This is a genomic window from Paenibacillus sp. 11B, from assembly GCF_030487755.1.
Taxonomy (GTDB): Bacteria; Bacillota; Bacilli; order Paenibacillales; family Paenibacillaceae; genus Paenibacillus; species Paenibacillus vandeheii.
Genome location: NZ_JAUKNS010000004.1, coordinates 1,094,934 through 1,152,604 on the forward strand (window position 1 = coordinate 1,094,934; position 57,671 = coordinate 1,152,604).

Below are 57,671 nucleotides of genomic sequence, written 5' to 3' on the forward strand. Positions count from 1 at the left end.
CAACTTGGCCAGCCGCTCCGCTGTCGTAATCCCTTGCTCCGACAGGCCAGTGCTGACACCACCCGGAGTGATCATGATCACCTTGAGGCCAAACGAGGACATCTCCCTCCGAAGACTGTCATTGATTGCTTCCATGGCAAACTTTGCTGCCGAATATATCCCGAAACCAGGCATGGAGACCTTGCCGCCAAGCGAACCAATATTAACTACGCGTCCGCCGCTGTTCAGCAAGGCCGGTGTGAGCGCCTGAATAACCGCGACCTGTCCGATCACGCTGACCTCGATCTGGCGGCGAAATTCATCGAGCGGAACCATCTCAAGAGGTGCATTAACGGCGATGCCGGCATTGTTGACCACTGCCCGCAAAGGGCGACCAAGCTGATCTTGCTCCACCCGTTCGGCCAGCGCCTTTAGTGTGTCGATATTGGTAACATCGACGATCACCGGCTCGATATTTTTGCGTTTGATTTTGTCGGCATCTTCCTGACGACGAACCCCCGCCAAAACGTGAAATCCTTCAGCGGCCAGCTGCTCCGCGGTAGCTCTACCGATGCCGCTGGACGTACCTGTGACGATGACCAGTTCTTGAGTTTTGGATGACATAGTAACCCTCCTAGGTTTGATAAGATATGGATCACGGTATAGCACTGCTATACGAATATTATAGCGCCGCTATACAAAGTTGTCTATAGCGGTGCTATATATTTTTTTTCGAAGTGTTGTCCTGCGGCACGAACATCGTTTTGGCGGGCGTTGCGTGATGCACTCGGCGCTCACGAAGTACCCTGGCGGGAGGGGTTGAGATTTATCGTTGCGTTGAACTTATGGAAATGACGGTCAGCCTCTTCAGCGCCAAGTCTGCCACAGTTCTCCAAATACTTGGCACAAATCCAAAAGAACTAATGCTCGCATCCTCCAAACATAAAAAAGATCGCCATCCTCCTGGAGGTCCAGGTTGGATAGGCGATCTTTCTTTTACGTCTTCTAAATTAGGGCTTTGCCTGAAGTCTCCAGGCTCTGTCATCAAATCCCTCATTTTGAATCGGCTTCCGGCCTTTGGATCAAAATGATCTGCATTACGCTTTCCCGAATGAGATCAACGACGTCGGGTTGGGGTGGGGGTGCCTTACGAATCTGGGCCGTCACATACAGCCAAGAGGCCGTATTGGCGGAAGCCCAGACCAGATCTGCCGCAGTCTGGGCGGACACAGCCAGTTTGCCTTCGGCGGCGACTCCCTGAATATTTTGCACTAGTGCTTGGTACGAATGATCTGCCGCCTCGATATGGGCGCCCTCGAGCAACCGCCCCATCATCGCCGCATAAATCCGAGGACGGGCTGCCGCGAAGCGGACATAGTCATCCCATCCTTGACGAAGAGCCATCTCTGGAATGGTGGACTCCACTGCGGCAATCTTGCTTTCAAATAACTGTTTGAATGCTTCCACTATAGCTGCACTTAGAAGTCCATCGGCATTTCCAAAGTGGTGGTAGAGTGTAGGAGCCGTAACCTGCGCGATCGCAGTTACGGCTCGCGTCGAGAATTTGGCCCCACCCTCCTCTTCGAGTACCTTAAGAGCAGCTGCCAATATTTTGTCATATGTGTTCATACGTCCATTATAGCAGTGCTATATTCATATGTCCATGATGAAGGTTGTACGCCTGTGACATTATCCCTGTAGCCAAAAAAGGTACTGAGCTTTTTTCTTTCAGATTAACTTCCTCATTGTACAGAAGGATGAAGCTACTGTCGTGGATATTTTAAGTTGGGCAGAGCCAAACCTATTAGTGAAATCGCAATAAAATTGTTCGCCCTATTTATGATACGGTTCCCCGTGATGTATCTAAGCACAAAGTACAGTTTGACCACAAGATATACATATCAGTAGTATTTCTAACATATTTCATTCCAACTCTAAAACTGATTCGCCACTAATTATCGTACCGTTATTCTTACCTTCACAAATTTCTTTCATCGAGCCTGGTTTATCGAAGTTAAACACATGCATTGGCAGATTGTAGTCTCTTGCTAAAATGAAAGCTGATTGGTCCATTACCTTTAAGTTGTGTTTTAAAACGTCGTTGTAATGAAGCGAACGAAATTTCCTTGCATCTTTATCAAATTTAGGGTCTGCATTAAGAACACCATCAACACCTTGCTTTGCAACTAATAAAGCGTCACAATTAACCTCGATGGCTCTTTGTACTGAAGGATAGTCTGTTGTAACGTAAGGTTGACCGTTCCCCCCTGCAAAAATTACAATATAGCCTTTTTCTAGATGGTGGATTGCTCTTAGACGGATGTATGGTTCTGCAACTGAAGTAATAGGTATTGCCGTCATTACTCGTACTTCCTTTTTGGTCTTGGCTTTAAGAACTCCACGAAGCATTAAACTATTTACTACAGTCGCAAGCGTCCCAATGTTATCAGCTTCTGCCCTTTCTATCCCCCAGCTTTCCGCCATATTACCTCTGAAAATGTTACCCCCACCTATAACTAACGATACTTCAACGCCTAAGTTTACTACTGACATAATTTCATCCGCAATATGGTCTAACCTTTCTGGCTCAAAACCAAATTCAGAGTTTCCTGCTACTGCTCCACCACTTAGCTTAACGAGAACCCTTTTGTACCTTGACAATTATTACACCCCCATAAAATAAAAACACTAAAGCAATAAATGCTTTAGTGTCCTAATGGAATGGAAATATGAAATTACGCAAGTCGACTGAATGTAAGTCTTTCGTTTCCACCTCATACTCCCATTCCTTCATGTTTTTTCCATAAAGTAATTTTACATTACGTGAAGGTAAATTGCAATTACCGTAACCTACAGCTTATTATTGATGAAAAAGAAGCCACCCTTGTGATTAACATACAAAAACAAGCGGCCTAACATGAATTGGTCAATGTGATTTTTAAGCTAACCAATCGGCTTTAATGAAGTAGTTTAGCCAGGTTCGTGCTATAATGGTGTTTACCTGATTAACATTCATCATTCTGCCGAGATGGCGATGATTAAGGAGATTGAACTTTGACGAACAACCATGATATTGGAGCAGTTAACGAACTACCGGAAAACTTTGAAGAGCTCAAACGAGCGGCTAATCGGTCGGCAAGCTGGAGAGAAAGACTGCATGCGGTGAACGAATTGGGGAACTGGGATACAGCCCCTACCATTAAGTTGCTGCAGCATGTTTTGACAAGTGATCAAGTGTTCCAGGTGCGCGAAGCCGCATATCGCAAGCTCAAGCAGTTGGATGAAGATGTACAAATGCCTGCCAAAAACAAAGGTGAGCTGTTTAAAGGTCTTAACAAAATTTTGCTACGGATTAAAAAAAGCCTTCCTGAAGGTCACACATTTGAGCAATTTAAGGAAAAACTGCAAAAGACACGTCTGGATATTTATGATACTTACGAGGGCGACAAAGATGCTGAGTTCGACTCCTGGCTCCATGGAATTTGGGAGACACTAGGTAGAAGATAGCCGCCGTTCACCGTATAATAGCTGAGTAGAAAGCCACTCCAAAAAAATGGAGTGGCTTCTTTATTTCTTCAGGGTCACCTCCATCAGATATGAGTTATTTTTATCTGACAAAAAACGCCCTGTCTACTGATTCTTAAAGATCAGTAAACAAAGCGTAAAGTTAGAGCCTACATTCAATTTCACATGTACATTCCCTGTACGATGCGAAGTTGTGTGCTATAAGATTTATTCTGGTATATAAGGAAGATCCAGTGTCTTCGGAACGTTGATGACATGCTTTTCTGTATAAGTGCGGATACCTTCCGCGCCATATTCACGGCCAATACCAGATTGCTTGAAGCCACCGAAAGGGAACCGAACATCGAGACCCTGCAAAGCAGCTGTATTGATCATTGTCGTTCCAGCTTACTTATGATAAGGTTCATTCCTATTTATCTTCACTGCGCGATAAATCTGCTCCACCAGCACCAGCCGCATGAGCTGATGCGGCAGGGTCATGCGCCCGAAGCTCAAGCGCTGCTTCGCGCGGCGCAGCACCTCATCGGAGAGCCCATGGCTTCCTCCGATGACAAATACGACATGGCTCGTCCCATAGGTACCGAGCTTGTCGATTTCCACAGCCAGCTCCTCGGAACTCCAGAGCTGGCCATCCAACGCGAGCGCGACCACATGCGCCTCGCTCTTCACATGCGCGAAAATGCGTTCGCCCTCGCGCTCCTTCACCGCCCGCACCTCGGCTTCGCTCAGAGTGTCGGGCGCCTTTTCGTCTGCGACCTCGATCATCTGAAACTTGATGTACGGGGCGAGGCGCTTGGCATATTCCTGAATGCCCAGCGTCAAATACTTTTCCTTCAGTTTGCCTACGCCAATAATCTGAATCAACATGAAGATCCATTCCTCCTAATCGTCCTACGAGATCATCTATAAGTAAGATGCTTCAACGCATCGTTTGTTTCAATAATTAAAGCTAACGAACCTCACACACCTTATTCAGCCCTACTCCGGCTACTTTAAAATCTAAAGAATCTGAGACGCGCTATTGCAGGCATAACGAGGTCTCCTTACCTCTCTCGAGGTTATTTCAGTAAAATAGCGTGCCTATTGGACCTCTGTCAAGAAAGTAGACACTTACGCTACGGAATTTCCGGTGAATTGCTGTGCAAAACGGGCAGGGGAAAGGTACCCCAGTGCGCCATGCATTCGTTTGCGGTTGTAGTAAAACTCAATGTATTGGTAGATAGCCATGTAGGCCTCTTCCGGTGTTTTAAAGCGCGGATTACAGTAAATGAGTTCCTTCTTCAAAATACTGTGCCAAGACTCGATACAGGCGTTATCGTAACAGTTTCCCCGGCGGCTCATGCTGGATTCCATACCGTAGGCACTTAATTGCTCGACGTACTCTTTGGAGGTGTATTGGGAGCCGCGATCCGAGTGATGGAGCAAACCCTTACCAGGTCGTTTGGCAGTGTAAGCAGCCTTCAAAGCATCCAGCACCAAGCTAGTTTCCATATGGTTCGACAAACGCCAACCAACAATTTCACGCGTGCACAAATCCAGGACACTGGCGAGATACAAGCGTCCTCCTCGGCACGGGATGTATGTGATGTCTGTAACCCAGACGGTGTTCGGTTTGAGCGTTTTAAACTGTTGATTCAGCGTGTTGGGTGCGACCGGATGGTTATGCTTGGAGTCCGTGGTCTGGACACGATATATGCGGCTAACGACGGAACGGAGCTTCATTTGGCGCATGTACACACTCACTGTACGTTCGGTGATCTTAAACCCCTCCAGATGAAGTAACCGTGTAATTTTGGGGCTACCATATCGCTTGTTGTGGTCGGAAAAATGGTACTGAATTCGCTTCATGATCTGGGATTTCCGAAGCTCCTGCATGCTTGTTTCGTTCTTCCGCCATTTGTAGTACCCGCTCCGTGAGACCTGCAGGGTTTCGCACATCTTCTCCAAGTGGAACTCGGAGCGATGATTCTCCACGAACTGGAATCTCAGTTCTTTGGTTTGCTGAAGATGTGCACCGCTTTTTTTACAATAGCTAGTTCCTCTTCCGTATCGGCAAGTCGATGTTCTTTCTCTTGGAGCATGCGACGCATCTCTTTCAGCTCTGCTTCGAGTTCCTTAACTCGGTCCATACTGGCAGCCGGTTCGTTTTTGAGCTCACGATATTGGCTCATCCATTGATGTAACGTACTTTTCGGGATGTTAAGCTCTTCTGCCAGATCACTGAGTGTCTTCGTCTGTTCTTGAATAAACTTGACCGTTTGTTTTTTGAATTCTTCATTGTATCGTTGCCGTTGTTCTCCCATGTGGACACACCTCCGTTAGTCTTATTATCCTTCTGTCCGTTAATGGGTGTCCACTTTTTATTCTAGCTCCATATGATTCGTTAGATCTCAACTAGGCAGAATTCTCCCCAATTAAGAAGCCTCAGGTTCGTTAGAGTTACTCCTGCTATCTACGCCTACCGTTCGCAATTCGGTCCCAGCACCGACGCCACGCCCCGTCCACTTTCACTAATCACACAATCTCCTACAAACGCAAAAAGAGCGCTCATCACGCTCTCCTTTGCTTCTTGCTGTGATGTTCATACCGGATGGAAAGCCCGCCAGAAGCGCCGATCCAATCGCGCCTCCGGCCGTCCAATTCCTACAGTACGCTAAACGACGAGAAATTCCGCGTGCTGTTCGCACTCGGCGCACTTCGCAGGCGGGTCCCAATCGGCAAATTCCGTCTCCTTCAGATCAACGATATCTGGAGCGTCCTCATACTCATCAACAAACATGTCGATGGCGATGTCCACGTGTTCTTTGCATACAACGTACATCCGTTCAAGCATCCTTTCTGTATCCAGCTATGCTCCCGATTCACAACCGCTTATCCATACAGGATAGCCACTTCTCTGTTCTATCACACCTGCCGCGGAAAAGAAACCCCTAGCTCCCATTTATCGTGTCCAACTTCAACCAATCCTCTCATTTCAGCAAAATCCAACCCAAAAAAGCGTCACTTCTCGACACCCCGTGGGGATCCCAAAGTAACACTTCACTAATTTCCGAGCCTACCTATTCCGTTCATTTGCATCTATTCAGATTACTGCACATACGAAATCCACCTAATTCGAATTCATCCTCAACGGATATCAATCTTACTCTAGTCCCGACTGAGCCTTCGTTAACAGCTTGCCTCCCTGGATGGCGATGACTGCATTGGCTCCCGTGCTTCCGGTGCCCTTATAGTTATAGACCACCATATTTTCTGCTTCGCTCAATGCCTCACCTTCTCCGCCAAGGATCTCGATAACTTCCTCAACCGACATGCCAACCTCAAGCTTTTCATACTGGGCAAATGTAATCAGCACCCCATCGCCCTTCCCGGCCGATCCGTTGCTTCCTGGGGAAGCAGGCGCTTTGCCACCAGCCTCATTTACCGCAATCACGATAGTATTCAGTTCCTCCAACTTATTCTCAAGTTCGGCGATCTTCTTGTTCTGCTCACTATTCTTCTCACTCTGGTCCGCAAGCTTCTTCTCCAGACCTGTAATCTTCTCCTGTAAACCATTAACATCAACAGACCCTGATGGGGGCACTTCGGAAGTACATGCAGACAAAACAAAAAGTGCAGATACTAGACCTGTTCCCCCCAGCATGGTTTTCGTCAAACGTTTCATTAAAATAACCCCTTCCACTCCGGATTGAGAAAGCAGATCGACAAACAGATGTTACTCGCATAACCCCACATCACCAACACATTCCCAACAGTGTATCATAACCGGATTCCTCTATAACAGAGACTTTGGCTCTGGTCCTAGCCTGTCATTGCGAAACGACAAAACTTCCCATTTAACCCCATGAATTTAGCTTATAATCAACTCATGAATCGGTGCAATAAAAAAGAGCTGACCAACGGAGTTGATCGACTCTCTTTTATTATCCTATTTCTGTATGTGCCAAGCACATCAAAGCCATTCTCTTTATTCCGGTTTATCCGTCAGCTTCACCGACACCTTCTCGGCGTTGCCATCCCGGTAAAAGGTGATCTCTATTGTATCGCCGATCTTCTTCTTATCGTACAGATATTTCCGCAGATCAAGCGTAGAGGTAATTTTTTGCCCATCAAATTCCGTAATGACGTCATTCAGTTTCATGCCCGCATCAGATGCCGGACCGGACGCTTCCAAAACAACCACACCACTATCTACGTGGGATGGAAGCTTCAGATCCTTGCGCTGCTCATCATCCAGTGGGGCATACGGATTGCTGAGATCGACGGTATACACGCCCAGATATGGACGTGACACTTTGCCGTTCAACAGCAGGGAATCGACCGTTTTCATCACTTCGTTCATCGGAATCGCAAAGCCGAGGCCTTCAACGCCTGTATCCGAGATCTTCATCGTGTTGATGCCGACCAATTTACCGTTCAGATCGGCCAGCGCACCGCCGCTGTTGCCTTCGTTAATCGCCGCATCCGTCTGAATTACGTTTTGTTCCCAGTCGTACACACCATCCTGATTAATGGATACCGGAAGGATCCGATCTGTATAACTGACAATACCTGACGTCAACGTACCGCCCAGGCCGAGCGGATTTCCGATCGCAAGTACCGTTTGACCCCGTTGAAGTTTGCTGGAATCACCAAGCTCTGCGGCGGGACCGATGCCCTTTTCATCTTGTACGGACAATACGGCTATGTCACTCACCCGGTCTTTACCCACCAGCTTCGCCTTGTGCGTTTCCCCGTCCACCGTCACAATCTCCAGATCACTCGCTCCTTCCACGACGTGATGGTTGGTCATGATGTAGGCTTTGCCATCTTCCTTCTTGAAAATGACCCCTGATCCCAGTGCGGAGTCTTCCATCGACAGACTGCTGCCCGTTTTATGGTTCACGATGCTCACCACGGAAGGTCGAACCTTCGCCGCTGCCTGAATAATCCGATCGTACGGATCTGCAGCCTGCGCTGTCTGTGTACCCCCTCCGCCGTTCCCTGCAGCGTTCGCCAGAGGTAACGCTGAGGGCTGCATGATGAAGCTGAACAGCGTAACGGTCACGATGGAGCTAACTACCGAACTGATCACGGCTACCTTGACCGTGGAACTAAAGCCCGAGCGAGACTTGCGTGGATTCTGCCAGCGGTCACGTCCCCTGCCCCTGCCACCAGGGCGAATGATCTGAAGTTTGCCTTTCTGTTCAGGTTCGGCGCGTCTTGATACTTTGGTTGAATAAAAATCGTCTCCAAACAATCCCATCGTGATCCTCTCCCCTTCGTTGTCACGCATCAAGACCCTGACTGCCGCCTAATCGTTGTCGCATGGCCAACGACTGTGTCCTTACGTTACCCCACTCCGGCCACAGCCGAGCTTCCGATCGCTGTTATCCCCGGATTTCCTCGATCCCTTTCCATAGGATGAAATCCGGGGATAAAGGCGAACGCTTCGCTTCTCCAGCTTCGTTCTGTGTCCTCCGTTACGCGTGTATCGTAAATACCAACTCATTCTTCCATGCGTTCCTGCATAAAAAATCGTTTTGCATATCGCTGCCATCCCTGCTAACTCGAAATGAAGCGTCTATGTACAACAGAACGAACATCTCATCCTGTCTGTGACTCTATCAGAAATGCTCTCGCATTCTACGACATGCTTTTTTTGCGCGCAAATCAGCCTTTTTTTATAAAGCTCCCTATATACTAAACACGTCAAATCCCAAAAAGTTGCATAATTACGAAGATTAACGGAAATTTCCGCTATAACGCGCTTAACAATAAAGGTCCCTAGTATCTATCACCACAAAATCCGGTTCGCTAAGCGCAATTTTGCCTATTTCCGTGAACTTTTTCATCTTCTCCAGCAAAATGCGGCCCCTGGTTCAGCATACACGTCCCTTACGTGTAATTATAGCGGCAAAAAGAGGAATGTTTTCCACTCAGCCTGACTACAATAATAGTAAAAAACAATTCGAAGCTTCATAGAAGGAGGATTCACACTATGGATCGCACGCGTACACTCACAGCCATGGATGAAGTTCATATGGCGGCCAAGCTGGCCGATCTCAAGGAAGAACACTACCGCAACACCCTTGCACTAAGCACGATTATTGAACTGCTCATCGACAAAGGCATTCTGACTCGTGAGGAAGTGGAGCGCAAAGCCACCGAACTCGACAGCTTTATGGCTCACCCACCCTATCCCATGGCGTAGGCCGGTCGTAATACGTATCACAGAGCTTGAACTCATGATCCCGATAAAAGCATCCACGGCTCTCCATCGCATCACGCACGGTCATTTTCGCCAAATCCATCATATTATGATCCCGACTCAAATGTGCCAGATACGTGCGCTTGATGCGTCCGTTCATCAATTCACTCAGTGCAGCTCCCGCCGCTTCGTTCGACAAATGGCCGATGTCGCTCAGAATGCGGCGCTTGGTGTTCCATGGATACCGCCCCATACGCAGTAATTCGACATCATGATTCGCCTCCAGCACAAGAACATCCGAATCCGAGATTGCATCGCGAACCTTGTCACTCATATACCCGAGATCCGTCGCAACGGACAGCTTCTCACTGCCATCATCGAACGTGTACCCTACCGGTTCCGCCGCATCATGGGAGATGCCGAAGGATTCCACGCGCAGGGAGCCAAAATCATGCTTTTCACCCGTCTCAAACACCCTCCGGTTTTCTTCTGGAATCGCCCCAACGGACTTCTCCAGTGCCGCCCACGTACTCGTATTTGCATAGATTGGTAAATTATATTTCCGAGACATCGCGCCTAGTCCTTTAATGTGATCGGAATGTTCATGTGTAACCAGAATCCCGTCCAGCTCCGTTCCCGAAATCTCCCGTTCCAGGAACAAGGCCTCCAGCCGCTTCGCACTGAGACCCGCATCAATCATGAGGGACGTGCCCCCATGCTGTATAACCGTGGCATTCCCTGTCGAACCGCTGGATAACACGGTAAAATAAATCCCCATAACGCATTACTCCCCTGGTTTGTCTGTCTTGGGACTGAATACATCCCCGCTGATGCCCTGCACATACAACACTTCGCCACTTTCCAGCACGAACCGCCATGCCGGCATCGCTACCTGCATATCTGAATTGAACAACTGGCCGTAATAGCCCAGCTGAATATCTTTGACAATCGCATCATTCGGCAAAAAGTTCTCGATCAGCGTACCCAGCGCCTTCGACGCCGGAAGCACCTGCTGATCGCTCTCCTCCGCTGTCGTAATCCGCACCGGAGTCTGACGGTAACCCGTAATTTTCTGGTCGCTGTAGAATAGCTCCAGACTGACATTGAAGAGCGGCCATTTGCCATCCACCAACGGATGAAGCACAAATGCCCCATCCTCCGCCATCAGCTGATCCCATCGATACGTACCGATCTGGGGTATCTCGTCCTGCAGTGCATCCTCCAGCTCGCTTTGCGAGAAGATCAGCTTGCTGTCCACAGGTTTTTCCAGTCCAACCTCAATACCTGCCTTGTTATCTTCGATAAACTCATACGACAGCTTCGGCAGCTTCGGTGTTTCATTTGGAATAGGAGCCAATACCTGAATGCCCTTCTCTTCCATCGCCTGCTGTGTATTATCTGCCAGCGAGGTGAAGTCCAGATTGGCTCCGGCCGTCTCCCGCGCATCCATCCAGATCTGGTATCCCAGCACCAGATTGAGCAGCAGGAAGGCATAGATCAATACATTTTTCGCCCGTCCCCAATCCAAAACATTCACCTCCTCCATTTGATAAAAACGACTATTATCACACTTTTCACTCCGCAGTCAGAACAACCTTCCGATCGCTGTTATCCCCAGATTTCTTGATTCCCTTTTCCTAAGGGAGAAATCCGGTGATAAAGGCGAGCGCTTCGCTTCTTCAGGTTTTTTCTGCCCCCTCCGTTAACGTGTGATCTTAAACCTCGCCCGAATATCAAATGACTTCATATCCTATAACCCATCAAGAAACGGTGGTTTCCTCCCCGTTTCCGAAACGGATTACCCATACCGGGATCAGCTTCAGCCCGTCCTCAATGCTGGATGGACGATACGCTGGATACACGTCTACAACCTTACGGTTGGCACCCGCCACCTTCTGGATGAGAGCCTTCAGCTTGTCCCCACCGGGCAGCTTGACCGATTTCTTCGTCTCCGCACCTTCGTTCAGATATTCGAGCGAACGTTCATAGCTGGATACCGTCTCCTGCTGCATTTCCATGCTGATCGTGCCGAACCGGAACTGCATCGAGTCCATAATCGGGAAACTGCTGTAATATTGCTGGAATTGGAGCTTTGTCTTCGTATCGGTCGTATCCAGCATCATGCGTGATCGACCTTTCCAGCCGCCATGCTGATTGACAAAATCAACCGCGGACAACGCATCCTTCGCTGCATCAATCTGTCCCGCAGGCGGTGCCGCCGGGTCGGTGTAGCTAATCCAGCGTTGTTCCTGTTTGACTTGCAGACTGCGTTTGCTATCCGTATAGATCTCCGAACCGTCTTTTTCCCGAATGTTTCGGGTCATGCTTGGATCAAAGAACAGGCTGCGCTGCATCTGCTCGATAGTGAATTGGCCTGTAGGCACGTCGGCCTCAATGGTTTCCAGTGCCTCCGCCGGGATATAATATCCACCATCCATCAGCGTATAAGGTGTCCAGTTGCTGCCGAAGTCGACGTGCTGCTGTACGTCCTGTACCGTCAAATCCGCCTGCGTCGCCTCGTAGACCACATCACCTTTGGCGCTAAAGAACAGTGCGTGAGCCTTCGTCTCATTTTTTGCTGTATATATTGAGATCCGGTTAATCGTTTCCCCTTGGAAGAGAGAGTCTGTCCCGAGCCGCATCACGCGCTGTAATAACGCTACAGGGATGCCTTCCTTGAACGACAGCTCAAAGCCAGGATTCTCCTTGCGAATCTGATCCCAGTTGATGGACTGTACGCTACGACGCTGGAAATCATCAAACGTACGACCCTGCAACCGTGAGTAAATCAATTGGTAGAACGTATTGCCCGGATAAAACACCGTATGTTTGTCCTCTCCCAGATGAATAACCATCTGATCAGGAAAAATTAACTCTTCAATATTGCGCTCCTGACCCATATTCTCGGTCTTCACATAGTTCGTCTCTGACGTCACAATCGAATCGCCCCCACCGGGCAAACGATAGATCAGGAAGTAACTTTGTACCAAGCTGGCAACGACGAGGGAAGCAAGCACCAGAGATTTAATCCGCTCTTTCAAGGTGCTCACCCCCTTCCTCGCGCATGGGCAGTGTGAACGTTACCGTCGTCCCCACGTCCACCTCGGACTCCAGTGAGATATGACCATCATGAGCCTTCACAATTTCCCGGGCAATGGACAAACCAAGCCCTGTACCGCCCATGCTGCGTGAACGTGCCTTGTCTACCCGATAAAACCGTTCAAAAATGCGATCCAGATCCCGCTGTGGAATCCCCATCCCCGTATCGGTCACCGATATAGCGAGAGTATGATCATCATTGCGTCTGGCTGCAATGGTAATCGTGCCACCTTCGAGCGTGTATTTCAGCGCGTTGGACACGACATTATCAAGTACCTGATCAATTTGGTCCCGATCCAGCGGAACCGCAGGAATCCCGTTCTCCACAGAAAGCACAGGTTGAATATCCTTCTGATGCATCTGGAATGAAAAACGGTCTGACACTTCTTCCAACATCTCCATGATGTCCGTTGGCTGTTTACGCAGCAAAGCTTCCTTGGAATCCAGACGTGACAAGTGCAGCAGATCCGTAACCAATCGAATCATGCGCTCCGTCTCATTCTGAATGACCCCAACGAATCGTGCAGCGAGCTGCGGATCTTCCAGAGCGCCATCATCCAGCGCTTCTGCATAGCTTTTAATGGTAGTCAGCGGTGTACGCAGCTCATGGGAGACATTCGCCACGAATTCACGCCGCGATGCTTCCAGTTCTTCCTGCTCCGTAACGTCCTGAAGCACAGCAATTGTACCCGTAATGCCCAGCTCACGGCGATGAACCGGTGTAAACGTCATACGGATGACAACGGGATCTTCCTGTCCAGCAGGCGCAATTTGGAGAAGCGTCGAACCTGTAAAGCCACTGGCTAACGCTTCAGCATCTTCCGGATCAATGCCGAGCAGTACGGCAAAGTGTCGCCCCTCAATGTCCGCCGGACGCATGCCCAGAATGCTGCTGGCACGCCGGTTCACCAGAATGACTTTGCCATATTCATCCGTTGCGACCACGCCATCACTCATATTCGTCAGAATGGACGTCAGCTTCTCCTTCTCCTCTTCGTTCTGGGAGAGTGCATCCCGGAGCCTGCTGGTCATATAGTTGAACGCCCGACTGAGCTGTCCAATCTCATCCGTTCCGAATACAGGAGTCTGCTGATCAAAGTTGCCTTCCGCGACCGCCGTTGCCCTTCGGGTGACTTCCTTGATCGGCTGCGTAATCGTATGTGACAGAATGACACCGAGCACTGCGGTTAAAACCAAGGCAATCAAAATACCGGAGATAAAAATCTTGTTAATGCCCTCCATTGTGGCATATAACTCATTCATCGAGGCGGCGATGTACACCGCGCCGATAATCTTGCCGCCGGATAACACTGGCTTGGCAACGACCTTTTTGCGAACATTATCCTCGTCTACGATATATTCCTCATTGTCCCGAATGCCTTGCAGCGCACGGCTGACAACGGTCTGGGTATTTTTGCGCCCAACATAGTCCGAATGGGAACTTAGCGAAGTGGTCAGCACTTTGCCGCTGGCATCCAGCACCTGAATCTCGGCCCCGTTAATGTTGAACAGATTGTTTACCAACACACGCAAATTTTCCGTTTTGTCCTCGCCAGCCTCGGCTTCTCCACCAGCCATCGTCTCACCCACAAGCACAGACAGCATCTCAGCCCGCGCCTGCAAATCCTCCGTGAAGTTGCTGGTCAGCGAGTTCTTCATCGCACTGACAAAATAAACGCCGATCAATTGCATCGCAATCAGAATCAGCAGTACATAGATAATAATCAGTTTCGCCTGAATCGTTCGAAAGAACGAAAATCGCGAGAATCGCCCCATTATATCCCCACGCTTTTGGGACTGCGCACGAGATAACCCAGCCCGCGGCGAGTCAGAATCGTTTCCGGTTTGCTCGGGTTCTCCTCAATCTTCTCACGCAGACGACGAATCGTAACATCCACGGTACGTACATCCCCGAAATATTCATATCCCCATACAGCCTGCAGCAGATGTTCACGGGTCATGACCTTACCCGAATGCTTCGCCATGTAATAGAGAAGCTCATACTCACGGTGGGTCAGATCCAGCGGTTCTCCACCTTTGTAAGCTGTATACATATCCATATCGAATGCCAGATCAAATAAACGCATGACCTGCTTCTCCTCGTCTTCCGGCGCCTCAGCCGTGATGGCAAGCTTCTGCCGTCTGCGCATCTGTGCTTTTACCCGTGCGAGCAGCTCGCGTGTACTGAAAGGTTTTGTTACGTAATCATCCGCACCCAGCTCCAGACCGAGCACCTTGTCAATCTCGCCATCCTTGGCGGTCAGCATAATGATCGGCATCTCCAGATGGGCACGCACCTCGCGGCACACATCCATACCGTCCTTACCTGGCAGCATCAGATCCAGCAGCATCAGATCCGGCTTCTCGGATAACGCCAGTTCAACCGCACGAATGCCATCAAAAGCGCAGATGACCTCGTACCCCTCTTTTTCCAAATTAAATTTCAGAATGTCCGCAATGGGCTGCTCATCGTCCACCACCAAAATCTTCCCCTGCATCGGCTGTCTTCACCCCTATATCCTGCTTGATCCGCGTGAGCGGTCTATCTCTCTTATATTTAGCTTGTATCAAAGCCTCGTTGAACTTGTTTCTTGCTCGTTCTTTGACTATTGTCCATATCATATGGCTTGTTGCCTATAGTCTATAGTTTACCATACCTGAAGCACCGTCACATCCCGTTCCGGGCCAATGTGTACTCCAAAATGAAAAATTTTTACAGCAGCAAAAAACAAGGCCAGCATCAACTGCCAACCTTGCTCTGGATTGCGATATAACTAGTTCAAGTATGTCATCGGATTTTCAACCGTTCCGTTCTTGATGATCTCAAAATGCAGATGCGTTCCGGTCGAACGGCCCGTGTTGCCCATTACGCCGATGCTCTCGCCTTTTTCGACGACTTGTCCAACCTTGACACCGATGCTATTCAAGTGTCCATAAAGTGTTTCGTACCCATTACGATGGTTAATAATAATAACATTGCCATAGCCACTCTTCTGTCCTGCAAAAGTAATCACGCCTTCATCAGACGCTTTCACATCACGGTTACCAACCAGATCGACACCTTTGTGCTGACGACCCCAGCGTTGTCCAAAGCTGCTGCTCATCGTAGCGTTGGATACCGGCCAGGCAAATTCGCCTGAACCTTCACCGACTACTTTGGTTCCACTCAGGACCACTTCAGTAACCGCTGCTTTGATGACTTCCTGGCCAAGCCATTCTTCCTGAACGACTTCACCGTTTTCCTTCGTTATCCGATATTGCATGCTTTTCAGACCGCTTTGACCTGGACGCACCACTTTCGTTGTGCCTGCTTTGAGCTCAGCACTTTTGCGTACTTCTACCTGTGGTTTAATCTCGATCTGTTCAACAACCTGCTCCACCGATTTAACGGTAACCGCTGGCTTTGGCACCGTCAGCGTAAGCTCGTCCCCAATTTGCAGCGACGTTTCCTTGATGCCCGGATTATGTTTGCGAATCTCGCTTTGTGTAATTTCGTATTTCGCAGCGATGGAAGAGATCGTATCTCCTTCACGCACGACATAGGTTACAGGCGCGTCTTTACCAACGGTTAAAGCTTTAACCGCCTCGGACACATCCCATAATTTGTTTGGATCAGCCTTCACCACATCTGTTGCCACATCTTCCTTGATGCCAACGGACTTCAGCGTTGTGCTTGGCCCTTCTGCTTTCTTCGATGAGTTTGCCGATACCGACTTCGTCTTGAACGAACTGCGCACAGCCGATGCCGATATGTACTTGTTCTGCACTTGTTCCAGAATCGCATCTGCTGTTGCCTGATCCTTCACAATGCCGATCACTTCACCGTCTACCTTGAGCTCTACACCCTTAGCATAGGCAGTCAGCATGTCACCGAGCTTGTCCAGCGTCTCATCGCTGTTCACTACGGGCTTGTATGCTTTAATGGTTTCGGTCGTGATGCCGTCTGTGTTCAGCACCATTTCCGCTTCTGGATATTTATTTTGGAATTCCTCAGTTTTGTCTGCAAATAATTTCTGTAATTGCGCCTCATCCGTGATGGTACCAATCTCATTGCCTTTGACCATCACTTTGTAATATGGAACGGTGTTTGCAGCAACGTATTGTTTGCCTGCGAATCCGATCGATGCAGCGATGAATAAACCGCATGCTGCTGTAATGATCCATTTACGCGAGGCCAGAACGTGCTTTTTGTTACCACTGAAGTTGGACATGCTCATGTTGTTTTTGTCTTCGGCCGTCCGGTGTTCCCCGGATTGTTCGTGTTCCCGGTTCTTGCCCGGTTGGCGTATGCCTCTGAAACCTTTCATGATTCTCTCCTTTTCAGCACTTCTTAGTTCGCATTTCTGTCAAGACATCACCCATTGTGTCTGTCCCATGCTTGTCGATATTTGTATTCGGGTGTCCGCAAATCAGGACTTTAGCTGCGCACATAAAAGTGTCAAAATTTTAACCTTTTATCACACCCGTATACTTTAACACAGGTTTTACACTCATTTCAACTGTACTCGTCACAGCGCAAAGCCGCGCCACGCATGGTTTTCCTGTATTATCCATAAGATTGAAGATCGCTTTTGCTCCCCATAATGCCCCTTCTTCAGGTACACGCTGTACTTTTGATCATTTTTTAAGACTAGGTTCTAAGACCCACTATAATGTGATTTCTTTTTCATAAAAATACAAGTGGAAAATCCCTTGCCAGATCATCTCTGGTAAGGGATTTCATGAAAGTCATGCTATAGGATGCCTCGAATTGGTAGGATTATATGCTAACCATTTTTTAGCATTTTATTACTAGAAACCAAACTTGCTTCAGCCTCAATTCCCCGAATTCTTCTGTTCGATTTCTATGGAATATATATCTAGCAAGGGATTGCCGAACTGCTCCTACAACCTTTTGATTTATTCCGCCTGAAGGACTTCCATCAGGTTATCGTATTCTTCACTGGTCAGATACTTGGAAATCACCTGCTCAATATCACGCAGCTCCTGTTCGGTCAGGCCACCTTCCATGGCACTTGAAATCTGCTGCATTTCTTTCTGAGGCAGCTTGTTCATCAGCAGACTGAAAATCTTTTCTTTTTCCTCCAACGGAAGCTTATCCTTTTTGCCGGTAATGTCATCCGGGGATACTACAATCTCATCATTCCCTGAAGAAGCCGTACCATCGGAACTCGTACCTGTTCCGTTTCCCGGTGCTGTACTATTGCCAGCTGCTGTTCCTGAATCGGTGCCCGTATTTGTGCCAGCATCTGCGTCTGTTCCCGTACCAGAGCCGCCCCCTGAGCTAGACCCCGTAGCAGAAGAGTCTGTTCCTGAAGTTGTCCCTTGATCCCCGTCTGAGCCTGAATCCTGTCCTGTGCTGTTGTTGCCTGTGCTGGCGCCGGACTCTCCGCTCCCTGTCCCATTGCCCATGACAGATATCGCATCTTCCGGAACATGTTCCTCTTCCGCTCCTGCCGGCTGGTCTGTCGTGCCCGTTCCGGGCTTCTTCTCTTCAACAGCTTTACCTCCCAGTGCCCCCTGAAACATAGCCGTTAACCCCATAGGCTGGCCTTCCCACTGAATATTGAAACTCGCCAGCAGCGATTTTACATATGACTGAACAATTAATCCGGTTGTCAGCAAAGTCAACGAACTGACCAGCATCACGGTAAGTACAACTTTAATAAACCATTGAAGCAACTTCATTCCCGTTCTCTCCCTCCGTTTTCCGACCCCATATCACATTTAATATTCAGGATCTATGAGTCTACTGTTACCCAGTATTGACGGAAATTCGGGGATTATATCAGAAAGCACGCGAAAAACCCCAGCCATCGCTAAAATCAAGCGATAACTGGGGCTCTATGGTGCCCGTTTAGGCAAATTAATTAATAAATGTCTACCTTAGCGTTGCCGGGTTAGCCTAACTGCTTATTCGTAGATAGGAAGAACCTGATTCGTTTGTTCACGATTACGGCCTACAGAGAAGATCGCAATAGGAATACCTGTCAATTCGGAAACACGTTTCACATAGTTCTGCGTGTTCACAGGCAGATCTTCCAGCTTCTTCGCCGTAGTGATATCTTCACTCCAGCCTGGAAGCTCTTCGTATACGGCTTCACATTCTGCCAGCATTTTCAGGCTTGCCGGATAGTGAGTGATAACCTCGCCGCGGAATTTGTATCCTGTGCAGATTTTCACCGTTTCCAGACCTGTCATTACATCCAGGGAATTCAGGGAAAGACCTGTAATGCCACTAACACGACGTGCGTGACGAACAACGACACTGTCGAACCAGCCGACACGACGCGGACGTCCTGTTACCGTTCCGTACTCATGTCCCGTCTCACGGATTTGGTCACCAATCGCATCATGCAGCTCTGTCGGGAAAGGACCATCTCCTACACGTGTTGTGTACGCTTTAGCCACACCGATAACCTGCTGAATCCGAGCTGGGCCAACGCCAGAACCGATACATACCCCGCCTGCGGACGGATTGGATGAAGTAACAAATGGATAAGTTCCTTGATCAAGATCCAACATAACGCCTTGTGCACCTTCGAACAATACTTTTTTGTCCTCATCAATGTATTCATTGAGCACAACGGATGTATCACGAACATAAGGACGCAGAATTTCGGCATATCCGAGGTAATCTTTCAGAATTTCTTCTACATCTACAGGCTCGCCGCCATAAACTTGCTCGATTACGCGGTTCTTTTCTTTGACCAAATGACGCAGTTTCAGCTCGAACTCTTCCGCATCAAGCAGATCAACCATACGAATACCGATACGGGCTGATTTGTCCATGTAACATGGGCCTATTCCTTTGCCTGTTGTACCGATTTTGTTCGGGCCTTTGCTCTCTTCTTCCAATGCATCCAATACCATGTGATATGGCAAGATGATGTGTGCGCGTTCGCTGATAGACAAGTTTTTCGTAGTAAAGTCATTGTCATGAATATAGTTAATTTCTTCAATGAGTGCTTTCGGGTTGATAACCATACCGTTACCAATTACACATGCTTTATCCGTGTAGAAGATACCCGATGGGATCATCGTCAATTTATATTTTTTGTTATCGATCAGAATCGTGTGTCCTGCATTGTTACCGCCTTGGTAACGAGCAACCACATCTGCGGATTCCGCCAAATAATCCGTAATCTTGCCTTTACCTTCGTCTCCCCATTGCGTTCCCACTACAACTACCGTTGACATAGTACATACCTCCGTGGGTGCCTTGCGCACCTTTGTATTGGTCTGTCCGTCCTCTATCTCGGCAGGAATTTGAAGTGAAATTACCAGCGGAGAAGCGTGCTAACGGACAGTGAAAATCCCCCTCTATTTACATCCAAGGGAAGGTTTTCGCTGCTTTAACGCAGCAGTACTAGTGTACCAGTCCCTTTTTTCAAAGTCAAATCAAATGGCGAACAATTAGATATAGTCACACCCTAATGTTCGGAATTGACTCGATATTCCGACACAAAAAACCGGCGAAGCCAGTCAAAACTTGCTTGACGGCTAACCCCGGTTATACAATACGTATTCCCATCCAACGCTATATGTCGTATTCACAACGTATTTATGAGTTCATAGAATCTAATGGTTGATGTCGGGACAGACGATTTCACTTCCCTTTCGAAGGTAGTCTGTATCTGTCCCCTACATGGCAAAGGCATCATTGTGTGCCCGCTCGTAGTTAACGAATTTATTAAAGTTCTTCAGGAAGACCAGTTCTACCGTACCTACCGGACCATTACGCTGTTTGGCGATAATAATCTCGATAATGTTTTTCTTCTCGGTCTCCTGGTTATAGTAGTCATCCCGGTACAGAAACGCTACGATGTCAGCATCTTGCTCGATCGATCCCGATTCCCGCAAGTCACTCATCATCGGACGTTTATCCTGACGTTGCTCTACACCCCGGCTCAGCTGAGACAAGGCAATAACCGGAACTTCCAATTCCCGGCCAATCTGTTTTAGTGTACGTGAAATCTCGGATACCTCTTGTTGACGGTTCTCCCCGGCTTTACCGCGTCCACTAATCAGTTGAAGGTAGTCGATCAGAATCATGCCAAGGCCTTTCTCTTTCTTGAGACGACGGCATTTGGCACGAATATCAGCTACGGTAATCCCTGGCGTATCATCGATGTAGATGTTAGCTTCGTTCAAAGCTGCAATGCCCATCGTGAGCTTCTGCCAATCTTCATCACCTTTGAAATCACCCATACGCATGACACCCGCATCCAGATTGGCCTCTGCACAGATCATACGCTGCACGAGCTGTGCGGCTGACATCTCCAGACTGAATATCGCAACCGTCTCCTGTGCCCGAATGGCTACATTCTGAGCAATATTCAAGGCAAAGGCGGTCTTACCTACAGATGGACGTGCCGCTACAATGATCAAGTCACTCCGTTGGAATCCAGCGGTCATCTTGTCCAGATCGATGAACCCGGACGGAATGCCCGTTGTGGTGCCCTTGTTCTGATGCAGCGTCTCCACACGATCGAATACTTCCATCAGTACATCCTGAATGGCTATAAAACCACTGCTGGAACGTCGGTTGGAAATCTCCAGAATGCGCCGCTCTGCTTCTCCAAGCATAGCCGCAACATCCTCGCCGCCCGTGTATCCTTCACTTACAATCTGCGTAGCCGTACGAATCAGGCGACGCAGCATGGATTTCTCTTCAATAATCTGAGCGTAATAATCCACGTTCGCGGCAGTCGGTACACCATGAGCCAGCTTCGCCAGATAACTGACGCCGCCAATGTCCTCAAGCTCGCCTTTATCCTTCAGAAGCGAAGTCAGAGTCACGAGGTCAATCGGTTGGTTTCCCTCGCCAAGCTGGATCATCGCTTCAAAGATTAATTGATGGGGTTTATCATAGAAATCCTCGGTTTGCACCCGTTCCATCGCTGTAATCAGGGCCTCGCCCTGCAACAGGATTGCACCCAGCACGGCCTGTTCGGCTTCCAGGTTCTGTGGGGGAATCCGGTCGAATAACATTTCGCCGCCCATCTTACTCCTCCGTTACCTGTACCTTCAAGGTAGCCTTCACTTCAGGGTGAACCTTGACGGTGACTTGCGTTACGCCGAGTGTGCGAATAGGCTCGTCCAGTTCGATTTTGCGTTTGTCGACTTTCAGACCTTTCGCTGCCAGAGCTTCAGCGATTTGTTTGCTCGTGATTGCACCGAACAGACGGCCGCCTTCGCCGGATTTTGCTTTTAGTTCAGTCACTTCAGCTTCCAGCTTTTTAGCCAGAGCTTCCGCTTCTGCTTTCTCTTCCTGTTTACGTCTGTCTTCCGCTGCCTTCTGATTGTCCAGTGTTTTCATGTTTCCGTCTGTTGCTGGACGTGCGATTCCCCGTGGCAGAAGGAAGTTCTGTGCGTATCCCTCAGACACTTCCTTCACTTGCCCTTTTTTCCCTTGACCCTTCATATCTTTTATAAAAATGACTTTCATTCGAACAGCCCCTCTTCCTTTTCGATTTCAGCCAGTACGTTCGTCAGCCGTTTTTCTGCCTCTCCAAGCGTTCCTTCAAGCTGCACGGCAGCATTTGTCAAATGTCCGCCACCGCCCAGTCGTTCCATAACCACCTGAACATTCATGCGCCCCAGCGATCTCGCGCTGATGCCAATCAGTCCATCCGGACGTTCACTAATGACAAATGAAGCGACCACATCGGTCATATTGAGCAATGTGTCCGCCACTTGAGCGATCATCATCTGTGGAATCTTGTTGCCAGGGTCCGTGACCGCCAGCGCAATGTTCCCGTATACCATTTTAGCATGCTTTATGATTTCTGCCTTAGCAATATATTCTGACAGATCTTCCTTCATGAGCCGCTGAATCATGATCGTGTCTGCACCACTACGACGCAGGAAGCCTGCCGCTTCAAACGTTCTCGAACCTGTGTGGAGTGCAAAATGCTTCGTGTCCACTGTAATTCCGGCTAATAACGCCGTCGCTTCCAGCGGAGTGAATTGTACCTTGTCATGAATATACTGAAGAAGCTCAGTCACCAGTTCCGCAGCCGAGGAGGCATATGGTTCAAGATAGATTAACACTGCATCGTTAATGAATTCTTCACCCCGACGGTGGTGATCCACAACCACGACACGTGTAGCGGATTGGACCAACTTCGGCTCCATGGTCATGGATGCCTTATGCGTATCCACTACAACAAGCAGCGTATGTTCTGTCATCATCTGAGTAGCCTGTTCTGGCAACACAAAAGCTTTGGACAATTTCTCATCCTTGTTCACCTGTTCCATCATGCGTTCAATGGATGGGTTGGGCCCGTCCAGCACAATTCGTGCCTCTACATTGTAGAGACTCGCCGCTTTCCATACCCCAATAGACGCGCCAATCGCATCCATGTCGGGCATTTTGTGGCCCATGATAATTACCCGGTCGCTCTCCTGCATCAGATCACGTAATGCATGGGCGATAACCCGGGCTCTTACCCGTGTTCGTTTCTCCACCGCGTTGGACTTTCCACCGTAAAAGGACAACCGTTGTCCAGATTTTACGGCAGCCTGATCGCCACCACGACCAAGTGCCATATCCAGACTGGACTGAGCCAGTTCTCCCATCTCACTGATGGTATCCGAACCAAATGCCAGTCCAACACTTAGCGTCATCGGTACTTTAAGATCAGCGGTCATCTCCCGGACTTCATCCAGAATGACGAATCGGCTCTGCTCCAGCTCCTGCAAAGACTTATAATTCAGCATCATGAGATAACGATCAGAGGAGAGGCGGCGCAGGTAAACCTCATACCGTTTCGCCCAGGACGTAATCTCACTGGTTACACGAGCAATCAGCGCAGTCCGCTGTTGGTCGTCCATGCCTTGAGAAGCCTCGTCCAGATTATCGAGAACCAGAATGCCCAGTGCAATGCGTTCATTCTCATATTTATCACGTAGAATGGCTAGCTCCGTAATTTCGTAGACATATACATACCGCTCCTGCGGATTATGAATGACTCCATAATAACGGTCATCCAGTTGGAACTCGTCATGAAGTTCCTTGGACGACTCCTTGTTCCCATCCTTCTTCTCCTTCGGTTGAGGAAGTTTGGGAAACAAATTTTGCAGCGGATTGCCCACCATCGTCTTTTCCTGGAACATGTCCGCGACGAAGCGGTTATGCCACTCTACCGTACGATCCTCACTGTACAGCACAATACCGAATGGAAGCATGCTGACCGCTTCCCCCTCCATCCGCTTAATCCGAATGGACAGGCCATTAATGTAGTCGTTAAGCTCACGACGGAACGCGAGCTCCGCCTTAATCATGACGATTCCCAGCGCCGAAGCCAGTATCAGACTAATCAAACCAAGCGCCCAGTTATAGATGGTCACGGACATAACAAGCAGAAGCAGCAGTATGAACGCCCATACGGTATAGTAGCCGTGCCAGCGTTTCTTCAGAAATTTAGGCATGACTCATCACCCTATCGTTTTGGTTTCGATATTGCCTCGCGAAGCGGGAACGCCAGATCGATAATCCCTATAATCCGCAGCGGTCCAATGAAGAAGACTGCCGCCGCCAGCAAATACGGTACAACCGGATTCCATTTCTTTGCATGTGAGAGAAAGAAGAAGAAGCCGATAGCTTGAATCATGAAGCCCAGATTAATCAGAGGCGACAGGTTCATGGCAATCATGGTCCAGTACGTTCCATCACTTTGTCTGGATATCACCTCGAACAACAATGCCAGGAAGTAATACCAGATTAGTGCACGCGGCATACGCCATTCTCGCGCAGGTGGAAATTTCGGTACAACCACGCCCATAACGTTCAGAATCGGACGTGCAATGAGATGTGTAATTAGAGCCATGACCAGAGACGTGACCACCAGGGCGAACGGAATCATAAGCTGCGTCTGCCTAGCAACATCCTGAGTCATTTCAGGTGTCCATACAAACCCATTTACCATCTGACTGGATGTATTCGTCAAGGGTTCAATCGTCAATCTGACCACATCATCAATATAACTCGACAAGTCAAATTGGAAGATTACACTTCCAATCAACAAAAGCAACAGATATTCGGCCAGCATGGTTCCACTTCCAACCATTAGGGCGAACAGGGCCGATTTCTTTTTCTTATACGCATTACCCATAACGATCGCGGGCAGGGTGAACAAAAGCAGTAATAACAGATAAATCGGACTAAATACGACCAAAATAATCGCCACTGGGACGAGATGCCATATAAATGATTTTACCGGTAATGAAGCAAACAAAATAACTCCTGGTATCATCATGAAAAATATGGCCAAAACCGATAAAGGAGTTAACAGCGAAAGTAGCAAGAGCAGATAGACTACGCTCCAGACAGCTGATTTAAAGCTAAATTTCAACAAATTCACCTCTTACGCATGTGATCTTCTAGCGCGGAAATATCCTGGTACCAGTCTTCCAGCTGGTGACCTTCCTGTTTATGCTTTTTCAATTTCTCAACAAGCAGTGCATCCAGATCCTTGAAAGGAATACCGAGCCTGCGGCCCAATATGTAACTACTCATCATCAAACTGGCGAGACTGTCCCCGATTCGGGTTGTGCTGCCTTCCCATAACGCTTTGAACAATCGGGATACCTGATCAAGCACTTCGGTTTTAAGCCATTCAATCACTTTAGCGCGTTTGGCTACATCCAGTTCTTTAGGCATATTGGCGAAAGTCACTCTCCCCGAAAAAGCTTTATTCTCCATTATAGCATAAAAAGGGGGGCCGCAAAATTACCCCAAAAAGCGGAGAAGTCCTCCGAAACTCATTTTAGGAACTTTGCGGGGACCCCATACAACGAATTCGCATTTTAACTTGTGGAAAATTCATTTAAATTCGATCTTGTTCAGCTCTTCTTAAGTTTAACATGATACCGGACGGCTGTGATTATCCACGCTGTTGCAACAATATTGAAATTTGTTTTCGGCTTACTTTACTTTCATGGATTCCTTCGCTACAATGCCCTCGCAATATTCAATAATCTGACTCCGTCTTACGATCCCAATGAAGCGCTCCATATCATCGACCACCGGCACAAAGTTCTGAACCTTGGCCAGATTAATCAAGTCCTCCATATTGGCTTCAATGGATACGGGCTTGATATCCAGGCGAAGTGGAACGTCTTTGAGCAAAAATTTTGAAGCGTTTTCAAATGAGATCTTTCCCTCGGAGTTCTTCATATACCACAACAGGTCACCCTCGGTTACCGTGCCAATATACTTGCCTTCCTTATTCAAAATGGGCACCGCTGTGAACCGATGATATTCCATCCGTTCCAGCGTTTGCCGCAGAGTAGAATCCGACGTTACACATGTAACTTCCTGTTTGGGCAGCAAAAAAAATGCGATGTTCATACCCGTACGTATCCTCCTTGTGAATTTCATCATTCAGCTTATCTCACTCAACTTATATCATACGAATCAGAACGCCAGATGTTCCAAAAGGACAACATTCAAATTCCTTCTACAAAGAAAAAAAACAGCAGTCCGCCAATAAACGCACTGCTGATCATTCTCTGAAACATAACGTCTGTATGGAATTGGTTATTCGATCTTCTGCCGGTCAGGAATCATTACTTCACCGGCTGGGGTCGATTCATCCATCCAGTTGTTAATCAGCTCTTTGGCATATTGGACGTCTTTCTCATCTGCCTTGCCGTAATAAATTCCGTCTTTCCGCATCCCTTCGCCCAAGATAGTGAAGCTTGAGATTTGCGGTTTTTCCTGCGTCAGTACCTGTTTGGCCAGATCAATAATGAAGGAAGGCTGCATATCCGTCTGGAAGCTGTCTCCCATAATCTGAATCAATTCCGGAATTTTGCTGATGGCATTCAGATTAAGCATCTCATTCGCCATCGCATTCAGGAAGATTTGCTGCCGCTTGGTCCGATTAAAATCGCTATCCTCGCGGTATCTCACATAGTAAAGTGCTTCCTGTCCGTCATAGATCGGCTTGCCGCCTTCTATCGTGAACTGCACATGTTCCGGATTCTTGTTCACAATGTCCTCATCGATCGGCAGCTTCACGCCACCAAGTGCATCAACGACTTTCTTGATCCCGTCAAAGTTAATCGTTGCATAGTAGCCTACATCCGCATCGAGAAACTTCTCCACCGTATTGATAGACATATTCTCCCCACCGAAGGCGTAGGCATGCGCAAGCTTGTCATAATCATCCTCGCCATCCTTGTTGGCATCACGTCCAACAATCTGAACATAGGTATCACGCGGAATGGATACCAGAAGTACACGGGATTCTTTCGGACGAACAACGGCATAGATGACCGTGTCAGAGCGTCCACGTGTTTTCTCATAAGCACGTTTGTCCGAACCAAGCAGCAGCACCGAGAACGGTTCTTTGCGATATACGGTTGGATCTGGCGTATTGTTACCCTCCTGGGGAACATAGGAACGGGACAACTGATCTTCAACTGAACCAGCGAGAAACAGATCGAAGGCTGCTACAGCAAGCTGCTGACGAAACAAATAGCCCCCGATTAACAAAACAACGAGCGAAACGAGCGTTATATATAGACCTTTTCTTCTTTTCTTCTTCTTATCTTTAGTTCTGCTTTTCATCCATCGATTCCTTCTTCACTGTCAAAATGAAATTCGATACTGCCTGCTATATAAGCTGAATATAACTTGTCCTGACCCCGCAATGGTCCAGTTTTAATTATTTGTTCAACTTATATAATTACCATTAAACGTGCGGAATGGCTTGTGACACGGTGTTCTCTGAAGTTTTCTCTATCTGAAAAGAAAGCGCCGCTCACGCTCGTTCTATTGTAATCATTGCTGGATGATGAAAAGTTACAATACGGTTAAATTGAAAAGAACAGCCCTCCTTTTTTACTGGCAAAAGGAGCACTGTTCTCTTGATGTGGAATGTCCAACCATTCAGTTTGTTGATGCGGTCTCTACAAGATTCCGTTTCTCTTTATGACGCTGACGTCTTGTAATAAGCGCAGCCACCAGCGTGAGCACACTGAAAATGACCGCAGACCAGAACAGCCCACTATACCCCTCACCGGTTGTCTGATGCAGAGCCTGTAGCAGCACATCTCGAATGCCCTGATCCGGAATTTGGGAGAATCCTTCGGTTATGCTGGAAATATCGCTTCCTGAAGCTGCGCTGCCACCAGATGCATATTGTTGAAGCGCTTCGGGTGGCACCTGAATGCCCTGATCTGCGAGACCTTGTTGAATATTGGATCCCAGGTTGGAGAAGGAGCGAGCCAGAAAGCCGGCAAAAATGGTTGGCGCGATTGCCATAGCCATCTGACGAAACAAGGAACTGGTCGCCACCGCAATACCTTTGTTGTTCTCACCCGCCTGTTCGGTAACGAGCACGTTCACCGGAGCTCCCAGCATCATACCGAAGCCGATCCCCACGAGCACACTCGCAATTACGAATTGCCAGATATGCTCTACCCACAGCGGGAAGAGCAGGAAGCCGATAGCCGACAGCACTCCTGCCACGGATAAGGTCCAGATTGGCCCTTTGCGGTCAACCAGATAACCACCGCCCCCTGCACCAATTCCTGAAGCCAGTGCAAGTGGCGTAAACCAGTAACCGGAGGCTGTGTTGGATACCCCCAGGTATTGCTCAACAAAGCCTGGAATGAAGATCACGGATGCCAGAATGGCTCCGGAGAAAAAGGCAATCAGCAGCGTCCAACGAAAGGACGCAATGCCCAGAAGCTGTGTAGATACAACAGGTTCACGTTGTGATCCTTCAAGCCTTTTTTCAAGAAAGTAGAAGAGGACCAGAATGACCACACCTGCCAGAAAAAAGCCATAGAACATCGGCGAGCCAAGACTTTGCAGCATATTTACGCCATCCAGATTGCTGAAGCTGTACATCAGACTGAGCACACCCAGCGTCAGGACCGCGATACCGCTCCAATCCACCGCCTTACGGCTCAACTCCTGTTCTTCATGAATATAACGAATACCTGCAATAAACAGCAAAATGGCGATCGGTACATTGATCAAAAACAACCAATGCCAATTCCCCGTGATATCGAGGATAAAAGCACCGATATTCGGCCCAAGAATCGCAGCTACCCCGTTCATCCCTCCCAGAAGACCCAAAGCTGTGCCCTGACGCTCCGCTGGGAACTTGCTTAATACGTAAGAGCTCGCAATGATAAAAATCCCGCCACCACCCAACGCTTGGATGACACGAGCCATCAGGAAGACGGTAAACGATGTGCTTAGCGCAACGAGTAAAGACCCGATTCCGAACAAAGCTACTTCAATCAGAAACAGCTTCTTGCGTCCATAACGGTCGGAGAGCTTGCCCGCAATCGGCACACTCACCGCGAGTCCAAGCGTATAGAGCGTAATTGTCCATGCTCCCCACGTCGGCGACACGCCAAACGATGCATTTAGAGTGGTTAGAGACGAGGTGATAATTCCGTTATCCAGCGCAGCCATAAACACCCCGATAGCAAATAGGATAAGCGGCCATTTCATTTGTTTTTGCATCACATGTTTCCTCCCCGATCAGATTGCAATCCAGTAGTGTAAGGCTGTAATGATACATATATATTAAACTAAACCGAACAATAATGACTCATTGGTCATTTTAAAATACATTCATCCCATATGTCAATTTGTTGATATGCTTGGAACCCATTTTGGACACCACGTTCATTCAACACCCTACTCCACAACAAAAAGCCGTCCCTCGGGTTAATTAGAACCTGTGGGACGGCCTTCTTGCTGAACTAGACTACGATTGCTGCATCAGGTGGCGGTTCAGGAATTTCTCAATCGCACGATATAAATCCAATTGATTTTCAACATTGCCGAAGCCATGTCCTTCATTTGCTTTTAACATATAAGGTACATCTACGCCACGCTTGCGCAGAGCCTCCACGATCTGATCAGACTCAGCCTGTTTGACACGCGGATCATTTGCGCCCTGAACCACGAACAATGGGGCTTTCATCTGATCAATATGGAACAGTGGTGAAACAGCTGTCAGCAGCTCCTTGTCTTTCACCGGATCGCCCATCCGTTCATAGAACATGTTGCGCTCCGATTCCCAGTAAGGTGGCAGTGAATCCAGCAGCGTGAACAGATTGGAAGGCCCCACATAGCTAATTCCTGCCGCATACACTTCCGGTGTGAATGCCAGTCCTGCCAGGGCTGCATAACCACCATAAGATCCACCATAGATGGCTACACGCTTCGCATCAACCGTTCCCTCTTCTACCAGCCAATTCACGCCGTCTGTGAGGTCGTTCTGCATCGCTTTACCCCACTCTTTGTTCCCGGCATCCAGGAATTCCTTGCCGTATCCAGTAGACCCGCGGAAGTTCACCTGTAGTACGGCGTAGCCCCGGCTTGCGAGAAATTGGATTTCCGGATTAAAGCCCCACGAGTCCCGGGCCCAAGGTCCGCCATGTGGAACAACAACCAGTGGCAATTGGGAAGCCTCGGCCCCTTGGGGGAGCGTCAGATAACCATGAAGCGTTAAGCCGTCACGAGATTTGTACGTAATGGGTTTTACATCCGACATTTTACTCTCATCAATCCAAGGTGCCGCGTCAGCTAATTTATCGAGCTTACCCGTCTTGGAATCATAGAAGTAATACGTACCCATCGATTTATCGCTATACGCAACGAACAGAACCTGGCCTTCTTCACTTATGTTTGAAATGCTTACTTCTTTACCCGGAACCTTTGCCTGAATATCCTGCATCAATTTTTTAAAATCATTGTCGAAGTATTCATAGTTAACCTTGTCCGTCTCATAGACAGCTGCAAGGATTGTGCCTTTTTCTTTAGAGGGAACGAAACTGGATACATCCACGTCTTTGTTTTGATAGATGGTTTTCGTTACTTTTTTGCTGCTTGGGCTGTATTCTACGATAGCTGTTTTATCCCGATCCAGATTGGATACGGCATAGATGTTTTTGTTATCATACGTGAACATCACCGGAGCAAATGTTTCTCCGAGCTTGGTCGTCATCAAGTTTTCGAATGGCTTATCTTCCGATTCACGATACATCAACGAAGAGACATTACCATCACTGGATATGGCCACACGGATTTTACCTTCATGGTCCGTAAGCCAGCCCGTAATATTACCCGGGTTCTCCGCAGCAAGCACCGCCTCACCTGTCTTGATGTTAATCCGGTACACGTCAAAGATCCGAGGATCACGTTTGTTCATGCCCACTAGAATCTCATCCGGGATATTCTCTAGAGAGTCTACCAGGATCGCTCTTGTATTCGGATAGGGCGTCAGATCCTTACTGTTCTTACCATCGATATCCGTTACATAAATATGATAGTTCTCATCCCCCGCCTCATCCTTTACATACAGCAACTTATCCTTTGTTTTCCATACGAATGCAGCTATACTGCGCTCAGTCTCACTTGTGATACGTGCCGACTTGTCCTGACCATTCTCTTTCACCACAATATTCATTCGGTTGTTCCAAGGCTCCATGTAGGCCAGATGTTTACCATCCGGAGACATTTGGAATCCTGCTTGAGCCGGCTGTTTGAAGAAGTCTTCCAGCGGTGTGAGACCTTCTGACTGCACATCAAGTCCAAGAGCGAGATACAGCGCATCAGCAAACTCGCCATGGGTCACCGAATTTTTGGCGTTAAACGCGCTGCCTTCGATAATAAAATGCTGCTTCAGACGAATGGCATCCTCCGTGTGTACCTTCGGAATCTGCGCCATATCACTGTATACAACCTGAATTCCATTATCTTTCAGTTCGAACGCCCGAGTAAACAACGATGCCATCTGTGCTCTTGTTAGAGGTGCATCTGGTGCGTATCCTTTGGCTTGTCCTTGTATAAGACCACTTTGCTTCAGGGCGTAAATGGCAGGAGCAGCTTCATCCTTAGCCAATACATCTGCGAAACCTGTAAGAGTCGCTGGAGCATCCAGTTGAAGTACACGCTGCAGGATGATAGCCGCTTGAGCACGAGTAATTGGTGTTTGTGGCTCTTTCATTCCATCTGTTATGCCATCTATGTATCCCAGTTGCTGTAGTGTCTGTGCTGCCTTCGAAGCAATGGATTCAGCGACTGACGCCGTAGGCTTCACCGCTTCTGCTGCCTGGACCGCTGGTTGAATCAATGCGATTGACATCGCCATGCTAAGGGTGAGAGCATATACCTTTTTACTTATTTCTTTCAAATCATTTCCCCCTTTAAAGTAAATTACATAATAATTTGGAACTATACGTAAATTATTTTACCATGATCAACCATAGGTTAACAGCGTAGCCTTCCGAAGTTCCATTTCCCCTTACTTTGAACCGGAAAATCCATAATTGAACAGCTTACGTGTCTCGATGAAACGTCCCTCACGACTATCTGAACCCAATACAACGGAAATTAGCCGCTTGCCATTTCGCTCAGCCGTACCCACGAAGTGATAGCCAGAATCCTCATCATATCCGGTCTTCAATCCATCGTTTCCGTCGTATGCGTATGACCCGCCGATCGAGGATAACATCCAGTTGGTGTTGCTCATGTACATTCCTTTTTGGTGGATCGACACCTGCATTTGGCTGGAAACTCTCAATATTTCGGGATAGTTATTCAGCAAATAACGTGCAAGCTTGCATGCATCTACAGCGGTCATTACAGTCTGCCCTTGTATGTCCTTCGGACGATTCGGACCAAGTAGTTTTTCGCTTAAACCTGTTGCATTGGTAAACACCGTCTTGTCAGACAGTCCGATCTCGGCAGCCTTCTGATTCATCTTTTGTGCAAAAGTCTGCTCTGTCCCACTAATATGTTCAGCCAGAGCTATAGCAGCGTCATTTGCGGAATAAACGGCTACAATCTGGAATAGCTCCTGTACTGTAAATTGCTCCCCTTGTTTCAACCCCAGATGGCTGCCACCTACTGAACTTGCATACAGGCTGATATTAACAGGGTCATCCCAGCGTAATTCTCCGTTAATGACAGCTTCCATGACCAACAGTTCGGTCATCAATTTACTGATCCCTGCAGGGGCGATTTCCTCTGAACCATTAAAATTGATCAAAATCTGTTCCGAGTTCATATCCATTAATACAGCCGACTCAGCTTTAATTCCCGGTTTACCCACCAGCATGTCCGGCTTTAAACCCAAATATATAATGACCAGTAGAGCCAGCAGCATTCCTGCCCGTATCCACCATCTTTTCATCAGAAAATCACCTCTTACAGATATAGACGAAGTGAAGAGACATTTTGTCTGCAATTTTTATAAAAAAAGTTAAATTTTTTTTATTTATTTGTTACCAAAAAAAACATGAACCCCATACCCCCATGCCAGAGTGTACGGAATCCATGTTTTTCAAGAATTTTTCTATTCATACCTAGGAGAATCTTATCCATTAAATCTAGCAACCGAACGCTTTAAAGGACCCCAATCCTTATTTGCTGCTAATGCTTTTTTATTACTCAGCTGCAACTGCTTTATCTGCATTAACTTGAATGTCATTCAGATATAAACCTGTTCCGTCACCAATCGCATAGTTCATTACACGTTTGTTAACTGGTACTACTTCTGCACGGTACAGTGTCGGGAATACAGGAACTTCATCAACCATGTACTGCTGCCATTGATTGTAGATCTCTTTACGTTTTTCGACGTCAAACGCTTCAGCAGATACACCTTGTGCCAGCAATTTGTCGTTTTCTTCGCTGGAGAATCTGGAGAAGTTATACAGTGCATCACGGCCATACAGACCAGCTGGATCTACGTCAATACCCACGCCCCAAGCTGCTTGATACACATCAATATTCGGATCATCTTTACCTGTGTTACCTACACGGTCATAGAAATTGTTGAACTCAACCATTTCCAGGTTTACTTTCAGACCAATTGCTGCCCAGGATTGAACGTAGTAACGTGCCAGTGGTTCAGCGGTGTCGCCACCTGTCATGGATACAAAGTTGATTTCAAGTGGGGAACCGTCCGGTTTCGTACGGAATTCTCCATCCAATTTGTAACCGGCTTCGTCGAGCAACTTCTTCGCTGCTTCGGGGTCATAAGTTACACCCGGATTGTTGGAATCATGGAATTTTGGGTGAGACGGTGGAATCAGTGTTGTTGCATTCCAACGCAGACCGTTATAGAAACGTTTACCAACTTGGTCGTTATCTACAGCCTGCCACATTGCTTTACGCAGGATTTTGTCAGCCATTTTTGCATCTGGGTTTGTTACAACTTTGCCGTTGTCAGCGTCCCATGTACCCAGTTTGAAACCGATGTAGGTGTAAGCACGATCGATTGCACCTAGGAATTCAACGTTGGACATATTGGCATTGTCTTTATATTGATCTGTCGGGAATGAATCCACGAGGTCTACCCCGCCAGATTTCAATTCTTGAACAACCGTTGTTGGGTTGATTACTTTCAAAGTCACTTTGTCCAGTTTTGGAGCTCCGCGCCAGTAGTCATCATTTTTAACGAAAGTTACAGACTCACCTGGAGTGATTGTTTCCACTTTGAATGGACCGAAACCGATTGGTTTCTCACGTACTTCTTTGGAAGAAGACATTTTTGCTACATCCATATCACCGAAGATATGTTTAGCCAGCGGATATGTCCACACGCCACCTGTCAGCAGGGAAGGTGTAGATTCCTTGTACGTAATGCTGATTTGTTTTTCGCTAAGAACCTTGATCCCAGAGATCGTTTTTGCTTTTCCAGCGTGATAATCATCCATACCTACTACACTTGTAAAGTTGGAATCATAGCGTGGGCCATCATAAGCCTTGTTACCGATCACTTCATAAGCAAACTGCAAATCTTCAGCCGTTACAGGCTTGCCGTCATGCCAGTTTACATTATCACGAATCGTCAGTGTGAACGTTTTGCCATCTTCCGATGTTTCATACGTTGCTGCACCATCGTTGGTATATACATAGTCTTTATCCCAAGTCAGCAAACCTTCATCAAACCATTGTAGAACATTTGCATCCGGGTTACCGGAGTAGAAGTTAAAGTTCAATGTTCCTTCAAATGCAGTATCGGATACAAGTCCGTATGTTATGGATCCACCCTCAATAGCAGTACCTTCATTCGTTTTGACATTGCTAAAATCTTCGATAGAGTAGACGCCCTCTTCTTTAGTAGGCTTCTCCTCTGTCTTTGTTTCCCCTGTGTTCGTAGAAGGTGTCGGTGTTGCCGCCTCTTTCTCCGAGCACGCCGCAAGCGCCAGTACGAAGACCAACATCATCGTGAAAAATAGTCCCCGTGAAAATAATCCCTTTTTCATGAATCTTTCCTCCCTTTTTTTAACCTCTTCTTTGTCTTGCATCAGTCGCACGCTTCAGGGCCTGTCCGACATTATTTATACTCAACATCAATAACAGAATTAGTATTGACGCAGGTAGCCATATCCACCATCTGAATTCCAGTGTTTGCGGATTACGAGCATAGCTTACGAGTGTTCCAAGACTGGGTGTACTTTCCGGAAATCCAAATCCCAGGAAGGACAGTCCCGATTCGAGGCCAATGTTGGCAGCGAGATTCAACGTCATCGTGACGATGATGATGGAGCTGAGATTAGGAAGTACCTGTGAGAGCATAATCTTCAGATGGGATGATCCCAACGTTTTTGAAGCATTGACATAATCGAGTTCACGCTCCTGCAATGCCTTGGAACGAATCAGTCTGGCGATTCCCATCCAGAGAAAGGCTGTCATGATTAAAGAGAACGAGATGATATTATATTTGGGTACTGCTGTAACAAACGCGATTACGATCATCAAGAACGGAAGAATCATGAAGAAATCAACAACACGCATAAACAAGTTATCGATCATTCCACCGAAGTAACCGGATAACAGACCAACCAGGATACCTATACAACCAGTCATTAGCGTGACGATAATACCAATGGTTAGAGAGTTACGCGTACCGATGATCAGTTGTCCGAACACATCACGACCGCCGTAATCAGTTCCCAGCCAATACTGCGCGGAGGGTGGTTCATACAAGGCGAACAAATCTACCTTAACGATCTCAGCTTGATCCAGAATCAAAGAAGTACCGTAAACCAGCAATATGATCAGTCCCAAAAATATGAGCGAGATTAGTGCCACCTTATCTCTGACAAGTTCCCGCCATAAAATACTCAAGCTGGAGGGGCTCTTATCAATCTTCTGTGAAGTTATAACGACATCATTGGTCTTGCTCATCTTATTTTCACCCCGAAATCTTCAAGTTCTTACTTGATCCGTATACGCGGATCAACAATACCCAGAATAATGTCAGACAGCAACGATCCCAGGATTGTAGCTATTCCATATAACAAGACGAGTGCAGTTACTACACTGAAATCCCGAAGAGAAATAGAATTCAGGAACAACTGTCCCATACCTGGATAACTGAATATACTCTCAATGAAGATGGTACCTCCGATAAGTCCCGTAATCTCATAACCGAAAAATGCGGCGATCGGCAACAGGGAATTTCTTAAAATATGCCTGTTGTAGATTCGAGATTCCGAGGCGCCCTTGGCTCTGGCAGTAAGAACGAACTCTTTGTGCTTGATATCAATAATTTCACTACGCAAGTATTGGACGGTAGATACCGTTGCAATTAATGCCATGGATAGTGATGGTAATAACAGATGATAAAACTTGCTTGTTATATAGCTGAATGTACCTGGTGTAAGTCCAGGTTCCACGCTGCCCCCGGTTGGGAACCAGCCAAAATGAAATCCAAATATCCATAACATCACCAGTGCGAAGATAAACAACGGGGCTGCAAAGCCCAAGTAGGTGTAACCTGTGATCAACCGATCAGACCAAGTATCGTTGTAACGACCACTGATAATGCCAAGTGGAATGGCAATCAGATACGTAATGATGAGTGTTGCCAGTGCAAGCCAAAATGTATTAGCAACACGCTGACCAATCAAATCGGATACAGGCATTTTGAATCGGAAAGATTGTCCAAAATCGCCTTGTGCAGCATTTTTGATCCAATCCCAATACTGTACATACCATGGATTATTTAATCCCAGTCTTTCACGCTGTTCCTCCAACGCTTTTGGATCAATACTCGGATCGAGTAATCCAGTGAGTGCATCCCCAGGCATCGCCTTAGCCATTAGAAAAACCAACAGGCTAAGCAAAAAGATCTGAGGAATCATAATGATAATTCTGCGTACTATCGTTTTCCACATATGGTCTTCAACCTTTCTGAGGTAGAGCTACTCGGTGAGTATCGGAAATGGATTGGAGCGAGTATGCCAGCCCTTCCTCATCAAAGAAATTTCGGTATGAATGTTCATACTCGGATTTGACCTGCTGACGGAAGGCTACCATTTCTTCACGTTTGGTTGGGTCCATATCCGGAATGGCTGCAAGTAAACGCTTGGTATAGATATGTTGTGGATTCTCAAAAATATCATCCGTTGTGCCTTGCTCCACATATCGGCCTTTGTACATAATTCCGATCTGATCACACATATGACGGATAATGCCGAGATCGTGACTGATGAACAGATAAGTCAGATTCAACTCTTTTTGTATTTCCTGCATGAAGTTGAGCACCTGAGCTTGTACGGATACGTCGAGTGCGGATACTGGCTCATCTGCGATGATCAGCTTAGGCTTTAATGCAATCGCACGAGCGATGCCAATCCGTTGCCGCTGTCCTCCGGAAAACTCATGAGGGTACTTATAGATCGACTCTGGACTCAATCCGACCTTCTCCAGGAGGTCTCGAACCTGGCGTTTCTCTTCCGTAGCCGTCATTCGTTCATAATTGCGGAATGGTTCAGCAATAATGTCGATAACCCGTTTCTTGGGGTTCAACGAAGAGTACGGATCTTGGAAGATCATTTGCACATCCCGCTGTAGCTGACGGTCTTTACGCCGCTCGGTAGCCAGATCTTTTCCATTGAAAAGAACTTTACCAGCCGTCACATGGTTGAGACCAATAATGGCTCGCCCCGTTGTCGTTTTGCCTGAGCCTGACTCCCCTACAAGTCCGTACGTTTTCCCTTGCTCAATGGAGAAGCTCACATCATCAACCGCTTTGATGTTGCCAATCTCACGCTTGAGCAGCCCTCCGCGAATCGGAAAGTGTATTTTTAGTCCTTCTACTTCGAGTAATGCCATTATGTTATTCCTCCTCAGCTTGATCAGGGAAATGAAAGTGCTGATAACAGGTACACCTTACAAAGTGACCTGGTGCAATTTCATGCATCTGTGGGTTTTCTTCATGAGCCGAATCACTTATCCATGGAATTCGAGCCTTGAATCGGCACCCTTGGCGAGGAAGATTTTTCAGTGAAGGAACTATGCCTTGAATGACATGAAGCTTCGATTTTTCTTCAGAAATGGTAGGAATAGAGTTTAGTAGAGACCGTGTATATGGATGCTTGGCATTGGTCATTAGAGTATAGATATCTGCGATCTCAACAATTTCACCTGCATACATAACTGCCACGCGATCAGCCATCTCGGCAACGACTCCCAGATCATGCGTGATCAGGATGATTCCTGCGTTAATCTCGTTCTTCAATTCGCGGATAAGCTCCAGAATTTGTAGTTGGATCGTAACGTCAAGCGCTGTCGTTGGTTCATCGGCAATCAACAATTCAGGTTTATTGGCAATCGCAATCGCGATAACAACTCTCTGTCTCATACCACCCGATAGTTCGTGAGGATATTGCTTGTATAATTGTTCGGGACGCGGAATCCCTACTTGGTTGAGTAAATCAATTACTTTGTCTTTCTTTTCTTTCGAAGATAGCTTGGGTTGATGCAGTGTCAGAATCTCTTCGATCTGTTCACCGATCACCATCAGAGGATTTAGTGCGGAAAGTGGGTCCTGAAAGATCATTCCCATTTCTTTACCGCGGAGTTTGTTTAATTTGTTGGGAGATATATTCGCTATATTCTGCCCTTTGTACAAAATCTCACCATCAATTTTGGCTTTGTTATGCAATCCCATAATTGAAAATGCAAAGGCACTTTTGCCTGAGCCTGACTCTCCCACAATAGCCAATACTTCATTTTTTTTAACCGTTAGGTTAACGTGATCAACTGCTGCATAATAGTCATCTTCAATTCTGAATGATGTAGTTAGATTTCTGACTTCCAATAGCTCTGTATTCAAATCAATCACCCTAACCCCATAATTTCTATTTCTGCAGACTGTATTCTGTGTAGAAGAATGCATCCACTGTATATTTCCATGTTCTTGAAGATAACGAACGAAAGTGTATACAAAATACCAAATCATTAGGAGAATCCATTTTTCATACTGCTATTTAGACCGATGGTCAATTAATGCTGATAATTCCTAGCGGAATAATAAAGCCAAATAATTAATGTAATCATACGTGTAAATTTAGATGACGTCAATGTTTATTTTGAGATTTATGGTATAAATGTTTTTTATACTACAGTTTTGGGTATTAGTTATATTTTAAAGGGAATGTATCAACGAATTCTAGAGCTAGTTGGATGCTTTGAAAGGCAGAGTTTAAATTTTAGAAAAACCGGATATCCAAATATGTGACATTAATATTACACGTAATGTGTAGTTAAGTGTTAGAAATATAGATAAAACCAACTATTATGTTAGGTTTGAGGGATTTGTAGAGGAAATCTTCAGTTTGGAAGTGAAATTAATTTCTAACCATAATTTGTACGGTTAGAGGCATAATTTAGATATTGCTATAGGATTGAAGTTAAAATTCTAGTTATTATAGTATAGTTTCATTTATTCGCTTATGTAAAGAACAAAATGTCATCTTTTATCAATTATTTTACAAAAGCAAGCAAAAAACCCTGCAAAATGCAAGGCTTTTCTAATATTTATACATATAGATGTATATATAATACCGTATTTATTGTGTTTCTGGAGGCCTTTTACCACGCTTCAGATCGTTGATGCTTAACCCAAAGTCCATCTGCAGATGAGGGTAATCCGGAAAGTTAGCCCAGTCTCCACCCCAAGTGAACCCTAGTTCTTTGGCAAGCTCTACAACTTCCATCCAGTCCGCCTGCCCATTGCCGTTATCATCACGTTCCATATCCCAGACTACATCTCCTTCAGGCGTCCGCAAAGCAAAATCAATGGCCAAACCGTAATTGTGATAGGACTCTCCCCCTTGGGCATTGGTCACAATATTACCGGCAATCGAACGTCCTTGATCAAACAGAGCATCCTGTTCTTCATTGCTGCGAAAACCATGCGTAATCACAATTTCAATCCCTCGTCTAGCCGCCTTTCGAACTAACAACTTCTCACTTTCAGCTACTACCGGGTGAAGCCCTGTAATCGGCACCAATTCTTGCACGTTCGTTCGTGGCCATATATCATAGGTGTCTCCTTTTTGCTGTAACCACACATATATAATGGATAGCAACAACGTAGCTACGATCCAAAATCGCAGGCTACTCTTGCGTCTCTGTTTTACTTTACGTTTGGGTGTATTCATGCTCTCTCCTGATGGTGGAATCTATATTCATTCATATTTATGCTACCTGAGATACCAGCGATATAATAGACTCTATTATAAATCATTTACGTCTTAATTGCTTCCACCGTTGCAGCTCATTATTAAACCCAAGCACCAAGGAGAGACAACTCTAATATTTTTTGAATGCAAAAAAGCAGCCGGCTATAAGCCGACTGCTTTGTATCCATGCTGAGTAAGACTACTCAGTTGTGTATGGCAGTAATGCGATTTGACGGGAGCGTTTGATGGCAATCGTCAGCATGCGTTGATATTTAGCGCTAGTACCTGTTACACGGCGTGGCAAAATTTTTCCACGTTCGCTGATAAATTTACGAAGCAAGTCCGTATCTTTATAATCGATGTGAGTAATTTTGTTGGCTGTGAAGAAGCACACTTTACGACGTTTATTACGGCCGCCACGACGTGCCGGTCTTTTATCGTTGTCTCCGCCTTCTCTTTGCTTGAAGCCCATGCTTTTCAGTCCTTTCCTATCGTTTAACCAATCACTCTAAGAGTGTCGGTTCACGTTAAAATGGCAAATCATCATCCGATATATCAATCGGTTTTCCGTCATCGGAAAAAGGATCCTGATTGTTGCTACGCGAATTATTGTTATTGTTCGCGCGCCCGCCGCCTCCGTAAGAAGGCTCTTCACGCATCGGTTGCCCACCGCCGCCACCGTTATTATCACGGTTAGCTGACTCCAAGAAACGGACGTTATCGGCAATGACTTCGGTCACGTATACACGTTTTCCTTCGTTATTTTCGTAATTCCGTACTTGAATGCGTCCTTCGACTGCAGCTAGGCGTCCTTTGCGCAAATAGTTTGCACAAGTCTCAGCAAGCTGTCTCCAGGTTACGACCGGAATAAAATCCGCTTCCCGTTCTCCCCCTTGGCTTGTAAACGGTCTGTCCACTGCCAAAGTAAATTGCGTAACTGCTACTCCAGCTGGAGTATAACGCAACTCAGGATCTCGGGTTAACCGGCCGATCAGAATGACACGGTTCAACAATGTAATCCCCTCCTTCAGAGCGTATTGGTGCGTTGATCACGAGTCGTCTTAAGCAGACTTAACGTCGTTTGTAATGAGATAACGAATGACTTCGTCAGAAATCTTCATGAGACGCTCAAGCTCAGTAACTACTGCTGGTTCAGCAGTGAAGTGTACCAGAACATAAACACCATCACGGAATTTCTTGATCTCATACGCAAGACGGCGTTTACCCATAACGTCGTGAGCTGTAACTTCACCACCGCCGTTGGAGATGATGCCTTGGAATTTATCGACTGTAGCTTGAACAACTTCTTGCTCAACATCAGGACGAATAATGTACATCACTTCATATTTGCGCATAATTTTCACCTCCTTATGGACTCTGGCCCTCAATCTACGTTGAGAGCAAGGAACGAGCACAAACTCGAACTATAATAATATAACAAAAATGACGTCTCAATGCAAGCAAACGTTCCCTCTTCTTATTACACATGATCATAACTACAATGGAGCACACTACAGAAGCAACATTGAAATCCATTATGCCAAGGAGGTCTTATCATGGGTGAAAAAACCGAGTTTGAACCAGGAGACAAAGCTCCAAACGATGGTGAATACACCGAAGTTGGTGAGAAAAGCTTTCATACGGAGATTAACAACCCGAAACGGGTAACCCTCCAAAAGGGTGAAGCTTTCCCTGAAACAAGCAACCAGAATCGTAAGTGGAAGAAGCTTACCAAGGCCCGCGTTCACTAATCGTAAAGATTTTTTTCTGACTGCTGTATATAAAACGAACTAATGCACATAATACATTCAGGCGATGCACGAGAGAGGTGTGGTTCCGTTGGACAACGAAGCCGAACATTTAATGTTGGAGATTCATCACGTAATTTAAGAAGCACGATGGTTGTGTGTAAGGCCTATGTCTGAAGCACGAGTATTGTTAATCGCAATACGCCTGGTTTCTGATTGTTACGACCGATTGTTTCCTAACAAACCGAATGCATCGCCGAATGAAGAGCCCTTAGGGGCTCTTTGTTTTTTCAATTACAAATGATTGTTCGACAACAAAATTGAAAATGAAAAGACCTCCCAGGTTGGAAGGTCTTTTTGCATGTATAGAACTCAACACACGTTGAGTAAATTGTGAATTTCATTAATTAAGCAAGATCTATGAGTGGCGGAAAGGGTGGGATTCGAACCCACGCACGCTGTGACACGCCTAACTGATTTCGAGTCAGCCCCCTTGGGCCTCTTGGGTACCTTTCCGCAGCAATAATGATTATAGCATGATCATTTACAGAACGCAATACCCAAGCCACACCTACATGTAAACGGTGTTACAGGCAAGAGAACAAGTGAAAATTGCACTGTTATTGCATTAGGATTCGGTCGAATCCTCTGTTGAACGAAGTACCTTTTTCATGTTTTTCTCGAATTTTGCTCTGGGAATTAGTACGCTGTGTTTACACCCTACACACTTGATGCGAATATCCATGCCCATTCGGATAATCTCCATCTCATTGCTGCCACATGGATGCTGCTTCTTCATCTGCACAACGTCCCCAAGCTGGAAAATTTTACGCTCCACCTGTGCCATCCCCCTCATCCTTCTCCTGAGCTGCTGCTTGCTCTAACGCTGCCTGATTGCTCATCTCATGATACTCCAGTGTTTTCTTCACATCACCCTGAATTTGGCGCTCTACAGAGGCTCTGGAGTTCGGCAGGCACTCGGCAACAATGCGAACCACATATTCCGAGGTAGACATCGACTGAATACCAAGCACGTCAGGTATTTTAACGATGTTCAGATCGCGATCCTCAATCCCAGCCAACGCTCGTTTCACCAAGTGTACAGACTCGTCCAGGCTCTGTTCACCCTTCATGGGAATGTCCACTACCGCAAGGGAATTCGACATCGAGAAATTGGTGACACTTGCAATCGTACCATTTGGAATAATGTGCACCTCACCTTGCCAGCTAACCAGCTTGGTCGTTCTCAGGCCAATGACCTCAACCGTTCCTTTATAGGTACCTGTTTGAATAACATCGCCTACTGCGAACTGATCCTCCAATATAATGAAGAAACCGGTAATAACATCCTTCACCAAGCCTTGGGCACCAAAACCGATCGCCAGTCCGAGCACACCCGCACTTGCTAGCAATGGTCCGACTTTTACATTGATCTCAGATAACAGTAACAGAATCATAATGAAATTACATGTTATGGAGGTCGCATTTTTCATCAACTCTCCTACCGTTATAAATCGCCGCGGATTGACGCGAATCTTGCCTTCCTGCTTTCGTGCCATCGTGCGATCTATAATACGTGATACAATCTTGATCACAATACGCGTAATAATGAAAATAATAACGATGCGGATCGAGCTAAACATTATATTAAACCACATGTCTGCATCGGCGATTTTGTTCCATAGTTGATCTGTCCAGCGAACTGCACTATTTACGACTTCCTTCGGAGACTCACTTCCCCCTGAAGCAAACTTAAATGGCAACATAGATCAAACCTCCTCTACATGGGTATGTTATCATAGCTGTCAGCGGTTTTGAAATAGAGGCCACGGATCTCCACAAATTCGTTACGAATGATCTGTTTTACTCGCTCCAGATCTTCTTTTGGAAACTGAATACATAGAGCACAGCCCGCTGTGATCTCTTTCGGGGTAGGAAATAAGTCGATCTCAATCTCGGCAAACTCCAGCAGCATTTCTGCACGCAGCGCCTGCTGGGTGGAATCAAAAGCAATCAGCATCCAATCATCTATCCACTCGTCCATGTGCGGCTCCTTTCACGATACATTCATCCCTTTGAAAAAGCTTGTCCTCACGAAGTATAAAACGTTCTATCCTTCCATATACTGTTACTACTATTCCAAGGGAAAGGATAGATCCTATGAATCCCATTTCGCATTCCTTCTCATCTCAAGACATGGCCAGCCTGAAAATCCCACATACAGATCCAGGCATTCACTCTGCCATCATTCATCGTTTAATGTTCCATCTCTATAAAGCCCATTCTTTGCAAAATGTAGTTGTCGTCTGTATCGGTACAGATCGCTCTACCGGAGACTGCCTTGGCCCGCTCGTTGGCTCGTCACTTGCTAAGTGGGACAGCCCTCTATTCCATCTCTATGGCACATTGGATGAACCCGTACACGCAATGAACCTGCAGGACACTCTTCACAAAATACATACCACACATCATAACCCTTATGTGATCGGAATTGATGCCTGTCTCGGGCAGTCTTCGAGTGTTGGATGTATTCAGGTCGTGAGTGGACCGCTCAAACCAGGAGCAGGTGTAAATAAAGAATTACCGCCGGTCGGCGATATCCATCTTACAGGTATCGTTAACGTCGGCGGCTTTATGGAATACTTTGTTTTGCAAAACACACGTCTCAGTCTCGTCATGCGCATGTCCGAGATTATATCCAGCAGTCTTTACTCCGCCATTCGCGAATGGCATACCCGCTCTACTCTGCTTGCTGTGCCAGAGTAATGGCTTCTTTTTCCTCAGGGGAAAGTGTATACGTGGACTCTCCCCCTTTAAGAGGTTTGGCATATACATAGGAACCATCACGGTTATAAATGCCCGTAAGCACCATACCGTCCTGGCTATCGTTAACCATCGCCATCGAGAAGCTCAGGTCGCTGCCATTTTCTCCGTAGGCGTTATACCTTTTCACACCCACTTTACCCTGAATGCGGGTCAGCTTCTGCATCACAACCTGTAACTGATTCGTTTGCAGCATGTGTTCATCCTCAATGCTGTCCATCTGGATTTTCAGATTGATCAACAGCGACTCCAGATCCTCCACTCCACTGCCAGCCATCATGGCCTCATATTTCCGTTTAAACTTCCGTAGCTTTGCGCCTTGAGCAATACTTATAATAAGCAAAATCACCATAAGTACTGCCATGCCGCCAATAATCCATATCAGCTGTTCCAGAATCAGCCCATTTAATTCAGCCATGTAGTGCAACTACCCCTCTGTTGGTTTGTTCAGGTTAACGTTTGTAGCATCAAACGTGTTCCAAATCATCGATCCATTCTGCCAATTAAAACCATCCAACGTTCTAATATAACCCTAAAGCTTACTCCTATTATTCACCAGATAACCCTTAGGGCTAATCATTCGTTTGGGCTACTTTCCTCTTTTGCATTTTGCTTATTCAAGCGATTATAATTCATGTTTTATCAGGGATACTTCATACAGAATTGGACGCTGTTAATTCGCTGTTAATTCGCTGTTAATTCAATAATTGCTTCGATCAGGGCATTAACATCATTTATAGATGTGCTATATCCCACGCTCGCTCTGACAGCCCCACTTGCCGTTGTCCCAGCCGACTCATGGGCAAGAGGTGTGCAATGAAAGCCCGAACGCACAGCGATGCCATAATTTCGGTCTAATTGAAAAGCGAGCTGTGCCGAATCATATCCTTCAACAGTAAAAGATAACAAACCGGTACGCGGCTGTCCAAGCTCAGGACCAAGCATTCGAATCCCCTGTACTGATGATAACCCATCCATCATATGCTGAGTCAAATCCCACTCTTGTTTATATATGATTTCAGGTGTCAGTTCAAGCACATGCTGCACTCCGGCTGCCAGACCTGCTATACCCACTGTATTTGGCGTACCCGCTTCATAGCGATCAGGACGAACATGCGGCTGTTCAATCGCCTCAGACTGGCTTCCTGTCCCTCCGTGAAGCAAGGGCTGTACATCCAGTTCAGGAGCGATGTAGAGACCACCCGTTCCCTGCGGACCCAACAATCCTTTATGTCCTGGAAAGGCCAGCATATCAATGCCGAGCTGCTTCACATCCACAGGCAGAATCCCAGCACTTTGAGCAGCATCAACAAGCAAAGTCACCTGATGTTTTTGACACATCAGCGCAATTTCACCAATGGGTAGAATACTGCCCAGCAGGTTTGAACTATGCGTGCAGACCACTAATCTTGTATTGGAACGAAACAACCGAGCGAATTGGGCCAGATCGATCTGCCCGGCAGCATTAACAGGCACATAATCAACCTCTACATTATGAGATCTACGCATGTACTCCAGGGGCCGTCTTACTGAATTATGTTCAGCCATCGTAGCAATAACGTGATCGCCTTCTCTTAACCATCCTTGAATAGCCAAATTCAAAGCTTCTGTCGTATTCGACCCCAAAGCGATATCGTTAGCATTACGAACACCCAACAGAGTGGATATCGCTTTTCTGGCACCAAATAAAACTCGGCTTGCCTGTACAGCCATCCGATGACTGCCTCTGCCTGGGTTGGCCCCTGCAACATCCAGAGCCTTCATCATGGCTTCCCCGACAGCAGGTGGTTTAGGCCAAGATGTCGCTGCATGATCCAGATAGATAACTCCCTCCACCTCATACCCACCTCTGTCCCTAATTGATTGTTCTGTTTGAATAGATTCCCTAAAAACAAACAATGACATATCGTTTCTCCATGGTACAGAGGCGATATGTCATCACATGAAAAAGCCCCGCATGTTGTTCATCAATCATGGAATCCCAACTGTTACTGCAACAGTTCCAACAGTCGCTCCAGATCTTGTTTACTGTAGTAGTTGAGCTCGATTTTGCCTTTATCTTTGTTATGCTTAATTTTCACCGTTGTTTTGAATCGTTCGCGCAAAGACTCTTCCAATGTATCAATGAATGGATCTTTTTTCTTCAACTTGGATTTGGCTTTCGCTTCACCTGTTTTAGAACGATCCAATTGTTGGACAGCCTCTTCCAGCTCACGTACACTCCATTGCTGATCAATGGTTTGTTTTGCCAGCTGTTTCACAAGACTCTCATCTTTAACACCGACGATAGCACGTGCATGCCCCATTGACAATGTTCCACGTGAAACATGATCCTTCACTTCTTCCGGCAATGATAACAAACGCAGGAAGTTTGCGATGTGAGAACGTGATTTGCCCACTTTTACGGAGAGCTCCTCCTGTGTTAATCCGAATTGCTCCATCAGCCCCTGATAAGCAACTGCAACCTCCATCGCATTCAGATTCTCCCGCTGCAGGTTCTCAATTAAAGCAATCTCCATAACCTGCTGATCACTGAAATTACGAACTACGGCAGGCACAGTGGCATTACCACAATATTGGGAAGCTCTGAAACGCCGTTCACCAGCAATGATCTCATACCCTCTCAAAACAGGACGTACAATAATAGGCTGAATGACACCATGTTGGCGAATTGATTCGGCTAGTTCATGTATTGCATCCTCATCGAATACTTTACGAGGTTGGTAAGGGTTCGCCCGCAGCTGACTAATCGGGATTTCTACGACTTTATCATCGTCATTAATTGAAAGCGAAGGAATGAGGGCATCAAGACCTTTTCCAAGCCGCTTACTCATAAGAAATCACTTCCTTTGCGAGCTCTAAATACACTTCAGCCCCTCGGGATCGAGGATCATACGTAATGATGGACTGACCATGTGATGGTGCTTCACTAAGCCGCACATTGCGCGGAATAATGGTCTGATACACCTTTTGTTGAAAATACTTCTTCACTTCTTCAATCACTTGAATGCCCAGATTCGTACGTGCATCAAACATCGTCAATAACACCCCTTCAATCTGCAACGAGGTATTCAGATGTTTCTGCACCAAACGAACCGTGTTGAGCAACTGGCTCAATCCTTCGAGCGCATAATACTCACACTGAATCGGAATGATCACCGAATCGGAAGCTGTCAACGAGTTGATCGTCAACATCCCAAGGGAGGGTGGGCAATCGATCAGTATGTAGTCATAGTTTTTTTTCACCATGGCGAGTGATTTTTTCAGGCGAACTTCCCGTGATATCGTGGATACCAGCTCAATCTCGGCTCCGGCAAGCTGAATCGTTGCAGGTATGATATGAAGGCCTTCAATCTGAGTTTCCACAATGGCTTCCTGTGGAGGAACCTCATTAATGATGACATCATATATACAATTGGCCACGTCTGCTTTGTTGATTCCGACTCCGCTGGTTGTGTTCCCCTGGGGGTCAATATCGACAAGCAATACTCTTTTCCCGAGCGAAGCCAGTCCTGCACCCAAGTTAACAGATGTCGTCGTTTTCCCCACACCGCCCTTTTGATTTGCTACGGCCATAATCTTAGACAATACCTTCACCTCAAATAAAATAGGAGTCTTTTCTTGTAGGTTGTGAGCTACAGTTAACAAAAAGCAGGTGGCTACCATCCACAAAACCTCAACTACCGTTCCTTCTTATGCTGCTATATTCTACGCTGTTCATGCCACACTCAACTTTATAGACAGAAAAAGCGGCCCATTGCCGCCTGAAGCTTCAATTATTTGCGTTTCGGAATATGGATAACGATCTCGTAATGGTCCTCATGGTCTGCTTCCTTGGTTTTGATGTCCAGACCGGAGCCCGATACCATATCAATGGATTGACGAATCGTATTAAGTGCGAGTCTGACATCCTTCGTGAATGAGATACGTTTGGATTTTTTGATCTTCGAGGATTCCTTGTAAAAGGCAACTCTCGCTTCCGTTTGTTTTACATTCAACTCTTTATCGATAATCTCGCCGAGTAATTTCATTTGCAACTCTTCCGTATCCAATGAAAGTAACGCTCTGGCATGGCGCTCCGAAATTTTACGTTCCATCAGCGCTGCCTTAATACCATCCGGAAGCTGTAACAATCGGATTTTGTTGGCGATCGTCGATTGGCTTTTGCCTAATCGCTGCGCAAGACTTTCCTGTGTAAGTTGGTGCAGGTCAATCAATTTCTGATAAGCAACAGCCTCTTCAATTGAAGTGAGTCCCTCACGCTGCAGGTTTTCAATCAATGCGATGGACGCTGCCTGAGAGTCGTTGAATTCACGTACAATGGCCGGAATATGATCCAAGCCAAGTTTCCGAACTGCACGCCAGCGACGTTCCCCAGCGATAATCTCATATGATCCATTTCGTACGCGGACGACAATCGGTTGTATAACTCCATGTGTCTTGATCGTCTGCAACAACTCATCAATTTTATCATCATCAAAGATAGTACGGGGCTGATATGGGCTGCTCACAATTTCGTTGACCGGAATTTGTTTAATCTCATCTCCGTTATTGCGCTCCGCCAAACCAAACAACTTCGAAAATTGTTCTTTCATTCCGTATATTACCACCTAGTTTCGTAATAGCTCCCGCAGAGTTGCAGGTGCTTCTTATTCAAAACGCGACCCTTTCAAATGCTGTCGTTCTTCGAATAAGTTTTGCCTTTCATGACGCTTTCTGTATCCTAGTCCGTATTGCTAGAAAATCTATCTATACATATAATCTATGATCTCTGTAATCCAGGATCGGCTACTTCTATTCTATCATCTTTTCTTCCATAATCCTATGTTTACCTATTCTTTAAACTCTTCTAATTCTCCTGCTTTTTCTTCATGAACATTAGCAATATGACTGCTTATACACAATAAGATATGGAAGATCTCGACACACAGCACCGGCTTCTAGTAGCTACAATTGTGTACTGGTTCAGTACCACTTGAAATTGAATTTTCAAAAGACAGCTTCCGGGGCAGAACAAGTTTGCGCTTGCTTGACTCCCTGTAAAATCCTCTGCCTTTCTCCTACAAGCAGCACTCGCCGAAATGAATCTTTTAATTTACTTTTCTCTAATTATGTAATGGAAATGGAGATGTAGAACAGATCAACTCATAGATTAATAAATCAAAACACAAAAAGAGGATGTTTCACGTGAAACATCCTCTTTCCCTTATCTACATTCTTCGTTAAGAAACCGAGCAAATATCATCTTACCTTTTACACACAAACGATGTTGCATAAAGAACTTTTCCAACTAAAAACAGTTGAACCTATAACAAAACTATACTAAAGGTGTCTTTAGTGGTGTTCCTGGTTTACGCGGATATTTATATGGTGTCTTATCAAACTTCTGAATCAGAATGATATGACGTGCCGATTCTTCAACGGGTAGCTGGAAAGGATGAACTGCTTTTACCCGTCCTTTCAGTTGGTTAAAGCTGAACTCGGCTTCCTTCATTTCTTCGCGCGGGTCCCCGCCCTTCATTGCAGCGAATATTCCACTTTTGCGAACAAATGGCAGACAGAATTCGTTAAGCACCGCTAGCTTAGCAACTGCACGAGCAGTAACAAGGTCATAGCTGTCACGATATCCTTCTTTGCGTCCAAGCTCCTCCGCACGCCCGTGAATCAGTTCCACATCCGTTAAGCCGAGCGTATCCACAACATGCTGCAAGAAGCCAATACGTTTATTCAGCGAATCAATGATGGTCAGCTTGATATGCGGAAAACAAATTTTAAGTGGTAGTCCAGGGAACCCTGCCCCTGAACCAATGTCTGCAAGTTTGTTTACCTTCGACATATCAGTATAAAACGCCAACGATACCGAATCATAGAAATGCTTGGTATATACTTGCTCACGTTCGGTAATGCCGGTTAGATTCATCTTTTCATTCCAAGCTACCAGCTCCTGAAAATACAACTCGAATTGATCCAGCTGGCGTTCATCCAGCTCCAATCCATGTTTCTTCAGGCGTCGTTGTAGCTGCTGTTGAATATCGTCCATTATTGTCCCCTTGCTGCGGTTACACGGTTATAATGCTCCAGGTAAACCAGCAGAATGGAGATATCGGCAGGAGTAACCCCGGCAATACGGGATGCCTGCCCGATCGAGATTGGACGAATTGTAGAGAGTTTCTGCTTTGCTTCCATGGCAAGGCCATGAATTTCGTCATATATAATCGTATCCGGAATTTTCTTTTTCTCCATTTTTTGCAAACGTTCCACGTGGATCAATTGTTTCTCAATATAACCCGCATATTTAATTTGAATTTCCACTTGCTCTTTCATGTCAGCAGTCAGCTCCACCTCAGACGGTGAGATCTGCTCAATCCAGTCATACCCGATCTCTGGGCGACGCATCAATGTCAGAAGTGTACTGCCATCCTGAATCGGTGTAGAGCCGATCTCTTCCAGCTTCGGATTTACTTCGACAGGACGAACTTTGGCTGCTTTCAGACGAGCCACTTCCTGCTCAACCTTAGCTTTTTTATCCAAGAATTTGGCGTAACGCTCTTCAGGAATCAATCCAATATCATGGCCTATTTCCGTCAAACGCATATCTGCATTATCATGACGAAGCAACAAACGGTATTCTGCACGGGAAGTCAGCAGACGATAAGGTTCATTCGTACCTTTGGTTACGAGATCATCAATCAGTACACCAATGTACCCTTGGGAGCGATCAAGTACGACAGGCTCTTTACCCTGTACTTTACGCGCTGCGTTGATGCCGGCCATCACGCCTTGTCCTGCCGCTTCTTCATACCCGGAGGTACCATTAATTTGCCCTGCTGTGAACAAACCTGGCAGACGTTTTGTTTCCAGTGAAGGCCACAGCTGTGTAGGCACCATCGCATCATATTCAATGGCGTAACCGTTACGCATCATTTCTACTTTTTCCATACCCGGGATAGAACGCAACACCGCCAATTGAACATCCTCAGGTAGACTGGTGGACAGACCCTGTACGTAGTATTCCGATGTATTTTTGCCTTCTGGCTCCAGGAAAATCTGATGCTTCGGCTTATCGCTGAAACGCACAATTTTATCCTCGATCGATGGACAATAACGTGGTCCGGTACCTTCAATAACCCCCGAAAACATAGGTGCACGGTGAAGATTATCGTTAATAATTTGGTGTGTTTCCACAGACGTATATGTCAACCAGCAAGGCAGCTGCTCGTTATCGGAAGATTCCGTTTCATAGGAAAAGAATTTTGGCTTGTCATCGCCAGGCTGAATTTCCGTTTTGCTAAAATCAATCGTATCCTTATGCACACGTGGTGGAGTACCTGTTTTAAAACGAACCAGGTCGAAACCAAGCTCACGCAGATGTTCGGATAACTTAAGTGAAGGCTGTTGATTGTTCGGACCACTCTCATACATCAACTCACCCATAATTACTTTACCGCGCAGATACGTACCTGTTGTCAGAACAACAGCTTTGGCCCGATACTCTGTACCCGTCTGAGTAACTACACCTACGCACTGTCCGTCTTCAACGATCAGGCGATCAACCATGCCTTGACGCATCGTCAGGTTGCGTTCATTCTCCATCGTTTCTTTCATCGTATGCTGATAAGAGAATTTATCGGCCTGAGCACGAAGCGCATGAACAGCAGGTCCTTTACCTGTGTTGAGCATTCGCATCTGAATAAAGGTCTTATCAATATTCCGTCCCATCTCTCCACCGAGTGCATCAATCTCACGTACCACATGTCCTTTTGCCGGTCCCCCAATAGATGGGTTACAAGGCATGAAGGCCACCATATCCAGATTGATTGTAATCATTAGCGTTTTAGAGCCCATACGAGCTGCAGCCAGTGCCGATTCCACACCAGCGTGTCCTGCCCCAACGACGATTACATCATAACTTCCGCCATCAAAAGCCATTCCAGTTTACCTCCTTTTTGCCGCTGCACGCCTAAATTCATGCATACGATCAATTTTTTGTAAAAATCACGAAACACGATCCATACGCCACGGAATGCATTTCGATCTATATTAAGCCATCAAGTCTATACGTACTTCAGACATTTTCGCGGATTCTTTGACCACCCACAGATGGACTTTATTATCATACTACTTTTCAGAGCCGGTATGTTTACCCCGGGTTATTTTCCAAGGCAGAATTGAGAGAAAATCTGATCAATTAATGCATCATGCGCTGTATCGCCCACGATTTCACCCAACTGCTCCCATGCCAGACGAACATCAATCTGAATCATATCAATAGGTATCAGCTGCTCTGCCGCCTCATAAGCATCAATGAGCGACTGCTTCGCTTTTTTGAGCAAAGCAATATGACGCACATTGCTGACATATGTCAGATCGGCCGATTCCAGCTTGCCACTGAAGAACAACGTTGAGATGGCATCTTCCAATCGGTCCACGCCCAGATCATCTTTCACCGACATCGGAACAATCCGTTCCTTGGGGATGTAACGAAGCAGCACATCGCGGTCCGCCTGCGGCGCTAAGTCCATTTTATTCATAATAATAATGGATTGTCTACCGCGTATTTGTTCCAATAATTCAATCTCGTCCGGGTGCAGCGGCTCGGCAGCATTGATAACCATCAATAACAGATCCGCCTCGTTCACAGCAGACCGGGAACGCTCCACGCCGATCTTCTCCACGACATCCATCGTTTCCCGAATACCTGCCGTATCGAGCAGCTTGAGCGGTATATTGTTAATCGTAACAAACTCCTCAATAACGTCACGCGTTGTACCCGGAATATCCGTTACAATTGCGCGATTGTCCTGGGCCAACGTATTGAGCAAAGAAGATTTCCCTACGTTTGGACGGCCTACGATAGCGGTTGTAATCCCTTCCCGCAGTATCTTACCTTGCTCTGCAGTTACCAGCAATTTATCAATTTCAGTCATCACCTGACTGGATTTTTCTTTAATAAATTCAGAGGTTAGTGACTCTACATCATGCTCGGGATAGTCGATATTGACTTCAATGTGAGCAAGCGTCTCGACTAATGTGTATCTTAGATCGCGCAGCTTGGATGACAATTTGCCCTCCACTTGCTTGAGTGCAACCGAGAAGGCACGATCAGATTTGGAACGAATGAGATCCATGACCCCTTCCGCCTGGGACAGATCAATCCGTCCATTGAGAAAAGCACGCTTCGTGAACTCGCCGGGTTCAGCAAGACGAATATCGAGCTGCAACAACAGATCCATAACGCGCTTAACCGAAACTACTCCGCCATGGGCGCTAATCTCCACGACATCTTCTGTTGTGAAAGAACGTGGCGCCCGCATCACTGTAACCAATACTTCCTCAATCTTCTCGCTAGTGCCTGGATCTATAATATGACCGTAATGAACCGTGTGGGATGCTGCCTGCGTTAGTGGGGTTTTGCTGCGAAAAATCTTCTCCGTCTCCGTCACTGCATCCGGGCCGCTTACCCGGATTACAGCGATACCCGCTTCTCCGACAGCTGTTGATATCGCTGTAATCGTATCACTAATCATGGTTATCTCTCCTTGCTCTATTTTAAAATTGCGCCCCTCAGGACGCCATATTAATTTCAATATAAGTTCAGTTCACAATGCTTCTAACCGCATCATTCAATCTTTAAATGACTTTATTAAAACCGCTTTTTGGTTCTGTAAAATATACTTCTGTACGAAAAAAGCAATGGCTTCTGCACCGAGCAGGAAGCCATTGCGTCTTCAATTTCGTGTTATTTCGTCGTAATGACCACGCGCCGATTGGGCTCCTCGCCCTTGCTGTATGTCTTAATCTGCGAGTGATTTTGCAGTTTCGCATGAATGACTTTGCGTTCGAGCGGAGGCATAGGCTCCAGCACAACTTCCTTGCCGGTGCGAATCGCCTGTCCAGCCAAACGTTCAGCCAGATCCTCCAGCGTCTTGCGTCGACGTTGGCGGAAGTTCTCAGCATCGAGAACGATGCGAACGAAGCTTTCCGAATAACGGTTGGCTACAATGTTTGTTAAATATTGAAGGGCATCCAGTGTCTGTCCACGTCTGCCAATAATCATGCCCAGGTCTTCACCGGCAATATTGAAGATATGTCCATCACGCTGTTTTTTGATATGCACTTCAACATCCAGTCCCATACCTGCTGCCACTTCTTTTAAGAAAGCAGCCGCTTCCTCATAGGGATTTTTAGCAGCCACACCCTCAAGTGTTGCTTCAACCTGAGGTACCTGTGCGGCCGGCATGATCGGCTGTGAAACAGGTTCAGGCACAGACAGAAGTTTCACTTCCACTTTAGCGGCCTTTACCCCGATCAAACCCAGGAATCCTTTTGACGGCTGCTCTAACACTTGTATCTCGACCTTGTCCCGGCTCACGCCAAGCTCAGCCAATCCTTGGTTTACAGCATCTTCAACGGTTTTTCCTGACGCAATGACTTTGGTCATTTCGATTTTTTGGCCCCTTTCGACCCTTTTCCAGAGACAGTTGCCTTGCCACCGTTTTTGCGTTTAGCTCCATTTCCATTTCTAGAAGAGCTGCTCTGCTTCACGTTGACCTCAGCCACGACTTTATCATTATTCCGGTAAAGGAAATAGTTTTGCACGATCGTGTAGATGTTACTGTAGAACCAGTACAACGGCAATGCAGCCGGGAATTGATACGACATGACGAAGATCAATATCGGATACACCCACAGCATGAACTGCATCGGTCCAACCTGCTGTGCAGGATTCATGCGCATCATCATCCACGTTTGCACGAATGTTGTGATGGCAGCCAGCACTGGAAGAATAAACAGGTGATCCGGCGATCCGAGTTGAAGCCACAAGAAATCATGTGTTCTCAGACTCGAGTTTCCGTAAATTGAGTTATAAAGTGCGATGTAAATCGGCATCTGAATCAGAAGTGGTAAACAACCCGCCATCGGATTAACTTTGTTCTCCTGAAACAACTTCATTGTTTCTTGTTGAACTTTCTCAGGTGTATCTTTATACTTGGCTTGAATTTCTTTCAACTGCGGCTGAATAGCCTGCATCGCCTTGGAGCTGCGAACCTGCTTCATTGTCAGCGGCAAGATTAACGTCCGTACAATTAACACCATCACAAGGACGGCCAGTCCATATTCACCGTTAAACCAGTTGGCGAATGTATCGAGCGCCAGTGAGAACCAATAAATAACATTGGCTTGCCAGAATGATTCACTGTTTCTTAGATCTTCCGTAGTAACCCCTGAACCTTGCGGAGTACACCCGGCCAGTACGGTGACCATTGCAATGACTGCAATGAGGAGAATCCACTTCCCCTTTGATGTCTTCAATCGCGACACTTCATAACCCCTCTCTTAACCATTCCATTCCACCGTAAATCATACCATAATTAGGAGGACAAATAAACCGAAGCTTACCGCTTGCCCGACTTCAAAAGAGAGCCCTTGCGCATCGCATGCAGCAGGCTTTTTTCCATATCCTTATAGGACATGTCCAATGCACCTTTTCTGACGATAAAGATCAGATCCATCTGCGTGACAATCTCTTTCTCATGGTGACGTACAATTTCCTTAATCATGCGTCTCATCCGGTTGCGTACGACAGCGTTTCCGATTTTCTTGCTGCAGGATACACCCACTCGGAATTGTTCTGTATCTTTACGGCGACAGCCATACACCACAAACTGATGATTTGCAAACGATTTCCCATACCGGTATACGCGGCTAAAGTCCGCCCGGTTTCGTAAACGCAGTCTTTTATACACGGCGCTTCTCCTTGCTGTTTTCCACCAACATTATTGACGAAGGCCTCATTACTGATTTAGTATAGGCTTTCTTGAATAACGATAAACCGTCTTGGCGGCAACTTCATTATATAAGGAACGTTTTCGAAAAAACGGACATCTCATTCATTGAGCATCAATATGCACTTATGCTTTTGCGCAGCCAATTCAGACCTGACCTATACCAGCATCCAGTCTGAAATGACCTATTTAAGAAAAAAAAGACCACCTCGGTGGTCTTCACATGCATTAAGCACTCAGGACTTTACGGCCTTTAAGGCGACGTGCAGCCAGAACTTTACGTCCGTTGCTCGTGCTCATTCTTTTCCGGAAACCATGAACTTTTTTACGTTTGCTAACGTTCGGTTTGAATGTAGGTCTCAATGTATTGCACCTCCTTACAAGGAAATACTTATGTGATGAATCACTTTCATCTTCACAGAAAACACCTTTATACATTTAACCACGAACACCTGGAAAAGTCAACTGTGAGCCTCTTGCCTCCTTTCTCCTTTTAATACCTATTCCACCCAGTTTTAACGGCCATGGATACGTCCCCCTGTTTACAACCTTCTTACAGCAGCATGTAGAAGCTTCAAAAGTTATCCCCAAGTCCCGTTTCATTCACCAAAAATCGATTTATACGGTTATCCACACCCTTTAAACCCCTTCAATTTAAGTTTGATTATTATTTCCAAGTTATTCACATGTGGATAAGGAATATTTGCCGATTCAAGTTTGTTTCACTAGCTCTAATTTCGGTTAATATAGATACGTTTCTGAAGACTGTAGTAGTTAGCTATAGATAGTTATAACTTAAGAGCCCAATGAATTTTGGCTTTAGAAAATGATATTCTTAAAATTTAATGTATCCGCTTTATTATTATGGTTTACAAGTTTTCAAGAAAGGTGTAGGATAAAAAAATCACATCTTGTATACAAGTATACTCATCCAAAATGAAGTAAATATCTAGCCTTATCTAAGAGAAGACATTACGTCCTCAAGCTCTTTGAAAAATCCATTGGAAACAGTATGACGTTCCTATATTCTGCACGCGCACAGAGAAGCTGGCA

At 46.4% G+C, this 57,671-nt stretch carries 55 protein-coding genes, 1 tRNA gene and 1 pseudogene (1 of these 57 only partly in view); 4 read left to right on the plus strand and 53 right to left on the minus strand.

Annotated features, from left to right (window positions below):
- From Q0V21_RS21810 to pyrH, 3 genes are all read right to left on the minus strand, one after another.
- On the minus strand, positions 1 to 603 hold the 5' portion of the coding sequence (locus tag Q0V21_RS21810; RefSeq protein WP_301880593.1) for an SDR family oxidoreductase. Its footprint begins 249 nt before the window's first position; the window shows 603 of its 852 coding nt (coding positions 1-603); it begins with the start codon at positions 601 to 603; the stop codon falls past the left edge of the window.
- 429 nt (positions 604 to 1,032) lie between these two features.
- Entirely contained in the window at positions 1,033 to 1,608 is a 576-nt protein-coding gene (locus Q0V21_RS21815; protein WP_301880594.1) for a TetR/AcrR family transcriptional regulator, read from the minus strand.
- Positions 1,609 to 1,902: 294 nt separating this feature from the next.
- Positions 1,903 to 2,640, minus strand: coding sequence for a UMP kinase (gene pyrH, locus Q0V21_RS21820; protein WP_301880595.1), 738 nt, complete (start codon positions 2,638 to 2,640; stop codon positions 1,903 to 1,905).
- A gap of 393 nt (positions 2,641 to 3,033) precedes the next feature.
- On the opposite strand from pyrH, the gene Q0V21_RS21825 reads away from it, so the two are divergent.
- Positions 3,034 to 3,486, plus strand: coding sequence for a HEAT repeat domain-containing protein (locus Q0V21_RS21825; protein WP_301880596.1), 453 nt, complete (start codon positions 3,034 to 3,036; stop codon positions 3,484 to 3,486).
- Positions 3,487 to 3,711: 225 nt separating this feature from the next.
- Here the strand turns inward: Q0V21_RS21825 and Q0V21_RS21830 are convergent.
- From Q0V21_RS21830 to Q0V21_RS21860, 7 genes and pseudogenes are all read right to left on the minus strand, one after another.
- Positions 3,712 to 3,891, minus strand: a pseudogene (locus Q0V21_RS21830) (aldehyde dehydrogenase family protein); the annotation flags it as partial.
- Positions 3,892 to 4,371: a 23S rRNA (pseudouridine(1915)-N(3))-methyltransferase RlmH gene (gene rlmH, locus Q0V21_RS21835; protein ID WP_301880597.1), complete on the minus strand. Its 480-nt coding sequence runs from the start codon at positions 4,369 to 4,371 to the stop codon at positions 3,892 to 3,894.
- Positions 4,372 to 4,614: 243 nt separating this feature from the next.
- Positions 4,615 to 5,478 carry an IS3 family transposase gene (locus Q0V21_RS21840; protein ID WP_301880598.1) on the minus strand — a complete coding sequence of 288 codons (864 nt, stop codon included), beginning with the start codon at positions 5,476 to 5,478 and terminating at the stop codon, positions 4,615 to 4,617.
- Positions 5,479 to 5,489: 11 nt separating this feature from the next.
- Complete coding sequence (locus Q0V21_RS21845) at positions 5,490 to 5,807, minus strand: transposase (protein WP_301249069.1); 318 nt, start codon at positions 5,805 to 5,807, stop codon at positions 5,490 to 5,492.
- Positions 5,808 to 6,157: 350 nt separating this feature from the next.
- Positions 6,158 to 6,325, minus strand: coding sequence for a CxxH/CxxC protein (locus Q0V21_RS21850; RefSeq protein ID WP_017691462.1), 168 nt, complete (start codon positions 6,323 to 6,325; stop codon positions 6,158 to 6,160).
- Positions 6,326 to 6,646: 321 nt separating this feature from the next.
- A complete protein-coding gene (locus tag Q0V21_RS21855; RefSeq protein WP_301880599.1) occupies positions 6,647 to 7,168 on the minus strand; it encodes a hypothetical protein in 522 nt (173 codons plus the stop codon).
- A gap of 303 nt (positions 7,169 to 7,471) precedes the next feature.
- A complete protein-coding gene (locus Q0V21_RS21860; RefSeq protein ID WP_301880600.1) occupies positions 7,472 to 8,749 on the minus strand; it encodes a S1C family serine protease in 1,278 nt (425 codons plus the stop codon).
- Between the two features lie 735 nt (positions 8,750 to 9,484).
- Here Q0V21_RS21860 and Q0V21_RS21865 point away from each other — a divergent pair.
- On the plus strand, positions 9,485 to 9,697 hold the full coding sequence (locus tag Q0V21_RS21865; protein ID WP_079348410.1) for a hypothetical protein: 213 nt from the start codon (positions 9,485 to 9,487) through the stop codon (positions 9,695 to 9,697).
- Here Q0V21_RS21865 and Q0V21_RS21870 read toward each other — a convergent pair.
- The 27 genes from Q0V21_RS21870 to rpsF form a co-directional block, all read right to left on the minus strand.
- On the minus strand, positions 9,666 to 10,472 hold the full coding sequence (locus Q0V21_RS21870; protein ID WP_053781977.1) for an MBL fold metallo-hydrolase: 807 nt from the start codon (positions 10,470 to 10,472) through the stop codon (positions 9,666 to 9,668). The genes Q0V21_RS21865 and Q0V21_RS21870 overlap by 32 nt on opposite strands.
- Before the next feature lie 6 nt (positions 10,473 to 10,478).
- On the minus strand, positions 10,479 to 11,222 hold the full coding sequence (yycI, locus tag Q0V21_RS21875) for a two-component system regulatory protein YycI (RefSeq protein WP_024629558.1): 744 nt from the start codon (positions 11,220 to 11,222) through the stop codon (positions 10,479 to 10,481).
- Between the two features lie 232 nt (positions 11,223 to 11,454).
- Positions 11,455 to 12,735, minus strand: coding sequence for a YycH family regulatory protein (locus Q0V21_RS21880; RefSeq protein WP_301880601.1), 1,281 nt, complete (start codon positions 12,733 to 12,735; stop codon positions 11,455 to 11,457).
- Positions 12,719 to 14,569 (minus strand): cell wall metabolism sensor histidine kinase WalK, encoded by a 1,851-nt coding sequence (gene walK / locus Q0V21_RS21885; protein ID WP_301880602.1) that lies wholly within the window; start codon positions 14,567 to 14,569, stop codon positions 12,719 to 12,721. The genes Q0V21_RS21880 and walK overlap by 17 nt, the downstream gene beginning before the upstream one ends.
- The gene (gene yycF, locus Q0V21_RS21890; protein ID WP_024629555.1) at positions 14,569 to 15,291 is read right to left on the minus strand and encodes a response regulator YycF; all 723 of its coding nucleotides are present in this window, start codon (positions 15,289 to 15,291) and stop codon (positions 14,569 to 14,571) included. Before yycF ends, walK begins: the two co-directional genes overlap by 1 nt.
- Positions 15,292 to 15,567: 276 nt before the next feature.
- Positions 15,568 to 17,100, minus strand: coding sequence for a peptidoglycan DD-metalloendopeptidase family protein (locus Q0V21_RS21895; RefSeq protein ID WP_079348413.1), 1,533 nt, complete (start codon positions 17,098 to 17,100; stop codon positions 15,568 to 15,570).
- Between the two features lie 592 nt (positions 17,101 to 17,692).
- Positions 17,693 to 18,481 (minus strand): hypothetical protein, encoded by a 789-nt coding sequence (locus tag Q0V21_RS21900; RefSeq protein WP_301880603.1) that lies wholly within the window; start codon positions 18,479 to 18,481, stop codon positions 17,693 to 17,695.
- A 225-nt stretch (positions 18,482 to 18,706) separates the two neighbouring features.
- Complete coding sequence (locus Q0V21_RS21905) at positions 18,707 to 19,993, minus strand: adenylosuccinate synthase (protein ID WP_024629552.1); 1,287 nt, start codon at positions 19,991 to 19,993, stop codon at positions 18,707 to 18,709.
- A 444-nt stretch (positions 19,994 to 20,437) separates the two neighbouring features.
- Positions 20,438 to 21,799 carry a replicative DNA helicase gene (dnaB, locus tag Q0V21_RS21910; protein ID WP_024629551.1) on the minus strand — a complete coding sequence of 454 codons (1,362 nt, stop codon included), beginning with the start codon at positions 21,797 to 21,799 and terminating at the stop codon, positions 20,438 to 20,440.
- A gap of 1 nt (position 21,800) precedes the next feature.
- Positions 21,801 to 22,244, minus strand: a complete 444-nt coding sequence (rplI, locus tag Q0V21_RS21915; RefSeq protein ID WP_024629550.1) for a 50S ribosomal protein L9 — start codon at positions 22,242 to 22,244, stop codon at positions 21,801 to 21,803.
- The gene (locus tag Q0V21_RS21920; RefSeq protein WP_079348416.1) at positions 22,241 to 24,229 is read right to left on the minus strand and encodes a DHH family phosphoesterase; all 1,989 of its coding nucleotides are present in this window, start codon (positions 24,227 to 24,229) and stop codon (positions 22,241 to 22,243) included. Before Q0V21_RS21920 ends, rplI begins: the two co-directional genes overlap by 4 nt.
- An 11-nt stretch (positions 24,230 to 24,240) precedes the next feature.
- The gene (locus tag Q0V21_RS21925; RefSeq protein ID WP_079348522.1) at positions 24,241 to 25,152 is read right to left on the minus strand and encodes a DUF2232 domain-containing protein; all 912 of its coding nucleotides are present in this window, start codon (positions 25,150 to 25,152) and stop codon (positions 24,241 to 24,243) included.
- 5 nt (positions 25,153 to 25,157) lie between these two features.
- Positions 25,158 to 25,460 carry a MazG-like family protein gene (locus tag Q0V21_RS21930; protein ID WP_024629547.1) on the minus strand — a complete coding sequence of 101 codons (303 nt, stop codon included), beginning with the start codon at positions 25,458 to 25,460 and terminating at the stop codon, positions 25,158 to 25,160.
- A 264-nt stretch (positions 25,461 to 25,724) separates the two neighbouring features.
- Positions 25,725 to 26,150 (minus strand): CBS domain-containing protein, encoded by a 426-nt coding sequence (locus Q0V21_RS21935; protein WP_024629546.1) that lies wholly within the window; start codon positions 26,148 to 26,150, stop codon positions 25,725 to 25,727.
- A 189-nt stretch (positions 26,151 to 26,339) separates the two neighbouring features.
- Complete coding sequence (locus Q0V21_RS21940) at positions 26,340 to 27,374, minus strand: LCP family protein (RefSeq protein WP_024629545.1); 1,035 nt, start codon at positions 27,372 to 27,374, stop codon at positions 26,340 to 26,342.
- Between the two features lie 321 nt (positions 27,375 to 27,695).
- Positions 27,696 to 29,288: an MFS transporter gene (locus tag Q0V21_RS21945; protein ID WP_301880604.1), complete on the minus strand. Its 1,593-nt coding sequence runs from the start codon at positions 29,286 to 29,288 to the stop codon at positions 27,696 to 27,698.
- Between the two features lie 247 nt (positions 29,289 to 29,535).
- Positions 29,536 to 31,968 (minus strand): S9 family peptidase, encoded by a 2,433-nt coding sequence (locus Q0V21_RS21950; protein WP_143805449.1) that lies wholly within the window; start codon positions 31,966 to 31,968, stop codon positions 29,536 to 29,538.
- Positions 31,969 to 32,079: 111 nt separating this feature from the next.
- Positions 32,080 to 32,970 (minus strand): D-alanyl-D-alanine carboxypeptidase family protein, encoded by an 891-nt coding sequence (locus Q0V21_RS21955; RefSeq protein WP_036664650.1) that lies wholly within the window; start codon positions 32,968 to 32,970, stop codon positions 32,080 to 32,082.
- 253 nt (positions 32,971 to 33,223) lie between these two features.
- Positions 33,224 to 35,050, minus strand: a complete 1,827-nt coding sequence (locus tag Q0V21_RS21960; RefSeq protein ID WP_301880605.1) for an oligopeptide ABC transporter substrate-binding protein — start codon at positions 35,048 to 35,050, stop codon at positions 33,224 to 33,226.
- Positions 35,051 to 35,069: 19 nt separating this feature from the next.
- A complete protein-coding gene (locus Q0V21_RS21965; protein WP_079348424.1) occupies positions 35,070 to 35,975 on the minus strand; it encodes an ABC transporter permease in 906 nt (301 codons plus the stop codon).
- Positions 35,976 to 36,004: 29 nt separating this feature from the next.
- Positions 36,005 to 36,967 (minus strand): oligopeptide ABC transporter permease, encoded by a 963-nt coding sequence (opp4B, locus tag Q0V21_RS21970; protein ID WP_301880606.1) that lies wholly within the window; start codon positions 36,965 to 36,967, stop codon positions 36,005 to 36,007.
- Positions 36,968 to 36,974: 7 nt separating this feature from the next.
- A complete protein-coding gene (locus tag Q0V21_RS21975; RefSeq protein WP_024629538.1) occupies positions 36,975 to 37,907 on the minus strand; it encodes an ABC transporter ATP-binding protein in 933 nt (310 codons plus the stop codon).
- Between the two features lie 4 nt (positions 37,908 to 37,911).
- Entirely contained in the window at positions 37,912 to 38,910 is a 999-nt protein-coding gene (locus tag Q0V21_RS21980; RefSeq protein WP_024629537.1) for an ABC transporter ATP-binding protein, read from the minus strand.
- A gap of 736 nt (positions 38,911 to 39,646) precedes the next feature.
- Positions 39,647 to 40,240 carry a M15 family metallopeptidase gene (locus Q0V21_RS21985; RefSeq protein ID WP_301880607.1) on the minus strand — a complete coding sequence of 198 codons (594 nt, stop codon included), beginning with the start codon at positions 40,238 to 40,240 and terminating at the stop codon, positions 39,647 to 39,649.
- 220 nt (positions 40,241 to 40,460) lie between these two features.
- Positions 40,461 to 40,733, minus strand: a complete 273-nt coding sequence (rpsR, locus tag Q0V21_RS21990) for a 30S ribosomal protein S18 (protein WP_017691433.1) — start codon at positions 40,731 to 40,733, stop codon at positions 40,461 to 40,463.
- Between the two features lie 55 nt (positions 40,734 to 40,788).
- Positions 40,789 to 41,274 (minus strand): single-stranded DNA-binding protein, encoded by a 486-nt coding sequence (ssb, locus tag Q0V21_RS21995; protein ID WP_024629535.1) that lies wholly within the window; start codon positions 41,272 to 41,274, stop codon positions 40,789 to 40,791.
- Between the two features lie 48 nt (positions 41,275 to 41,322).
- Positions 41,323 to 41,616 (minus strand): 30S ribosomal protein S6, encoded by a 294-nt coding sequence (gene rpsF / locus Q0V21_RS22000; RefSeq protein ID WP_024629534.1) that lies wholly within the window; start codon positions 41,614 to 41,616, stop codon positions 41,323 to 41,325.
- A gap of 201 nt (positions 41,617 to 41,817) precedes the next feature.
- Between rpsF and Q0V21_RS22005 the strand changes: the two genes are divergently transcribed.
- Entirely contained in the window at positions 41,818 to 42,012 is a 195-nt protein-coding gene (locus Q0V21_RS22005; protein ID WP_024629533.1) for a YjzC family protein, read from the plus strand.
- A gap of 422 nt (positions 42,013 to 42,434) precedes the next feature.
- Here the strand turns inward: Q0V21_RS22005 and Q0V21_RS22010 are convergent.
- The 4 genes from Q0V21_RS22010 to Q0V21_RS22025 form a co-directional block, all read right to left on the minus strand.
- A tRNA-Ser gene (locus tag Q0V21_RS22010) sits at positions 42,435 to 42,525 on the minus strand.
- Positions 42,526 to 42,637: 112 nt separating this feature from the next.
- Positions 42,638 to 42,847, minus strand: coding sequence for a DUF951 domain-containing protein (locus Q0V21_RS22015; protein WP_079348526.1), 210 nt, complete (start codon positions 42,845 to 42,847; stop codon positions 42,638 to 42,640).
- Positions 42,837 to 43,775, minus strand: a complete 939-nt coding sequence (locus Q0V21_RS22020; RefSeq protein WP_301880608.1) for a mechanosensitive ion channel family protein — start codon at positions 43,773 to 43,775, stop codon at positions 42,837 to 42,839. The genes Q0V21_RS22015 and Q0V21_RS22020 overlap by 11 nt, the downstream gene beginning before the upstream one ends.
- A 14-nt stretch (positions 43,776 to 43,789) precedes the next feature.
- Entirely contained in the window at positions 43,790 to 44,053 is a 264-nt protein-coding gene (locus Q0V21_RS22025; RefSeq protein ID WP_029880815.1) for a putative Se/S carrier protein, read from the minus strand.
- Positions 44,054 to 44,169: 116 nt separating this feature from the next.
- On the opposite strand from Q0V21_RS22025, the gene yyaC reads away from it, so the two are divergent.
- The gene (yyaC, locus tag Q0V21_RS22030; protein WP_301880609.1) at positions 44,170 to 44,775 is read left to right on the plus strand and encodes a spore protease YyaC; all 606 of its coding nucleotides are present in this window, start codon (positions 44,170 to 44,172) and stop codon (positions 44,773 to 44,775) included.
- Here yyaC and Q0V21_RS22035 read toward each other — a convergent pair.
- The 12 genes from Q0V21_RS22035 to rpmH all read right to left on the minus strand — a co-directional run bounded on the left by Q0V21_RS22035 (position 44,750) and on the right by rpmH (position 56,981).
- Positions 44,750 to 45,250: a DUF4446 family protein gene (locus tag Q0V21_RS22035; protein ID WP_024629528.1), complete on the minus strand. Its 501-nt coding sequence runs from the start codon at positions 45,248 to 45,250 to the stop codon at positions 44,750 to 44,752. The two genes, yyaC and Q0V21_RS22035, sit on opposite strands and share 26 nt — an antisense overlap.
- 266 nt (positions 45,251 to 45,516) lie before the next feature.
- Positions 45,517 to 46,668: an aminotransferase class V-fold PLP-dependent enzyme gene (locus Q0V21_RS22040; protein WP_301880610.1), complete on the minus strand. Its 1,152-nt coding sequence runs from the start codon at positions 46,666 to 46,668 to the stop codon at positions 45,517 to 45,519.
- 152 nt (positions 46,669 to 46,820) lie between these two features.
- Positions 46,821 to 47,666 carry a ParB/RepB/Spo0J family partition protein gene (locus Q0V21_RS22045; RefSeq protein WP_301880611.1) on the minus strand — a complete coding sequence of 282 codons (846 nt, stop codon included), beginning with the start codon at positions 47,664 to 47,666 and terminating at the stop codon, positions 46,821 to 46,823.
- A complete protein-coding gene (locus Q0V21_RS22050) occupies positions 47,659 to 48,420 on the minus strand; it encodes a ParA family protein (RefSeq protein ID WP_024629525.1) in 762 nt (253 codons plus the stop codon). The genes Q0V21_RS22045 and Q0V21_RS22050 overlap by 8 nt, the downstream gene beginning before the upstream one ends.
- Before the next feature lie 188 nt (positions 48,421 to 48,608).
- Complete coding sequence (noc, locus tag Q0V21_RS22055) at positions 48,609 to 49,427, minus strand: nucleoid occlusion protein (protein ID WP_301880612.1); 819 nt, start codon at positions 49,425 to 49,427, stop codon at positions 48,609 to 48,611.
- Between the two features lie 722 nt (positions 49,428 to 50,149).
- Positions 50,150 to 50,872 carry a 16S rRNA (guanine(527)-N(7))-methyltransferase RsmG gene (rsmG, locus tag Q0V21_RS22060; protein WP_301880613.1) on the minus strand — a complete coding sequence of 241 codons (723 nt, stop codon included), beginning with the start codon at positions 50,870 to 50,872 and terminating at the stop codon, positions 50,150 to 50,152.
- Entirely contained in the window at positions 50,872 to 52,761 is a 1,890-nt protein-coding gene (gene mnmG, locus Q0V21_RS22065) for a tRNA uridine-5-carboxymethylaminomethyl(34) synthesis enzyme MnmG (protein ID WP_301880614.1), read from the minus strand. Before mnmG ends, rsmG begins: the two co-directional genes overlap by 1 nt.
- Positions 52,762 to 52,982: 221 nt before the next feature.
- A complete protein-coding gene (mnmE, locus tag Q0V21_RS22070; protein ID WP_301880615.1) occupies positions 52,983 to 54,359 on the minus strand; it encodes a tRNA uridine-5-carboxymethylaminomethyl(34) synthesis GTPase MnmE in 1,377 nt (458 codons plus the stop codon).
- 212 nt (positions 54,360 to 54,571) lie between these two features.
- Positions 54,572 to 55,273: an RNA-binding cell elongation regulator Jag/EloR gene (gene jag / locus Q0V21_RS22075; protein WP_301880616.1), complete on the minus strand. Its 702-nt coding sequence runs from the start codon at positions 55,271 to 55,273 to the stop codon at positions 54,572 to 54,574.
- A complete protein-coding gene (locus tag Q0V21_RS22080) occupies positions 55,270 to 56,154 on the minus strand; it encodes a YidC/Oxa1 family membrane protein insertase (protein ID WP_079348445.1) in 885 nt (294 codons plus the stop codon). Before Q0V21_RS22080 ends, jag begins: the two co-directional genes overlap by 4 nt.
- A gap of 74 nt (positions 56,155 to 56,228) precedes the next feature.
- Complete coding sequence (rnpA, locus tag Q0V21_RS22085; RefSeq protein ID WP_024629518.1) at positions 56,229 to 56,579, minus strand: ribonuclease P protein component; 351 nt, start codon at positions 56,577 to 56,579, stop codon at positions 56,229 to 56,231.
- A gap of 267 nt (positions 56,580 to 56,846) precedes the next feature.
- Entirely contained in the window at positions 56,847 to 56,981 is a 135-nt protein-coding gene (rpmH, locus tag Q0V21_RS22090) for a 50S ribosomal protein L34 (protein ID WP_024629517.1), read from the minus strand.
- Between the last annotated feature and the right edge of the window lie 690 nt (positions 56,982 to 57,671).

Excerpts from the sequence above, each read along its gene's own strand:
- Q0V21_RS21965 (WP_079348424.1), bottom strand. The coding sequence starts at position 35,975 with ATGAGCAAGACCAATGATGTCGTTATAACTTCACAGAAGATTGATAAG.
- yycF (WP_024629555.1), bottom strand. The coding sequence starts at position 15,291 with ATGCAGGGGAAGATTTTGGTGGTGGACGATGAGCAGCCCATTGCGGAC.
- Q0V21_RS21850 (WP_017691462.1), bottom strand. The coding sequence starts at position 6,325 with ATGTACGTTGTATGCAAAGAACACGTGGACATCGCCATCGACATGTTT.
- walK (WP_301880602.1), bottom strand. The coding sequence starts at position 14,569 with ATGGGGCGATTCTCGCGATTTTCGTTCTTTCGAACGATTCAGGCGAAA.
- Q0V21_RS21960 (WP_301880605.1), bottom strand. The coding sequence starts at position 35,050 with ATGAAAAAGGGATTATTTTCACGGGGACTATTTTTCACGATGATGTTG.
- jag (WP_301880616.1), bottom strand. The coding sequence starts at position 55,273 with ATGACCAAAGTCATTGCGTCAGGAAAAACCGTTGAAGATGCTGTAAAC.
- Q0V21_RS21865 (WP_079348410.1), top strand. The coding sequence starts at position 9,485 with ATGGATCGCACGCGTACACTCACAGCCATGGATGAAGTTCATATGGCG.
- Q0V21_RS21955 (WP_036664650.1), bottom strand. The coding sequence starts at position 32,970 with ATGAAAAGATGGTGGATACGGGCAGGAATGCTGCTGGCTCTACTGGTC.
- dnaB (WP_024629551.1), bottom strand. The coding sequence starts at position 21,799 with ATGGGCGGCGAAATGTTATTCGACCGGATTCCCCCACAGAACCTGGAA.
- Q0V21_RS22025 (WP_029880815.1), bottom strand. The coding sequence starts at position 44,053 with ATGGACGAGTGGATAGATGATTGGATGCTGATTGCTTTTGATTCCACC.
- Q0V21_RS21815 (WP_301880594.1), bottom strand. The coding sequence starts at position 1,608 with ATGAACACATATGACAAAATATTGGCAGCTGCTCTTAAGGTACTCGAA.
- rsmG (WP_301880613.1), bottom strand. The coding sequence starts at position 50,872 with ATGGACGATATTCAACAGCAGCTACAACGACGCCTGAAGAAACATGGA.
- rpsF (WP_024629534.1), bottom strand. The coding sequence starts at position 41,616 with ATGCGCAAATATGAAGTGATGTACATTATTCGTCCTGATGTTGAGCAA.
- Q0V21_RS21920 (WP_079348416.1), bottom strand. The coding sequence starts at position 24,229 with ATGCCTAAATTTCTGAAGAAACGCTGGCACGGCTACTATACCGTATGG.
- Q0V21_RS22045 (WP_301880611.1), bottom strand. The coding sequence starts at position 47,666 with ATGAGTAAGCGGCTTGGAAAAGGTCTTGATGCCCTCATTCCTTCGCTT.
- rplI (WP_024629550.1), bottom strand. The coding sequence starts at position 22,244 with ATGAAAGTCATTTTTATAAAAGATATGAAGGGTCAAGGGAAAAAAGGG.
- yyaC (WP_301880609.1), top strand. The coding sequence starts at position 44,170 with ATGAATCCCATTTCGCATTCCTTCTCATCTCAAGACATGGCCAGCCTG.
- Q0V21_RS21900 (WP_301880603.1), bottom strand. The coding sequence starts at position 18,481 with ATGAAGTTGCTTCAATGGTTTATTAAAGTTGTACTTACCGTGATGCTG.
- Q0V21_RS21895 (WP_079348413.1), bottom strand. The coding sequence starts at position 17,100 with ATGAAAGGTTTCAGAGGCATACGCCAACCGGGCAAGAACCGGGAACAC.
- Q0V21_RS21935 (WP_024629546.1), bottom strand. The coding sequence starts at position 26,150 with ATGAACATCGCATTTTTTTTGCTGCCCAAACAGGAAGTTACATGTGTA.
- Q0V21_RS22005 (WP_024629533.1), top strand. The coding sequence starts at position 41,818 with ATGGGTGAAAAAACCGAGTTTGAACCAGGAGACAAAGCTCCAAACGAT.
- Q0V21_RS22035 (WP_024629528.1), bottom strand. The coding sequence starts at position 45,250 with ATGGCTGAATTAAATGGGCTGATTCTGGAACAGCTGATATGGATTATT.
- Q0V21_RS21940 (WP_024629545.1), bottom strand. The coding sequence starts at position 27,374 with ATGAAAAGCAGAACTAAAGATAAGAAGAAGAAAAGAAGAAAAGGTCTA.
- Q0V21_RS21930 (WP_024629547.1), bottom strand. The coding sequence starts at position 25,460 with ATGCCTAAAGAACTGGATGTAGCCAAACGCGCTAAAGTGATTGAATGG.
- mnmE (WP_301880615.1), bottom strand. The coding sequence starts at position 54,359 with ATGATTAGTGATACGATTACAGCGATATCAACAGCTGTCGGAGAAGCG.
- Q0V21_RS21860 (WP_301880600.1), bottom strand. The coding sequence starts at position 8,749 with ATGGGATTGTTTGGAGACGATTTTTATTCAACCAAAGTATCAAGACGC.
- Q0V21_RS22020 (WP_301880608.1), bottom strand. The coding sequence starts at position 43,775 with ATGTTGCCATTTAAGTTTGCTTCAGGGGGAAGTGAGTCTCCGAAGGAA.
- opp4B (WP_301880606.1), bottom strand. The coding sequence starts at position 36,967 with ATGTGGAAAACGATAGTACGCAGAATTATCATTATGATTCCTCAGATC.
- Q0V21_RS21845 (WP_301249069.1), bottom strand. The coding sequence starts at position 5,807 with ATGGGAGAACAACGGCAACGATACAATGAAGAATTCAAAAAACAAACG.
- rpsR (WP_017691433.1), bottom strand. The coding sequence starts at position 40,733 with ATGGGCTTCAAGCAAAGAGAAGGCGGAGACAACGATAAAAGACCGGCA.
- mnmG (WP_301880614.1), bottom strand. The coding sequence starts at position 52,761 with ATGGCTTTTGATGGCGGAAGTTATGATGTAATCGTCGTTGGGGCAGGA.
- Q0V21_RS21855 (WP_301880599.1), bottom strand. The coding sequence starts at position 7,168 with ATGAAACGTTTGACGAAAACCATGCTGGGGGGAACAGGTCTAGTATCT.
- Q0V21_RS21870 (WP_053781977.1), bottom strand. The coding sequence starts at position 10,472 with ATGGGGATTTATTTTACCGTGTTATCCAGCGGTTCGACAGGGAATGCC.
- noc (WP_301880612.1), bottom strand. The coding sequence starts at position 49,427 with ATGAAAGAACAATTTTCGAAGTTGTTTGGTTTGGCGGAGCGCAATAAC.
- Q0V21_RS21905 (WP_024629552.1), bottom strand. The coding sequence starts at position 19,993 with ATGTCAACGGTAGTTGTAGTGGGAACGCAATGGGGAGACGAAGGTAAA.
- Q0V21_RS21945 (WP_301880604.1), bottom strand. The coding sequence starts at position 29,288 with ATGCAAAAACAAATGAAATGGCCGCTTATCCTATTTGCTATCGGGGTG.
- Q0V21_RS21985 (WP_301880607.1), bottom strand. The coding sequence starts at position 40,240 with ATGAATACACCCAAACGTAAAGTAAAACAGAGACGCAAGAGTAGCCTG.
- Q0V21_RS21975 (WP_024629538.1), bottom strand. The coding sequence starts at position 37,907 with ATGGCATTACTCGAAGTAGAAGGACTAAAAATACACTTTCCGATTCGC.
- rlmH (WP_301880597.1), bottom strand. The coding sequence starts at position 4,371 with ATGTTGATTCAGATTATTGGCGTAGGCAAACTGAAGGAAAAGTATTTG.